Source organism: Rhizorhabdus sp. P4_G6, assembly GCF_056401045.1.
Map to the genome: position 1 here is coordinate 1 of NZ_JBFUKC010000009.1, position 56,342 is coordinate 56,342.

Consider the following 56,342-nt stretch of genomic DNA (forward strand, 5'->3'; position numbering starts at 1 on the left):
ATATAATGGAAGATCGGCTGGCCCTTGTAGCTGAAGCGGCTGGTGCCGTCCGGCATCAATCCCTGTCCCTGGGTCGCACGGATCGCGGTGCACAAATTGGTCTTGCCCGAAAGGCACGACTTACACTGGCGGCATTCGGGGGTGTAGAGCGGGATGACATGATCGCCCGGCTTCACCGAGGTGACGCCGGGACCGACCTCGCGCACGATGCCGGCGCCTTCATGGCCGAGGATCGAGGGGAAGATGCCCTCGCTGTCGAAGCCGTCCAGCGTATAGGCGTCGGTGTGGCAGATGCCCGTCGCCATGATCTCGACCAGAACCTCGCCGGCCTTCGGCCCCTCAAGGTCCACTTCGACGATTTCCAGGGGTTTCTTCGCCTCGAACGCAACGGCGGCACGGGTCTTCATGGCTTCTCCTGTTCTGGTCGCGCGGGCCTAGCATAAAGCCATCAACGCAATTAAGAGGGGTAATTGAAATGCATTGCACCATATAGGAACCAATCGGAGTGGATGGCTGGGACGGTATTGATGAATTTGTGGCGGTGGCTCGCACTGGTTCATTCATCGAAGGTGCGGCCGCGCTCGGGGTGTCACGCACACACATGAGCCGGGCGGTGGCTAGGCTAGAAGATCGCCTGAAAGCACGCCTGCTCCATCGAACCACGCGGACGGTGACTCTATCGGCCACAGGTCGTGTCTTTCTCGATCACTGCACCCGCCTCATCCACGAGCGCGACGAGGCCTTGGCGCTGGTACGCGAGCAAGGCGAACCGCGCRGTGTACTGCGCGTCACCTGCTCGATCGCCTTGGGCGAGCGCTTTATTGCTCCGATCGCGCGGCGGTTTGCCGTGCAGCACCCGCAGCTGCGCCTGTTCCTCGACCTGTCGAACCGGGTCGTTGACCTAATCGACGAAGGCTACGACCTGGCGATCCGCACTGGCGAGTTGTCTACTTCCAATCTTATCGCCACCCGGATCGCCTCGCGCCAATTCCACACGTGCGCGACCCCTGCCTACGTCGACCAGTTCGGCAGCCCTGAAACCGTCAAGGATCTCGACCAGCATACCTGCCTGGTCGGTTCGTCGGCGACGTGGCATTTTACCGATGCAGGCCAAGCCGTATTGTACCGGCCCCAACCAGCATGGAGCTGCAACAACGGCCAAGCCGTTCTCGACGCGGCCCTGGAAGATATGGGCATTTGCCAGCTTCCGGATTTCTATCTCAGCGAAGCCCTTGACCGCGGCCTGCTCAGACCAGTGCTCAAACAGTACCTTTCTCCAGCTGAACCGATATGGGCCGTTTATCCTGACAAGCGGCATCTTTCGCCGAAGGTCCGTGGCTTTGTGTCGCTCCTGAAATCGGAGCTGCCCAAGTCGATCCAGCCGTGGGGCAGGACAGTTGCCGCTTAGCACGGAGGTCTTTGACGTTGTCCGAAATATTCAGCATCTGACAAGTGGCGCTAGAGCAGCGAACGCTGGGATTGAGCGCCTGGATCTGGCTCTTTTCATCAACCGACAGCACGATCGCGTGCGCTGGCGGCGACCTTCCTGAACTGCCCCTGGTACGGCAGTCGCCAGGTGGTGCAGCATCTGCGACGGGCAGGCCATGAGGTTGGTCGCCGCCGAGCGCGGCGGCTGAGAGGCAAGGGCAAGACCCACGGTGGGCCGTTCGCGCACGTGTCCTCTCAGTCCCAATTCGTCTGGCATGATGCTGCCGTTACCATTAAGTATTCGAGTTGAACCACGTTGAACCTTGATCTGGGCGCGATTCGATGGCTAACTGGGACGGCATAGAGGAATTCGTGGCAGTTGCGCGGACCGGCTCCTTTAGCGCCGGTGCCGCGGCGATCGGGGCGTCACGCACGCACATGAGCCGAGCCATCGCTGGCCTAGAGGATCGGCTCGGGACACGACTCCTTCATCGCACCACCCGCTCGGTCATCTTGTCTCCGTCCGGGCAAACGTTCCTCGGCTATTGTGTTCGCCTGGTACAAGAAAGAGACGAAGCTGTTGCGCTCGTGCGCGATCAGGGCGAGCCGCGGGGCGATCTGCGGATCACCTGTTGCGTTGCGCTGGGCGAGCGTTTCATCGCTCCGATTGCTCGTCAGTTCGCCATGCAGTACCGCCAGTTGACGGTCTCCCTAAATCTGACGAACCGCGTGCTGGACCTTGTCAGCGAAGGGTATGACCTGGCAATACGCACGGGACGTCTCCCGTCTTCCAGCCTGATTGCGGCAAAAATTGCTTCACGACAGGCCCGCACCTGCGCCTCGCCAGCCTATCTGGCGCGGAGAGGGAGGCCGGAGAGGATTTCTGACCTGGACGAGCATGATTGCTTGCTGGGCACTGCGTCCGAGTGGCGGTTTTTTCAAAACGGCGAGGATATCGCATATCGCCCCCGCCCGGTATGGAGCTGTAACACTGGCAATGCAGTCCTGGAAGCAGCGCTTGACGGCATGGGCATCTGCCAGTTGCCAAAACACTACCTCGACGACGCCCTTCAGTCGCGCCGACTGGTGCCCGTGCTGGAAGAGTTCCTGCCCCGGGACATGCCGATCTGGGCGGTCTACCCGGACAAACGGCACCTCTCTCCCAAGGTAGAGCGGTTTATTTCCGTCCTGAAAACGAATCTTCCCGTCGCCATGGCCGAGGCTGATTGACCATTGCAGCTAGTGGATTGATCGAAACGGAAGCTTCAATGATAAGGCCTTTGCCGAGAAGCTTCACGATGTCGTCCGGCTCTATGTCTCGACGCCAGCGCACGCGATCGTGCTGTCGGTTGATGCCTGCGGCAGGAATGGCGATGTCGACCGCTGGCCGGCAGGGATCGGCCAGCCTGCGGTACAGTTCGACCACCACAGGCACCGGCCCTCCCATCGTCCGCGGCTCAGCCGCCGATCGAGGCGAGGTGCGGGGTGGCGCCGCTGTTGCCATCGTGGAGGCGATGCGCCGGCGCCTTCAGCGCGGTCAGCGCCACGATCCGCTCGACTAGTTCATCGATCTGCCCATCGGCCTGGAGGAGCGGACGCAGGTCCAGCCCGCCATCGCCGAACAGGCACAGGTGCAGCTTGCCCTCGGCCGACAGCCGGAGCCGGTTGCAAGTGGCGCAGAAATCCTGCGCATAAGGTGCGATGATGCCGATCCGCCCCTTCGCAGCGGCGTGGGCGAATTCCACCGCGGGGCCTGCTCCCGGCACGCGCGGCAAGCGTGTCCAGCCCGCCCGCAACAGCGCGTCGATCACCGTCTGACCGGCTACGTGACGGGTCTGGAAGAAAGGCGCGTTGTCATTCGTGCGCATCACCTCGATGAAACGCAGGGACAGGTCCTGTTCGCGAATGAAGTCGATGATCGATTCCAACTCGTCATCGTTGACGCCGCGCATCAGCACCGCGTTGAGCTTGATCGAATCGAACCCGGCGACCCGGGCCGCATCCACGCCACGCAAGACCTCATCGAGCCGGTCATGCCCGGTGATCGCTGCAAAACGCGCGGGATCGAGCGAATCTATGCTGACGTTGATCGCACTTACGCCGGCTGCGCGCCATTCCGCGGCATGATCAGCCAGGCGGTAGCCGTTGGTGGTCATCGCGACGCGGCGAATGCCGGGCACCGCCGCCACCCGACGTGCTATTTCGGAAAACTCGGCACGGATGGTGGGCTCTCCGCCGGTCAGTCGGACCTTCCACAAGCCGAGCCGGGCGAAGGCCGCTACCGCCCGCACGATTTCGTCAGGCGACAGGTCATGCGTGCGCCCCGCCGCCTTGCGATAGCCATTGGGCAGGCAGTAGGTGCAACGGAAATTGCACATGTCGGTCAGCGACAGCCGGAGATATTCAAACCGTCGACCGCTCGGATCCGTCAGGCGGCCGGATGCGATTTGCGCCGACCTACTGGGAGGAGCAATTTTCATAGCACTGCATTCCTGGCCAACGGACGGATCCTCGATCGCATCCAGCGTCTGATCATCACCAATTGCGAGAACACGTCAGGCGCTGATCATTCCACCTCCGCAGCTTGGTGCCCGACCATCCTGCTGTTCAATCGACGGATATTCACCGGAATGGCGGTCATCCGTGGGATGGCGTTGATGTGCTGATAGAACTGATCGGCGACGATAAGAGCCCCGATGGAGACCCCGCCTTCCTCGTCCATCTCACCGTTGGCCGGACCGAAGCCGTGCGGGATCGAGATCACGCCCGGACGCATCGTCTCGTCCGCCTCGGCGATCGCGGTGATCTTGCCGACATCGGATTCGACTTCGACGTGGTCGCCGTTTTCCAGGCCCAGGTCAGCCATGTCCTGGGGATGGATGTAGGCCGGATTGAACTTCGCCTTGGCGCGGACACTCGGCATGCCGATCGTGCCGACGCTGTTAAACATGTGGCGCATCCGGCGGCAGCTGACGAGGTGGGTGAACTTCTTGCCCTTGCTGACGATGTTGTCGGGCGTGATGTCGTATGCCAGCGCCTCGTCGAGCTCGGCCCTCACGTCGGCAGGCATCACGTCGAACTTGGCCGTGCCTTCAGGCCGAGGGGCGGCGACCCGTTCGGACGCGAACGGGAAGGAGTTACCGCTCGGGTACTTCTTCATTTCGTCAAGCTTCACGCGGCCATCGGCGGCGCGAATGGCGATCAGGTCGTCAGTAGTCACCGTGTCGAGGTCGATCTTGGTCGTGTGATTATATTCGATCTCCAGCCCGAGCCGCTTGGCGATGCCGGTATAGACCTGCCAGTCCTCGACCAGTTCGGACCCGGCGGGCGGCGGCACGACCGGCGGCGTATACTGGATCCAGTTGATGTTGGTGAACACGATGGTGGGAATGGTCAGCGGCAGGTCCGCCCGCTCGTAGGGCATCTTCGGCGGCAGAATGTAGTCGCAGTATTGCGAGGTCTGGTGCATGAACGGATCGATCATCACCGACAGTTCCAGCGACTTCATCGCCTCGACGACTTTCTTCTGGCCCGGAATGGCAAGAACCGGGTTGCCGCCCTGGATCAGCAGGCCGCGGATCTGCCCCTTGCCCGGGGTCAGGATTTCGTCGGGAAGCGCGCCGCTCATTTCCTCGCGGTTGAGCAGCGTGCCCACGCCGCGGATGCGGCCCGGCGGGACATGCTCCCACGTGCGCGAGGGCGGGATCACCTCGGGATAGATCGGCGCCTCGGGGCTGAGCATTTCGACGAGAGTGGTGTCCCCCTCGCGCAGGAAGCGACCGCACACGACGTTCATGGCGTCTGCCAGGTGCTGGGCCACGTTCGAGTGCGGCCCGAAATTGTTGCCCGTTCCGGTCGAGACCGGCCCGCGCTTCGAATCGCGTGCGAACATCTCGGTGGCCGCGCGCAGCTGGCCCTCGGGCAGTCCGGCGCGGTGCGTCACCATGTCCTCGTTAAAAGGCTCGACAGCCTCGCGCAGCGCGGCCATGCCCTCGGGGCCGACATAGCGCTCGCAGAACTCCTTGTCCTCCCAGCCTTCCGCCAGGATCATGCGGATCATGCCCGCGGCGATCGTCGCGTCGTGCCCCGGGATCGGCTGGAGGTGGATGTCGGCATAGCGCGCGGTTTCGGTCAGCCGGGGGTCGATGACGATCAGCTTCATGCCCCGCGCCCGCGCAGCCTTCATCGTGCGCACCGGATCGGACATCAGGAAGTTGAGCGATGCGTGCGACACCAGGGGATTGCTCCCGAAGACCATCATCACATCGGCGGTATCGAAGCGTTGCGGGCCAGCCGCCCAGAAGCCCATGCGCTCATAGGTAATCATCTTGGCGGACTGGTCGAGCGTATTGGTGGTGAAGAAGTGCCGCGATCCCAGCGCCTGCATGAACGGCAAGTGGATCGAGAAGGCGGCGGAGTTGAAGTTCGCGCCGTTGCCGATGAACAGGCCAAGCGCCTCGGGACCGTCCCGGTCCATGATATGCCGCATCTTCTCGGCAATCTCGTCCAGCGCCTGCTCGATGGAAATGCGCTCGAAGGTCCCGTCGGGCTGGCGCTTCAGGGGATGGAGCAGGCGTTCGGGGCTGTATTGCGCTTCGTGGCTGTGCAGCCCTTTGAAACAGGCATAGCCGCGGCTCATCGCATTGTCGTGATCACCGCGAATGCTGACGATCCGGTCCTGATCATCGATGGTCAGCTTCGTGCCGCAGCCAGCGGTACAAGTTCTGCAAAAGGACGTCACTGTTCGCACGGTCAGTCTCCTAGACCATTCTCATCGAAGCGCGGCACATCAGAATTCATCATTGGTGCCGTCGCTCTAAGTTTTAAAAGCAGTTCCTACTGCAGGACTCCGAGATGCTGGGCATCAAGCCCTGCAATCTCGCAAGTCCCACATGGGCATGACCAAGGCTTGATGAGCCTTGCCCATCAAGCCTTGGCACGCCACCCACCGAAGTGGGAACATCTCGTTCCTTACATTTCGTAGCGAAGCGATACTCTCCAGGTCCTCGGACGATTGTAGGATTCATGCATGCAGCCGCAGAAGGTCGCGAGATCGAAGCCGATCACATTGACCCGCTTGTCGAAGATATTGTCGAGTGCCGCAGCTGCCGTGAAACCCGAACTGATCTCCCATTCGGCACTGGCCCCCGTGAGCCAATAGCCTTTCGTGACTTCCCCGGTGAAGTTGCGCAGGTTGTTGAAGAACCGGCCGGTGTAGTTGGCATTGGCCGACAGCGTGAACGCATCGTTGGCGATCGGCGGTGTCCAGCTCACCATCGCCGAGGCCTGCTCGCGCGGCGCGAAGGCTGGCTCGGTGTTCTTGATAATGGCCGGAGCGGTCGCGGTGGCGGGCGCTGTGACAACGCCCTTCACCTTGGGCCGGAAGATGGACCCTCCAAGGTTGACCACAAGCCTATCCGTCGGCTTGATCTGGAGGCTTGCTTCGATGCCGTAGTTGGTCGCCGGGCTGTTCGTGACGAGACCCGACGAGTTTATGAACAGGAACGCCTGGTAGTTCTTGTAGTCATAATAGAACGCCGCAGCGTTGGCGACAACGGCGCCGTTCGCCAAGGTCGCCTTCACGCCACCCTCGTAGGACAACAGCGTTTCAGGGCGATAGCCCATCTGCGATTCGAGCAGCGGGAGGGTGCCGTCCTGGTACTTGGCGTTGTAGGCCCCGCCCTTCACGCCGCGATTGACGCCGGCATACACGAGGGTATCGGAATTCGGGCGATATTCGAGCTGGAGCTTGCCAGCCCACAGCGTGTTTTTGCGGCTGTTGCGATAAGGATCGGTAACTATCGTGCCATCGGCCTTCTGATAGGCCGGCAGCGCAGCCAGCTCGACGTTGTCGATGTAATAGTCGCGATCATTCCGGATCAGTGCCGAACGGTAGAAATAGCTCTGATGTTCAAAGATGATGCGTCCGCCGGCAACCAGAGTCAGCTGTGGGGCGAATTTCCACTCGACCTGGGAGAACAGCGAGAAGGACTGCGTCTTGAGCCGATTGAAGTTGATCAGGTCCGCGCCGTTGGGAGATCCGGTAAGAGGTACGGCCAGGATCGAACCCTGGGGAATAAGAAACCCGCTGGCGTCCTTGGCATTGATGTTCAGGTAATAGGCGCCTGCACTCCAATTCAGGCTGTCACTTTTTCCGGACAGCCGGAGTTCCTGCGAAAACTGCTTGGTGTTCGCATCGCTGGCGACGGCCAGGAAGTTTACCGGCACCAGTGCGGTGTCAGTCAAGAATGACTTCTTCAACTGCTTCCAGTCGGTGATCAGGGCCACATCGACCGCACCGATCGATCCGTCGATGTGCAGAGCCGTGTTATAAGTATGTAGCCTGTTGCGGTCATCCAGGGCCAGCACCTGGGAGATGTGGTTATTATCGCGCGGCTGCTGAATGGCGCCCAGAACCGGGGACGTTTCGGGAAGCCTGATCGTATCGATCAATTGCCCGTCGCTGTTGAACACCGGCGCCGCGGGGAAGGACTTGTACGGGCTGGTCGACGCGATGCTGCGCAGGGCCGAACCCTGCAGCCTGACCTTCCAGTCACCCGTTTCGTACTGGAGCTGCAACCGTCCGCCAAGCGTGTTGTCGTTCCAAGTATCCTCACAGCAGCGGGCAGGCACCGTACCGGGCGTGCTGGTTCCAGCCGGATAGACGTTCTTGAAGATCGGATCCTGGCGGTTGTACACGGCCGAGACGCGCGCCGTCAGCCCTTCCGCCAGGGGACCGCCAATGCCGGCTTCGAAGCGGGTCTGATCGAACCTGCCGTAGGTCGCATTCGCGTTGATCGACAACTGGTCGGTCGGCTTGCGCGGAATGAAATGGACCAGACCGCCGGTCGCATTGCGTCCGAACAGGGTGCCCTGCGGCCCCTTCAGGATTTCCACCCGCTCAAGGTCGAAGGTGCCGAAAATCTGACCGCTGAGGCTGCCGATGTAGCCATCGTCGAAGTAGACCGCGACCGGGCCTTCGAGCACGTCGCTGAAGTCGTTCTGGGTGACGCCGCGGATGGTATATTGAGCGGTCTGGCCACCGAAGTTGCCCGAAACGTGGACGCCGGGCGTGATCCGGCCGATGTCGATGCTGCTCGTGACGCCGAGCCGGGCCAGCTGCAGGCCGCTCACGGCGCTGATCGAGATGCCGACATCCTGGAGGCGTTGCGCGCGGTGCTGTGCGGTGACGATGATCTCGCCGATTTCCGTACCGCCTTCAGCAGCCTTTGGCTGCTCGGCCTGCGCCTCGGCGGGGCTCTCCTCCGCTCGAGCCGCGGAAGGAAGAAGCGCCATTACGGATACGGCAGATGCAGCCGCACTGAGAATACCCTTGAATCTGTAAGACACAACACGCCCCCGTTATTATTCCAGAATTGTCGTTGTATAAATATCATGTGAAACTGGACGTCAAAAGGTCAAAATTAACTGATATCTCCAGCTAAAATACTAGACCACACGCGACACTGATATTATGATTTGCTTCGGTATAATATATACCAGGCCGTTCATCTGATGGCGAGGCTATTGGTGATGGAATGAGCTGTCAAGCAAGCTGGTCGGACACCATTGTTGCGCTATTGGTATAATGCGGCCGAGTCCGCCCGCTCGGGTGTAGCCAGCGCAAACCTCGATCAACTCCCGACATCGGGCACGAGTGATGAGGGCCGTGTCCCTCAGCACCGGTCTGACATGAAGCTGCAGCGATCGCGTTACGAGCGTCAACCATCCTTTGCCCTTGCCGCTTGCTGCAACCGGTCAGCGTAGTTTGAAAACGCCAGATCGACAGCGTCGCGGCGGCGCTGTTTATTGGCTTCGATCGGGTCGATGCCCTGATCGACAAGGCGCAGGAGCCTCGTCGCTTCCCCGCGAGCGGTGAAGGGCGATCAGGGCTAGCCGTGACCGCCGATCGTGTAACGACGCGTCTTCGCCTCCCGGCTGCCCATACAAAACTTGACGACGTACGACGCGCGAACCGCCCGCGCTGATCTTCAACCCGAAGCCCTTCAGTTCGTCATCTTAAAGGAAGCCGGTAACACCGCCTGCCTGAAGCGCGTCGAGGGTCTGCTTCGTGATTTTTCCGGTGGCCATGACGAACCTCATGTACAGAAAAGCAATCACGAAACGGAAATAGGCGGCGGCATGCGGCAGCGCGATTCATATTAAGTAATTGATAATAATAGAAAATATGCGCTAAGCGGTTGTCCTAGATACGCCGGTAACGGAAGTACCAGACCTCGTGGCCCTTGCTGCGCGCCTTGGCCTCATATCGGGTTTCGGGCCAGTCATCGGGGCGAACCAGGAAATCGCCGGGCCGTTCGCCGAGCCATTCGAAGTCTGGCGACTGATCCATCACCATCATCGCCCAGCGGACATAGACCGGATGATCCGTGCCGAAGCGGAACTCGCCGCCCGGCTTCATCTTGCGCGCGATCAGGCCGATTGGCCCGGCGTTCATGAAGCGGCGCTTGGCGTGGCGCCCCTTGGGCCAGGGATCTGGGTGCAGCAGCCACGCCCGCTCCAGCGATGCGTCGGGCAGGCGCTCGAGCACGTCGATGGCATCGCCCATGTGGAGGCGAATATTGTCAAGGTCCAGCTCGTCGACCTTGACCAAGGCACCTACCACGCCGTCCAGAAACGGCTCGCAGCCAATGAATCCATGATCGGGCCGCTGTGCGGCCTGCCAGGCGATATGCTCCGCCTTGCCAAAGCCGATCTCGAGCTCGAGCGGGCGCTGATCGCCGAACAGCGTTGCGGCATCAAGATCGCCCGTCCCAGGAACGGAGATCTCCGGCAGCAGCCGCTCGACCAGTTCGGCCTGGCCTGGGCGCAGCTTGTGGCCTTGCCGCCGGCCATAGAGGCGGCGGATCGAAAGCGGGTCATTCATCGCGACGGCTGATCTCATAGACGGCGGCGGGGGGAAGGTTGCGCAGCGTGCTCGACAGCCGGCGCGCCTTGAGCCCCAGGCGTTCGAGCACGGGCCGGCGGATCGGGCTGATCGGGCTGTAGGTGAACTGGAAGAAGCGGCCGCCCGGGCGCATCAGATCGAAACAGCCGCGCATGATCATCATCTGCTGGCGCGCGTTCATGTTGAGGATCGGCAGGCCCGACACCGTGGCGCCCGCAAGATCGTCGTCGAGCAGTGCGCGATGCTTGCGAACCCGGGCGGCATCGCCTCGCAGCACCGTTGCCTGGGGAAAGCGATGGGCAAGCAGGCGCGCGAAATCAGCCTCATATTCGATCAGGATGAGATCGGACTGGCGCAGGCCGCGGGCGAGCAGCGCCTTCGTGAACACGCCCGTGCCGGGGCCCAGTTCGATCACCGGCGCCATGTCGGGCCGGATCTCGGCGGTGATCAGCCGGGCGAGCGGGGCGCCCGAAGGGGCGACCGCCGCTATGCCGAGCGGATCCTTCGCCCAGGCCCGCAGGAACGCTGCCAGATCAGACATGGGCTTGTTTCCCGTGGGCCATCCGCGGATCCCTAGCCGCACAGACGCTCGTAACGCCAGCGCTTTGCGCAAGGTCATCGAACATCCTGCACACCCAGGCGCCGGATCGTCCCTGCACGGCAGGCGTGCCGGACGGATCTCAGCCCAAGCCGACGCCGGGATGACGGGAAAATCCGATGATCAGGCCAAGGCCGCCTTCAGCTTGTCGGCGAGGTCGGTCTTCTCCCACGGAAAGAAGTCGCCCTCGGGCTTTCGGCCAAAATGGCCATAAGCTGCGGTCTTCGCATAGATCGGCTTGTTGAGGCCGAGATGGGTGCGGATGCCGCGCGGGGTGAGGCCGCCCAGTTCCTTGATGCCCGTGATCGCGCGCTCGATAGCGGCGTCGGTGACGCCAGCGGCGCAGGTTCCGTGGGTGTCGACATAGAGCGACAGCGGCTCGGACACGCCGATCGCATAGGCCAGCTGGATCGTGCAGCGCCGGGCAAGGCCGGCGGCGACGATATTCTTCGCCAGATAACGAGTGATATAGGCGGCCGAACGATCGACCTTGGTTGGATCCTTGCCGCTGAACGCACCGCCGCCATGGGGGGCGGCACCGCCATAGGTGTCGACGATGATCTTGCGGCCGGTTAGGCCGGCRTCGCCGTCGGGCCCGCCGATCTCGAAGCKGCCRGTCGGGTTGATGTGATAGACGGTTTCATCCGAGAGCAGCTCGGCGGGCAGGATATCGGCCACCACCTTCTTCACATAGGCCTTGAGTTCCGCCTCGTTGGCGCCCTCGTCATAGCCCTTGCCATGCTGGGTCGACACGACGATCGCGGTGGCGGCGACCGGCTTGCCATTCTCGAAGCGCAGGGTGACCTGGCTCTTGGCGTCGGGCTCCAGGAAGGAGGCCGCACCCGAGTGGCGATCGGTCGCCATCCGCTCGAGGATCTTGTGGCTGTAATAGAGCGTCGCCGGCATCAGGTCCGGGGTCTCGTCGCAGGCGAAGCCGAACATGATGCCCTGGTCGCCTGCGCCCTCGTCCTTGTTGCCGCTGGCATCGACGCCCTGCGCGATGTGCGCCGACTGGGCGTGGAGATTGTTGTGGAAGGCGAAGCTCTGCCAGTGGAAACCGTCCTGCTCATAGCCGATCCGCTTGACCGTCTGGCGTACCGCCTGCTCGATCTCGTCCTGCGCGCCGGGCGCCCAGGCGCCGTCTTCGTAGACGCCTTTACAGCGGATCTCGCCCGCCAACACGACCAGCTGGGTCGTCGTCAGCGTTTCGCAGGCGATGCGCGCCTCGGGGTCCTTCGATAGGAACAGGTCGACGATCGCATCGGAGATCTGGTCCGCGACCTTGTCGGGATGACCCTCGGAAACGCTTTCGGACGTGAAGAGATAGTTGCTGCGCATTGGTGCTGACCGACCCTCTGATATGATCGCCACCCGATAGGGGCAAAACGGACATAAGGATATAAAGACTTCGTTATATGTTGCTTAGCGCGGCTTCGTCGCGATGGCAATTCCGCCTGCGATCAGCAGCAGCGCGAACAGGGTCGGCAGCAGGTTGCCGAACCGTGCGAAAGGCGTCGCTGCGTGCGGCGACGGCAGAGCCGTCCGGATCGCGCCGGCCTTGCGCCATGGCAGGCTCTCGAGAAGCCGCCCGTCGGCATCGATCACCGCCGAAATACCGGTCGGCGTGGAGCGGATGATCGGCATCCCCTCCTCCGCCGCGCGCAGCCGCGCCTGGGCTAGATGCTGCGGCGGGCCCCAGCGGCCGAACCAGGCGTCGTTGGACGGATTGAACAGGAAGTCGGGCCGATCGGCGGCGTCGACGACCTGGCCCGAGAAGATGATCTCGTAGCAGATCTGGATGCCGGCACGGCCGAAGCCCGGCACCGCGAGCGTGGCAGGCCCCGGTCCTGGCCAGAAATCGACGTCCCCCGGGACCAGCCGCGACAGCCCGATCGCCGACAGGATCGGGCGGGCCGGCAGATATTCGCCATAGGGAACGAGGTGGGCCTTGTCGTAACGGCCGATAATGTCCCCTGCAGCGTTCAGGCCGAACAGGCTGTTGCGCGCACCGGCCAAGTCGCCTGCCTTGTTGAAGATCAGCGCATCACCGCCGAGCAGGATCACATCCTTGGGTCCCAGCAGCGCGGCGATCCGGGCTCTTGCCTTCGGGTCGAACTCGAGGAAGTCGGCAGTCGCGGCCTCTGGCCAGAGCACCAGCCGCGGCTCCGCGCCCGCAGCGGCCTTGCCGGTCAGATGGCTCAGCCGGTCGAAATTGGCCTGCTGGAGCCTGGTATCCCATTTCTCGTTCTGGTTGATGTTGGGCTGAATCACGACGATCCGGGGCGCTGCGCGCGGCGGGACCGGCCGCAACATCCACGCCGACAGGATCTGGGCAAGCATCGCCACCAGCAACGCCCAGCCGACCCGCTGCCAACGCAGCCGCTTGGTGCCGGGCAGCACCGCCAGCAGCCAGATACCCGACAACAAAATCATGAATCCCGACAGCCCGTAGGTACCGACGAGCCGGGTCAGCCCCATCCATGCCGGTTCGGCGCTGCCGGGGGCAACCATGATCGCGGCAAGCGGATTCCAGGCGAAACCGGTGAAGGCGATGCTGCGCAGATATTCGCAGATGACCCAGCTGCCGGCGAACAGCGGGATGAACGCGTAGGGACTCGGCTCCGGCACCGGCGGCGCCATCGACGGGCTCTCCATGCCTTCGGGGATCAGCGCCTTGAGCTTCCTGCGGCGGGCCGCCTCCCGCGCACGATGGCGGCGCAGCGCGAGAAGGAAAGGCAGGCGGTGAAGCGCTTTCGCGAGCACCGCCGCCAGCAGCGGGAAGACCGCCAGGTAAAGCGCGAGCAGGAACACCGCGACCCATCCCAGCCAGTGGGGCATCGATTGCTGATAGGTGAAGGCTGTCGCGATCCAGTTGTTGCCGAAGGTGAAATGGCCCACGCCGAAACACCAGCCGATCAAGGCAGCGCTCCGGATTCGCGGTGCGTTCAGCAATTGCCACATCAGCCCGGCAAGGCAGAGCAGCGTCGCAAACCACCAGTTGAGCGGCGCAAAGCCCAGCGCAGAGGCGAGCCCCAGGCCGAAAGCGATCGATGGGGTCTTGAACGGGATCAGTTTCGGCATCAGCGGCTTATATCGTTTAAGTGCCTCCCCCATATCGTGTCGGCGGGGTCCGCGGGAAGGCGGCGCGTCGCACAGCCGCAATAAAAATCGCGCAGGGGAATCCTTGACAGCTTTCCGGCTGCGTCACATATGGCCGCTAGCACTCAACACGGGTGAGTGCTAAAGATTTCGAACTGACAGATTCGGTTGCGGGCCAGACCCGCCGCTGCCGAAAAATGTAAGGAAAGGGTGAAGCACATGAGTTTCCGTCCGCTGCACGATCGCGTGCTCGTTCGCCGCGTCGAAGCCGAGGAAAAGACTGCCGGCGGGATCATCATCCCCGACAGCGCCAAGGAAAAGCCCCAGGAGGGCGAGGTCGTCGCAGTTGGCGGTGGCGCGAAGGCCGATGATGGCAAGATCACGCCCCTCGACGTCAAGGCCGGCGACAAGATCCTGTTCGGCAAATGGTCGGGCACCGAGGTCAAGATCGACGGCGAAGACCTGCTGATCATGAAAGAGTCGGACATTCTGGGCATCGTCGGCTGACGCCGACCGCCAAGAAGGCCCTGCTACCCAAAACATAATCCGTCATTCCAGCCGATGCTGGAATCTCCCTTTTCGGGAGGCGGAAGGAACCGAGACCCCAGTGTTCGCTGGGATCACGCGATAGAGAGAAGGAACACACATCATGGCAGCGAAAGACGTCAAGTTTTCGCGCGACGCTCGTGAGCGCATTCTGCGCGGCGTCGACATCCTCGCCGACGCGGTGAAGGTCACGCTGGGGCCGAAGGGCCGCAACGTCGTTATCGACAAGTCGTTCGGCGCCCCCCGCATCACCAAGGACGGCGTCACCGTCGCCAAGGAAATCGAACTCAAGGACAAGTTCGAGAACATGGGCGCGCAGATGGTCCGCGAAGTCGCTTCGAAGACCAACGACGTCGCCGGCGACGGCACCACCACCGCCACCGTGCTGGCCCAGGCGATCGTGCGCGAAGGCATGAAGTCGGTCGCGGCCGGTATGAACCCGATGGACCTGAAGCGCGGCATCGATCTCGCCGTGATCAAGGTCGTCGAGGACCTCAAGGCCCGTTCGAAGCCGGTTGCCGGCACCAATGAAGTCGCCCAGGTCGGCATCATCTCGGCCAATGGCGATACCGTCGTGGGCCAGAAGATCGCCGAAGCGATGGAGCGCGTCGGCAAGGAAGGCGTGATCACCGTCGAGGAAGCCAAGGGTCTCGATTTCGAGCTCGACGTCGTCGAGGGCATGCAGTTCGACCGCGGCTACCTGTCTCCTTACTTCATCACCAATCCCGAGAAGATGGTGGTCGAGCTCAACGATCCGTACATCCTGATCCACGAGAAGAAGCTGTCGAACCTGCAGTCGATGCTGCCGATCCTCGAGGCCGTGGTGCAGTCGGGCCGTCCGCTCCTGATCATCGCCGAGGACATCGAGGGTGAGGCGCTTGCCACGCTCGTCGTCAACAAGCTGCGCGGCGGCCTCAAGGTCGCAGCCGTCAAGGCGCCTGGCTTCGGCGATCGCCGCAAGGCGATGCTCGAGGACATCGCGATCCTGACCAGCGGCGAGATGATCTCGGAAGATCTCGGCATCAAGCTCGAGAGCGTCACGATCGGCATGCTCGGCACCGCCAAGCGCGTCACGATCGACAAGGACAACACCACCATCGTCGATGGTGCCGGTGCGTCTGATGCGATCAAGGGCCGCGTCGATGCGATCCGCCGCCAGATCGAGAACACCACCAGCGACTATGACAAGGAGAAGCTCCAGGAGCGCCTTGCCAAGCTCGCCGGCGGCGTTGCCGTGATCAAGGTCGGCGGCTCGACCGAGGTAGAGGTCAAGGAGCGCAAGGATCGCGTCGACGACGCGCTGCATGCGACCCGCGCGGCTGTCGAAGAGGGCATTGTCCCCGGCGGCGGCACGGCTCTGCTCTATGCCACCAAGGCCCTCGAAGGCCTGAAGGGCATTAACGACGACCAGACCCGCGGCATCGACATCATCCGCAAGGCGATCCAGGCTCCGGTGCGCCAGATCGCGCAGAATGCAGGCTTCGACGGCGCCGTCGTCGCGGGCAACCTGCTGCGCGAGAATGACGAGACCAAGGGCTTCAACGCCTCGACCGACGTCTACGAGAACCTGGTCGCCGCCGGCGTGATCGACCCGACCAAGGTCGTTCGTACCGCGCTTCAGGACTCGGCCTCGGTCGCCGGCCTGCTCATCACCACCGAAGCGACGATCGCGGAACTGCCCGAGGACAAGTCCCCGGTCGGCATGCCCGGCGGCGGCATGGGCGGCATGGGCGGCATGGGCGGCATGGACTTCTAAGTCCGCGCCAACCTGCTCGAACAAGAAGGGCCTGGCGAGCGATCGCCGGGCCCTTTCCTTTTTACCCGCTGGTTGGTGGCCATGGTTCCTTCAGCGCTTCACCGGTCGGACGGGCGGCATCGCATTACAGATGTCGATTGCGCCCGCGGGGCGGATGAAGAAGTCGTCCTTGCGATCCGCCCGCGCGGCCAGCCATTGCCTGAAGCTCGGCGCATCGCTGCGCATCACTTCGTAGCCGGGCCGATCGGCGGCGGGCATGTCCGCCACCAGTCGCGCGATCCTGATCGCCGGCCGCGCCGCCCCTTCCCGGTAGACCCCGAGCGCTTCGGTACCACGCGGTAGCGCGGCGAGCGCGTCCATGCCCGACAGCACCCGCCCGACCAGCGCGATGTTGCGATCCAGATGGCGCGGCCCATGGCCGATCACTGCGTAGAGTTCGGCGCCGGTCCCGGTATCGGGCGCAAGATTGCGGCCGACCCCCACCATGCCATAGCAATGGGTCAGCCAGGCCAGCCGGCCGTCGCTCGCGACCGTCCAGCCGCCCGCATGGCCGGTCTGGGCCGCATAGGCATCGCGATAGCCCATCGGCCGGAAAGCGAGCCCCGCCGATGAACGCTCATATTCAGGCGGAGGATTGGCGACGATGCCGGCCGGCATGGCCTTGTTCTCGGTCACATCGCCCCATTGGGTGACATAATTGTCCTGGACCCGGTTGATCGTGATCCCGTCGAACCAGCCGGATCGGGTCAGCAGCTTGATGTTGGCGATGTGCACTGGCGCAAAGGCAGGGGCCAGTGCGATCACGACGCGCTGGCCGGTGTCGAGATCAAGCACCAGCAGATCCGCGGCGGGAACCGTTGCCCAGGCCTCCGCCGGCGCCAGCGCCACGACCTCGCCCGGCGTCGCCGCCCTCGGCGGCGCGGCGCCAATCGCCAGCAGCGGAGACAGCAGCAGGGCGGCTCGCAGGTGAGATTTCATCCTAGGACGATGGCACGCCCGCACGCCTTGCGAAACCCGGCTCCACCAGCTAGTGACCCTCCCTTCCAGCGAAGGTGCGGAGCGGTGGCCGAGTGGTCGAAGGCGCTCGCCTGGAAAGTGAGTATACGCCAAAAGCGTATCGAGGGTTCGAATCCCTCCCGCTCCGCCACGGACCATTCCACAAGGGTCCGCAGAAGACCACTGGGATGGACTTTTTCCTCCTGATTACCGACGCTTAGCAGACCGGTTCGGCCTCGGCCGTCCGTGCCCGTCCATGCCCATCCATCGAATCGGAGGGGCGAAATCGTGGCACGCGCGGTCGAAAATCGTGGTACTTTCAGGAGACCAAAGATGCTCACCGATGCCAAGGTCCGCACGGCCAAGCCGCGCCCCAAATCCTACAAGCTCGTCGACGCCAACCGCCTGTTCCTGCTGGTGACCCCCAGCGGCGGCAAGCTCTGGCGCTGGAACTATTATTATGACGGCAAGCAGAAGAGCATGGCCTTCGGCGCCTATCCCGCCGTTTCACTCGCCGATGCTAGAGCCAAGCGCGACGAGGCGCATGGGGCGCTTTGCAAGGGCAACGACCCCGCGGTCGTGAAGAAGCTCAAAATCGAGGCTAACCTTGAGGCCGGCCGGCAGACATTCGAGAAGGTCGCCCGCGAGTGGCATGAGAATGCCAAGGCGCAGTGGGCCAAGATCCACGCGGCCGACATCATCCGCAGCCTGGAGCGCGACGTTTTCCCGACCATCGGCGGCCTGCCGATCGCCCAGCTCACGCCGCCGCTCGTTCTGGCCGTGCTGCGCGAGATCGAGGCGCGAGGATCGATCGAGACGGCAAAGCGGGTCCGCCAACGTATTTCCGCCGTGTTCGTCTACGGCATTGCCCAAGGCATCACGAAGGATGACCCGGCCGAGAAGCTTGGCAAGGTTTTGAAGCCACTGCGCAAGGGCCGCCAGCCTGCCATCACCGACCTCGTTCCGCTCCGCCGGATGATCATCACCGCCGAGGAGGACTATGCCCGCCCGATCACCCGGCTTGCCCTGCGCCTGCTCGCTTTGACGGCCGTCCGGCCGAGCGAGCTGCGGGGAGCACGCTGGGACGAGTTCGAGGACCTGAACGGCAAGCTGCCGCTGTGGCGCATCCCGGCCTGGCGAATGAAAGGCGACCTCGATCGCAAGGAGGAGCTGAATGGCGATCACTTCGTACCGCTCACCGCCCAGGCGCTTGCCGTCCTCAGGGCGCTCTGGCCGTTGACCGGCGAGGGCGAGCTCCTGTTTCCGAGCAACCGGCACACCCACCGACCAATGAGCGAGAACGCGATTGGCTACCTGCTCAACCGCGCCGGCTATCATGGCCACCACGTCCCCCATGGCTTCCGCGCGGCATTCTCGACGATCATGAACGAATGGGCCGAACGCGAGGGGAAGGATCACGATCGCCAAGTCATCGACCTCATGCTCGCCCATGTTCCGACGGGGAAGGTCGAGGGTGCCTATAACCGCGCCGCCTACATGCCCCGGCGCCGCGAGCTGGCGACGGTCTGGTCCGATATGCTGAGCGACGGGCTTCCTGACCCCGGCGTCCTTGCCGAACGGCCGTCAAAAGTGATGGGCGACCATTCGCGTCGTCAGCTGCCGGAGCCGGTCGACGTTGATTTCCGGTTCCCGCGATGGAAGCGCGCGGCCTGACATTTTCAGGCTGGTTTCTGGCCCCCGCCGGGATAGCGAAGGACGTCTCGCAGTTGGCTGCCCGTGCGCAATGTCGCGCGGGCAGCTTCCGGCAATACCGAGTTGATCTCGATCAGGGGCACGAAGGACGTCGAGAGTGACGCTTTCGCTGGGTGCCACGGGGCGGATGGCCCTGCTCGAATCCAGGATGGCAGTCCGTCGGCGAAGACAGCTTCGTCGAGGAAGAGGTTAGGTCCTGGAAAGCCGCCAGCGGCCCCTGCCGATTCGGCCTCATAGGCACGCGTGAATGCGAAGTTGGCCTGCAGCTGGGGCACGATGTCGAAAACCCTGCGCACCTTGCGGGCTTCCGCGACTGCACCGTCGCGATCGAGCTTCCCGCTCGCCAGCGCATCGATGATCGCGGTCAGGGCATCCTCCTGCGCGACGATACCCCGGTTGCTGCCCTTGGCGCGAAGGCCGACTGCGATCACTCCGCGCAAGCCCGGCCCGCCGGCCCGCAGGTCAACCGCGGTGGCCTCGTTGTAGAGGGTCCAGCAGCGCTCGATGAAGCGCCAGACCTTGTCGCTGCGGACATTGTCGATGTTGCTGTAGGCGACGGCGCCGTCGTTCATCACCAGCGTCGGAAAGCCCCCGCTGCTGTTCTTGGAAACGACCCGCTGGAACGCGTAGAGGCGCGACAACGGCCGGCGCGCCAGCGGATGGGCGGGATCGAACCCGGCCTTGTCGATGGCGCCGCCATAGCCCAGCAGGTCCATCCAGCAGGCGATTGCAACGATCGAGCTCGGGCTGTCCGTGCTGTTGCGGGTGTCCGTCACTGAAGAGTCGGCGAGGTTGCCAGCATAGGCTCGAGCCGGGCAGCGATCTGTTTCCAGCGCTCGACGCCAGCAAAATCCCCGTCGATCGTGAGCGCACCAATGCGCTCGGCGACGTAGAGCGCCGCGCCCGTCCCATGGATCCGCAAGACGGCGAGCGCCTCGGCCTGGCGCTCCTGCTCGGGCCTCAAAGCAGGTTCTCCACCGGCGCCGCAACGGGCTTCCGCTTGACCCACAACTCGTCCGTTCGGGTCATCTCGATGAGGTCGTCAGGAAAGCAACGCTCCTGGAAGGCCACCGCATCGTCGAAGCTGCCATGGAGCCAGCGCTGGTATTCGTCAGGGTGGAGGAGGACGGGCATACGGTCATGAACTGGACGGATCGCCTCGTTGCAGTCCGTCATGACACCCGAATAGACCGGTCCCCACTCGTCGCTGATGCGCCAAAGGCCAGCCCAGGCGAAGATCGGCTGGCCCTTCACGTTGAACCAGGTCCTCGTCTTTGAGCCCTTCGGTCCTTCCGCCTCGGCGAACGCCGTCACGGGTATCAGGCAGCGCCATTGCGGCTTGGCCGCGAGGCCCTTCCACATCGGCTTGTTGAGGTCGGCGATGTTGTTGACCGGCTTCGGCTTGGCGGTCGGGGACATTCCCTTCAATCGAAGCGGAAAGCCCCATGCCATGGACTGCATGATCCGCGTGCCCGCATCCTCCCGGACGACCATCCCGGGTGTTCCGGGGTAGACCTCGTCGGGAGCATTGGATTGCGTCGGGTCGCTGACGCCGAAGTGCGCGGCGACCTCGGCAGCGCTCTTGCGGACGGTGTAGAGATTGCACATCGCGCTAGCTTATCAGCAAATCGCGCGAGTGCATCTGCTCAGAGCAACGCCAGTTGAGGTTGCATGCTGGCTGGAAGCTTGCCGCTTCGCCACAGGTCCTCGGTATGAATGACCGTGGTGCGCTCGGCTGCCAGCGGCGCGCGGAACTGAAACCCGATCACGTCCTGGATCGAGCCTTGCAGCCAGCGGTCATATTCATGCGGGTCGAGCAGCACTGGCATGCGATCATTATAGGGCTCGACGACCGAATTGGCTGTCATCGTCATGCCCGCGTAGACTGGCCCGTAGTCCGGGACATTGCGGCAGAACCCTGCCCATGCGACCAGCGGCTGCCGGTCGACCGAGAACCAGGACCGTGTCTTCTCGCCTGGATCGCCGTTCGGATTCGCGAAATAGCTGAGTGGGATCAGGCATCGGTACTTGGGATCAACGACCAGTTGGTCCCAAAGCGGATTGGTGAGATCGGCGACAAGGCCGATCCGACCGGGAGGATCGCCGCGCTCGCGCATCTCGCGGGTCAGGCGGGGAAAGCCCCAGTCCATCAAGCGGAGGTGGCGTTGACCATTCCTCTCGAAGACGACCAGCCCCGGCAACGCCTCGACGGTTTCCGACGGCACCTTCAGATCGACAGGCGCCTCGGCGTCGAAGTGCGCCGAAACCTCATTGGGACTGCTGATGACTGCATAAAGACGGGACATCGCCGGACCTTCCAACTGCGACTCGCAGCAAATGCCTTAGCACGGAACATAGAGAGAACACCAGTGTTGGCGGGTCGGTCGTGTAGTTAGCAGCGGGCCAAAATGGCGCGCGGTCCGGATCGGATCATCCGATCACCCGACGAGACCAGCCGCCGCACCAGTGACTTCCGGTGCTCGCCATCGCCCGGCCATTCGCCCGGGCCAAGCAGGCTGTCGGCCGTCTCGCGTAGGCTCGCGCCGGCATTTCGTGCGTCCACAGCCAACAAAGCGAAAAGCTGGCCAGCCAAACGGAGGTTACGCCGGTGTCGGATAGCTCCACGAAATATCCGGATCGCGGCAACCTGTGCTTCAAAACGCTCGTCGTCGGCCACTTCGAAGCGGAGCGTTGCCGGTCCGCAGTCAAGGCTGTCGCCAAACACGTCTAGCCGGACCGGCTCGCCGCGGCCGTCGATGACCAGATGTTCGAGACCGGGTCCTCGAACCAAACGGACCGAGGCCGATCGCGCATCGAACAGCGGCGCGCCATTTTCGCAGCTACGCGTTGCCCTGGCCGTGAGCACACACGGGTCGACGGCCGCCGACCACATGGGCAGAACATGAGCGCAGCTCTGGGCAGGATTCTCAGCGAAAGTGCAGCCCCCACTGCGCGACGAAGTCGGCGCCGGCCGCCGCGCCCGCATCGCGACTTGCCGGTAGTCCCGCATATGCCGCGCGATAGGCGGGATCGCGACGAAGCACCTCCCAGGCGAGCGCGGGACGTCCGCACCGGACAATGGCTTGATATGCCGCCGGATCTGGCACGCTCATCGCTCGCGCCTCAGCCCATCTCGCCCAGCTGGGACCGGACGAACATCTCCGCGGCCTCGGTCTGATCGGGGCGCAGCGCGTCGATCGCCGGCAAATGGTCGGGAACATGGTCGCCGAGCAGGATCGAAGGGCATTGCCCTTCGACATTGCCAAGGTTGGGCCGATGCTGGGCGTAGCCGACCAGCGATGCCAGCTCGGGCGAGAAGTGGCGTGCCACTTGGGGCGGGTAGACCAGCCATTGCAGCTCGAACGGCTTCAGCCAGCCGAGGCAGTAGCTGATGACGATGCCCCGCCGCGGTGCGGCGCTGGCGTTGCCGCCGCCACCGTGCAGGGTCGAGCCAAGGAAGATGAGAGCGTCACCCGGAGAAACGATCGGCACGACCGCTTCCTCCTCGGGCAGGACGGGTACGTCCTGGTCGAAGTGGCTTCCGGTCCATAGCCGCGTGCCGCCATTTTCGCGGGTGAAGGTTGCCAAGGGCCACATGACGTTGACGAGATATTCGAGGCCACCCTTCGGTCCCTGCCACATGTCCTGATCGCGGTGGGGAAGCTGCGGCAGAGCACCGGGGTGGATCTCGATCGCCTGGGTGAGATTGAGCGCGATCCGCTCGCACCATGGCAGGAGCATCTGCTCGACGATCTCGAGGATGAGCGGATGCATCGCGAGGTGCTTGACCGCGGGAGAGCGAGTCAGGAGCGAAGCGAAGCGCCTGGTCCGGTCGCCGTAGAAGGCGCCCTGACACAAGGGGGTCGCGGCGAAGCGCGGATCGAGATCCGCCTCGATCCCGGCGATCATACCCGGCTCGACAGCGCGGCCGAATACGCACCAGCCGTCGCGCGCGAGCATGCCGGCATGGCGATCGACGGCGGCGCTCACGCCGCCACCCGATCGGCGAGATCGGCATAGACCCCGGTCCAGCGCAGGCGTTCGGGCGTCTCCCGGTCGACATGGATGAGGAAGGCGCCGACCGGACCACCCGGTATCCGCACGGCGGGGCCGAGCGGTTCGGCCCGCCAGCCCATCGCCAGCACCTCCTTTCTGAACGGGTCGGGGATGAGGCCGGTGTAGCGCTCGATACCGCGTTCGAGTGCGACATCGACCATCGCGGTGAAGAGCATGTTGCGCAGCATGCGGCGGCGTTCGGCGCCGTGCCGCTGGGGCAGGCACAGCCGCGTACTTTCCCATGTCCGTTCGTCGGCCGGAACGCCGAGCGGACAGAGATGCGGGAAAAGCGTATCCAGCATGTGCGGCTGGGTGCTTGGGAACAGCCGGATGGATGCCGCGTGCGATCCGTCATGATCGGCCGCGATCAGGTAGATCGTATGGGTATTGTCGAACTGGTCCATCTCGTACCGACCGTCGACGACGGGCACGTCCCAGCCGAACAGGTCGACGAAGAGGCGCTTGCGATCGGCGAACATGGATTGAAGAAGCGGCCGGTTTTCCGGCGCCAGGTGGTTGTCGATGACATGGATCATGGGGTGCTCCCGGTCGTGGTTTCGCGCACGAAGGAAGCAGCGGGACGGTCCCCGAAATAGACCGAGTGATTACTCGGGTTGACGCCTCAATTCGTGCAGCCCGATCTCACCAGCGAGCACTGCGCTAACCACTAGCTCGGTTCGGTCATGGGCATCGAACAGGCGACGGGCTTCGGTGAGGTAACCGTCGACTGTCCTTGGCGTCAGTGCCAGGGCGCGCGCGATCTCCTTGTTAGAATATCCGCGCCCGGCAAGGACGACACAGTCGCGTGGCCGGGGGTGAAGTCTCGGCGGGATGGCGGGCAAGACAGGCCTAGCCGCGAGAAGTCGGCTCGCGGATTGGAATGCGAAGATTCCGATCATCTGGGCGGCGCCAAGATACCGGAAGGCCTGAGCGGGGCGCCGCGTTCCGGCGAAGGTGCACGAACCCATGCGATCGCCGAGGCGGACATAGGGAACGGTGATCCCCTCGTTCAGACCCGCGCGCTCGCCATGCTCGAAGCTGGCGCGATCCTGACGGTCGAACTGGATGAGGCGAGGCAGGTCGGACCAGAGGAAAGCACTGTCCGCGAAGATGCAGCCGCGAATGACGGGGTCCCGACGATAGCGCCGCTCGCCGACCAGCCGTTCAGAGATCGCGGCAGGGTAGTCTTTGAGATCGACGAGATCGGATCGGGGTGATCGCAGGTCATCATGATGGATCAGCGCGTAGTGCCGAAATCCCATCTCGCGCGTGACGGCTTCCATCAGACCGACCAACTCCTCGCGCGTAGCCACTGACCGCAGGGCGTCAACGACGAGGTGCGTCAGTGCCAAACAGAAGGGCTTGCGCGAACGAGCGAAGGCAGATGGCATGCGCTAACATCCTCAAACCCCCGTAGCTCCCCCGATGCGATTGTCAGGCGGTCGTCAGTGCCTTCTTGGCCCAGTTGATGAACCGATGAGTCGCATCGCGCGATTGCTGGATCGACGCGCGATACTCTGGATTGGAAAGGTCGATAGAAACCAAGGGCCAAGTGGAATGGTGCGCCGCCATCGCGGCGCGCATATCGTTGAACATGGCTCGAAATTTCTCCATTTCTTCCGGGTCGGCGAAGGCCGCGCCGGCCAAGTCGCCAATCTTCGAACGCTTTTCCCCCATAAGGCGTCGAAGCTCGACTCCGCGTCGACGGTTGGCGTCGAAGTTCTCGCCGCCCAGGTCGGCCGACTCCTGAACGATAGTCTGAAATTCCTCTACTGCGCAGTAGCTTGACCCGGGCGTCCATCATGGAGATCCCGTCTTAGCAAGCCAGTCGTGAACGCCGCCACACTGCCGGCAAATAGATATCCCGAGTGCGACGACGCCCCCTCCTGCGGCCGAAAGGCGTGGATGATCAGAAACCGGCGACATTACGCTTGATCCAGGCGATGACGAGATCAGCGATCTGAAGATTGTTGCGATCCTGCATTATCATGTGGCTATTCCCGTAGATCCCGATCTCCGGCGTGTGCAGGAGAGTCGCGTTCCCGCCGGCATCGTTCACTCGAGCTACGAAAGTCTGGCAGTCTTTGAGGAAGGGAAGCCAAACCGGGCCGTCAGCCTGGGGGGCATCGAGATGGTCCCCGTAGACGACTAGTACGGGAAACTTAGCCAGATCCTTGATCTGCTGCGGCGAATAGCCCGTCGAATTGCAACCACCGGGTTCGATGGCGACAAGCCCCTTGATGCCGCTTGCGTGGAGCAAGGCGACCTCGAACGGAAACCGGCCAGATTGCGAATGGCCGACCAGGACGCTGCCGCTCAGCCGCCCAACTAATTCCGCCAACGCCGCATAATTCGCCCTGTCCGAGGCGGGATCAGGCTGCAGGTCAGGAACGGCTTGCATCGCAAAGCGGTCTGCCGCCTCGGTAGGGAACTGAGAGTCGTCGAAGCTGGCCCCGGACGCGGGGCCGAAGCGAAAGCGCACCCAAGCTATATCATCGGCGATGCGACGGAAGTTTCGCTGACTCTCAGGAGGGGCGACCTTCCCACGGACGTCGTTGAACCCTGCCTGGTTGAAACCGGATCGGCCTCGGCCGACCTGATCCACGACATAGCTCGGAAAACCCTTTCTCGCGAAATACTCATACCACCCCATCCGGCCATCGGGCGTCGTTTCATATGTCTTGCCCGTGAGAGTGGCGCCGTGGATCATGATGATGGAGGGCGCTGGCGCGGCCTGCGGGATCAGGTACTCGACATACATCTGATCGAGGGAGACCGGTCCGCCCCGATACATGCCCGCCTCCAATGTGGTGAGCGTCTCCGTCCGACCTCCGACGAAAAAACTTCCTGTCGAGGAAAGCAAAAGGGGTTGGCTCGATTGCGCACGTTGCCCGGCCGCTTCGGTACGGGGCAACCCTGCCTCGTCGCCCCCCGTTGCGCAGGCGCATAGACAGAGCGCCATCGCGCAGACAAGCAACCAGCCCGCTTTACGGATGACGTGGGCACAGAGGACCGCTGCGGGTTTTGAGGCGGTTGCGATCATGGCTTGCTCGCGTTGCCACGGGCGCCCGCGCGCCTGTGAGCTAGGTTCTCGTCGAGGAAGCGTATCTGCTCGCTCCAGAGCCGTTCCCAACTGCTCTGGCGGATCATACGGTGGGCTTCGCCGGGCAGAACAACAGAGCGGACAGCCACACCGCGATCCGTCAGCTTCCGATCGAGATCCACGGTTTCGAGGACGTCAACACTCATGTCCTGATCACCGCTGAACAACAGAACCGGCGATTTCCAGCTATCGATCGCCGCGACCGGTGAGGCTTTCAAAGCGTTGGCCCACTGAGCCGGGCCGACGCCATATGCCTTTCCCGGGTAGGCCCGATCGGGAAGATTCGGAACGCGGCTCCAGTCGAAGAGACCGTGCACCGCGACTCCCGCCGAGAATAGATCCGAGTTCCGCGCCAGGGCGCTGGCGGCCAGAAAACCGCCATAGGATGAGCCCCATATTCCAATCCGCGYGGGATCGACGTCAGGTCTTGATGACAGCCACCGACCGGCGGCGAGAATATCCTTATAGTCGGAGGCTTCGCGCCAGGCGCGACCTTCGGCTTCACGAAACAGCCGCCCGTATCCCGTGCTGGATCGGAAATTCACGCTCAGCACCATATAGCCGAGTTCCGCCAGTCGGCGATTGATCGCGTAGTCGTAGGCGTAATAGCCTTGGTAGTGAAAAGCCGGGAACATTTGCTCCTTCGGTCCGCCGTGGGCGAACACGATTGCGGGATGGGCACCCGGACCGGCTGGCATGAACAACTGCGCCGAAAAACTTAAACCGTCCGCTGACGTCAGCTTGACGGTTTTTGGGACTGGATCGCTGAACCTGTAGGTGTAGCCGAATGTGGCCGCAGTCTCGCTAAGCAGCACGGCGCTGGTTCGTACATCGACGATCCGAAGGAGAGAGGGCGCGTCGGCACTTGCGCCTGCATAAGCGACCCAGCGCCCGTTGCCGACAGAGACCGCATTCGAAAAGACTACATCGGTGCTTTCGATCTGCCGCTCGGCCCCATTCGCGATATTGAAGGTCGAAATTTGACGTCGATCGAGGTCGCGGCAGTTGTGAACCACGAAGAGCCTGTCTCGTTCGACGAGCGAGCTCTCCGCCACTTCGCAATTCGGCGGGGTCAGGGCGCGCGGTGAGCCTCCCGCGCGTGAGATTGCGTATAGGCGTGCCCAGTTATCAGGTTCGGCTCTGAAAATGATTGTGCGGTCATCCGCCCAGCGCAAACCGGACGCATCATCATCCGGGATCTGAAGCCCCGCCCTGGTCGTCGAATGCCACAGGACGGTGGCGACGCCCGTCACCAGATCCATCGTCTCGAGCGAGACAGCCTCGTTCTCGTATTTGTCGACTACGACATTCTGCTCGCGAGCCGGCCAGCGGAAATAGGCGATCGTCTTCCCATCTGGCGAAAGCGCGGGCGAGCTGAGACGAGAAACGCCTGTTGTCAGCCACTTTATGCGATCGCTACCCAAATCATAGCGTCCGAGGAACGACCAGCCTCCGCGATCCTGCACGAAAAGCACGGATGCTTCCGTTGGTGACCAAATCGGATGCGCAAAGGATGCTCCGCCTGGGATAAGCACTGTCGGACTGGCTGGGGTGGTGGCGACTTTCGAAGCCCAAAGATCGCGACCGCGCCGAAAGGTGAGAAGCTGGCTGTCCGGCGTGAAGACAGGCGTGGTCCCAACCCCGATCTTGACGGGTCGGGCGCCGCTGCGTGCCCCGATGATCCAGACGGTCGCTTCGGGGGGAACGATCAAATTTGCGGGGTTGTAACCGTCATCTCGCCCAGCGATCGATGTTCCGGTTACGAAGGCGATATGAAGGCCGTTGGGCGAGATGCGGACGTCGGTGATGGGCTGACCATCTCGGTCCGATTGAACGAGCAGTTCAACAGGTTTGAAGCTAGGTGCGGTCGCGATCCTCAGCCTGGTCTGCTCCCCTTGATGGACCACCCACGCCACCGTTGGAGCGTCGGCCGCGCTCACGGCATAGACCATGGGAAACTGCAGGAAGCTGGCGTCGATCGTTGGCTCGGATGAAGCCGGAGTTGTGTACAACAATCCCAGAGCAATGGAGATTCCGCAGGCATTCTCAAGGATCGTCGCGGCCCGATATCTAGATCTCGTCGACTGCATACCTTCGCCCACTAAAAGGGAGTGCCGTGCTGGCAATACTTCGCCGGCACGGCACCAGATCACTACATTTTGAAACGAACTCCGAATCGGAAGCTGCGACCCAGGAGATCGTAAAGCAGCGGATTGACGCTCAGCGGAGCAGCGCCGATGGCGGGGCCAAACGCCACCTGAGCCGGATCCTTGTTCAGGATGTTGTCGACCGTCAGGAAGGCCTCGACCTGCTTCGTCAGCTTGGCGCTGATGCTCGTGTCGAAGTAGATGGCCCCGGGCAACTGATTGTTGTTGATGGTCTGATTGGCGACCGTAGAGGTGGGGCAGTTTGACGTGCATTCGACGTAGGACGTGTTGTAGACGCCCGCGCTRAAGCCTCGCGCAGTGACGGAGAAAGTCACGGGGTCGCGATCGTACGTCAGGTTCACGAGATAACGCCATTTCGGCAGGGTATTACGAAGAGTGCCGYTCACACCGTTCGTGCCGACATTATCAGTGGCGGGTGTGATGCCGTCGTTCGAATAGTTCTTGATGAACCGGGTCGCGAGACCGCGCAGGGTTAGCGCGCCCCCGAGCAGCGGTGTACGGTAGCTTGCTTCGAAATCGAGACCGCTTGCCTCCTGTTTGGCGACATTGACCGGCAGGATCGTGACCAGCGAGAGCGCGCCCGCGCTGTCCCGCGTAATCTGCGAACAGAGGGCCGTGTTGCCCTGGAAACACTGGTCTACGATCGCCTGACCATTTACGGTGGAAATAGCTCCCTTGATCTTGATGTCGTAGTAATCGACCGATGCCTGGAAGCCGGGAAGGAAGCGTGGCTGAACCACCGCGCCGATTCCGAGCGTGTCCGCGATCTCGGGCTTCAGGCCGAGATTTCCCTTCGTAACCTGTGGCACGGCGGCGCTGACATTGCCGCGGAAGCGGTCGATGATCGTCCCGAGGTTGTTGATACCAGCGGCGAACAGTTCCTGCAGATTTGGCGCCCGAATGTCGCGCGACCGTGTGAAACGGAAGGTCAGGTCGTCGACCGGCGAGTACGTGAGGCCCAGCTTCCAGGTCGTGACGTACCCAGAGGTGCTGTAGTCGGTAGCCCGGATTGCGCCGTTGAAGTCGAGACTTTTCGCGAACGGAATGTCCTTAGCCAGCGGAACGACCGCCTCGAAGAAGCCTTCGGTGACATTGAAGGATCCGAAGGTCGGGGTGTAATTGCCCGCGAAATACGGACCCGAGCCGCCGGCGGCCAGAACAGCCGCGCGGAGTGGATCGACGCTGCCTGACGTGGAGTCTTTGCGATGCTCGATGCCGGTTGCGATCGAGACAGGACCGGCCCAGGTCGAGAATGGCTCACCGCGCAAGGTGCCGGCGAGCACGTTTTCGCTCACTTTGGTCTTTCCCCATGCGAGGCCAGTGACGTAATCCACGGCCGCTTGGCTGTTGACTCCGGTGCCGAAGGCGTTGTACGGTACACAGCCGTTGTTGGGATTGGTCAGGGTCGAGCGGCAGACGATCACGCCGTTCGCGTTTCGAACGGAGTCGATCGCCCCAAGAAACCGCGATGTGACCGTCTGGAAGAAGTCGATGTAGATGTCATTGACTTGGCGCTGACCGTAAACGTCCCAGCTCCACTTGGAGCCAAGCGCATCGAAATCTCCCTTGGCTCCGATGGTGCCCACCCAAGACTGGCGGTTGGTGTGGGAGTAGAGCTTGCCGATGTCCTGGCTGAATGTTCCCAGGTTGAACGGAGCCGTCGCGCGGGGCGCGATACTGGCCGGGATAAAGGCGTTGTCCGGCTGAATGGTGATGTTGCCGAAATTGAACTGGTAAAGCGGGCGTGAGAACGTCGTCGCCCGATTGTAGCCGCCTTGTGCGAACACCTCGAGATGATCGGTCAGCTCGTAGCTCACGCGACCAAAAACGCTCTGTCGGCTGACTCTCGGATCGAGATCAGACGATGCGCCAAGATCTGAATAGAGATAGTCTCCGCCCACCATCGCGTTGCCGCTGACGATCGAGCCATAATTGAATTGCGCCGGCGTTCCGCCTGGACCGAAATAGGTGCCGCGCAGGGGCCCGGTCGTGATGATACCACCGGGAGTCGCAGTCGCGAAACCGGCATTCGGCAGATTCAGAAGCTGAGGCTGGCCATTGGTCGCCGTGTAGTTCGGATTAACGAACAGCAGCGAATGGTTATACCATTTGCGATCGCCGATGCTCTCGATACCGTCATTGTGCGTGATTTCGCCACTCAACAGGATGTGCCCGCGGTCGTCAGCGAATTTTGCGCCAGCGGTGAGCGACGCATTGTAGCTGCGGTCATCGCCATAGGTGGTGACGCCACCTTGGATCATCCCCTTCAAGCCCGTGAAGTCCTTGTCGAGCACGAAGTTGACGACGCCTGAAACCGCGTCCGAACCCCATTCCGCAGAAGCGCCGCCGGTTACGATATCGATGCGCTTCACCAACGCCTGCGGAAGCGTGTTAATGTCTACCAGGCCTCCGAGATTGGAGGGCGGCACCCGTCGGCCATCCAATAGCACGAGCGTCCGCGTCGCACCGAGGCTGCGCAGGTTGAGCGCGTTGATGCCGGTGAAGCCGGTTCCCAGAGATGCAATGTTGGCGCGCGGCGAGGTACTTGCCGACAGGGACGGGAGCTGGTTGACGAAGTCGGCAAGGTTGACGGGGGACCGTTTCGCGATCTCTTCGGACCCGACCACGGTGGTCGGCGTCGGCGCCTTATACCCGTCTCGAATGATGCGTGTACCGCTGACGATGATCTCGCTGGTCTCCACCGGCGCGGCCGCATCGGCGGAACTTGCATCTTTCGAACTCGTCGTCGCGGCTGTCGTATCTTGGGCGAATGCTGCCCCCGGGACTGCAAGGGCGATGACCATCACCAAACTCGCGCCGCCTAAGAACTTTGTTTTCGCCTGAACCGAAAAGCCTGGCCCCTTAGTCATGTTGTTTCCCCCCTCATGTGTTTGGAGGGTCTGATCGTGAGACCGCAACACCCTGTCCGTCAAAGTCGAAAAGTCGTGGGGTGTATTCTGTAAGTTATAGACTTCGCCAGCGTGTTGCTAGCGCTACAATTCCTCGACCAGCATCGCTGCCAGTGCCTCTGGCGCGTCGATCATGATGTCGTGCCCACAGTCGATCGAAGCGGTCTTCCACCCGTCCATCTCCCGAAGTTTATTGTAGGTCCTGTGGTTCGACACCGACTGATAGCGCGACGCCACGATGAAGGTCCGCCTTGAAACGAGATCCTCCTTCCCCGTGAAGCGCAGCTTCTGGATTAGAGTTCCAATGGGGTGCGGAGTGCACAGTGCGTTGACCCAGGCAACGTCATCTGGATTTACGTTGAACAGTGCGGCGTCAGGCGGTTCAACTGCAAGCCCGGTCGTGCCTGCGGCCCCGATGAGCGCCATCGCCCGCTCCGAGCCAACAATGTCAAAGCTCGATTGGCCGTCCTCTGGCACAAAAGCATCGAGATAGACCAGTGACCTTACGCGTTCGCCGATCTGCCCAGCCACACCGGTGAYCACCATTCCACCATAGGAATGACCACAAAGCACTACGTCTTCCAGCCCATGTGAATTGATCACTGCGACGACGTCGTCGATGTGCGTCGAAAGATTGATGCCTTGGGTGCCCAAATGAGCCAGCTCGCCGACGCCGCTCAGAGCTGGCGCAAAGACGATGTGGCCCATCTCCCGCAGACGATCGGCGACGCGTGAATAACACCAGCTCCCATGACAGGCACCTGGAACGAGTACGAAAATCCCCATGCGTCACTACCCATTCAAATGTCGAAAGGATGTCATGAGACCGTCGGACTGACCATGCCGCTCGATCCGGACATATCCTTGATCGTCATCACGACCGCGCACGATACGAGCAGCGATCCGACCAGAAGGCCGAATGTTAGGCTGAAAGAGCCGCCCGCGATGCCAATGAGATATCCGATGAGGATCGGCGATACGAAAGCCGCGATTTGGCCCGCCATGTTGATGAACCCACTCGCCACACCCATCAGCCGCCGGGGTACCGTATTCATCGGGAGAGCCCAGAAAGTTGAAAAAAAGAAGTTGAGAAAAAAGCCGGCCAAGGTTTGGCACGCTATCAGGACGAAAGAAGATGTGGCGAAATAGGAACAAAAAAGCAGCAGTGCCGAAGCGAGCTGGGACGCTATGATTGGAAGCTTGCGGCTGTTCTTCCAAAAGCGGTCGGACAGCCATCCACCGAGAATGCAGCCGACGGTACCGGCGACGAACGGCAGTGACGCGGCCAACCCCATCTGTAGCATCGAGAACCCGCGAGCCTTGACGAGGTAGGTCGGCAACCACGATGTGAAGCCCCAATACGTAATATCGTAGGCGAACAGCGCTAAAAAATATCTGATAATATTGGGCTGTTGGATCACTTCGCGCATCGACGTTCTGGCGGTTGGCCCCTCGGTCTTCGGCTCGCCTTCTTCGATCTCCATCAGCTCTGCTGCGTCGATATATTTGCTCTCCGCAGGGCCGTCGGCGACGAATAGCCAAAGAACTAAAGCGATGATGAACCCTGGCACAAACAGCACGTAGAAAACGTGGCGCCAGCCCCAAATGGACATAATACCAACGACAAAGAGCGGCGCCAGGGCCGCCCCAAGGGGCCCAGCGGCCATTTTGATTGCATTCGCCGTAGCGCGCTCCCGCTTCGGGAACCAGACCGCAATAGTCTTGAAGACGCAGGATGGAAAAACACCCTCGCCCAGCCCGAAAATGAAGCGGGCGAGAAGCATCTGCGTGAAATTTGCGGCAGCCCCTGTCAACGCCGTGAACGCTGACCACCAAAGCAGTGAGATGGTCGCGACCCGGCGCACGCCGAAACGGTCAGCCAGCATGCCGCCTGGTATTTGTGAGATGGAATAGCTGGCAAAGAACGCGCTCAGAACCATTCCGCTCTGCCAGGGTGAGAGGTGAAACTCCTCTGAGATATATGGCAGGGCAACCGACATGACTGTTCGGTCCATGAAGGACACGACCCACGCGATGGTGAGGACCGACAGAACTGAATATCGCGCTCGCCATCGTCGCGATCTTTCCATCAGGCCACCTTCCTCAAACACCGAACGACAGGAGGATGGCCGTACGGCGATGATGTCAGCCCTCGGGTGCACTCCTCCACGATTGACGAAGCGTATGGGCTTATGGTCTATTTCGTCTATGTCCAAAATCAGCACCATCTATTCCTGAGGTTATAGCATGCCGCGTCCGATTAATCTCCGGCAAATTGAGGCGTTCAAGGCGCTGATTGAAAGCGGAACGGTCAGCGGCGCCGCCGATCTCGTCGGGCTCTCCCAACCGGCAGTAAGTAAACTGATTGCGAATCTGGAATTCGATGCAGGTGTCAGTCTGTTCGATCGCGTGAAGGGCAGGCTTGCCCCCACGGCCAACGCCATGCGGCTTTATGATGAAGTCGGACGCATCTTCGCAGGCGTTCGGCAAGTGCAGAACGCCCTTGATGCCATTCGCCGGGAAGAACAGGGCCGTTTGGCCGTGGGCGTCATGCCCGCGCTGAGCGGCTCGTTCATTCAACGCGCCACGTCGCGGTTCTTAGATGTATCTCCAGACGTATTCTGCTCCGTTCAGACGCTAAGCTCTCAATGGATCATCGACCTATTGATTGCCCGGAAGATCGATGTCGGCCTGGTAGATGGAGGGATCGAGAATCCCTACGTCACGCATGATCCGCTGATGACGCACCCTCTCGTTTGCGTCATGCCGCACGACCATCCATTGCGAAAGAAGTCGAAGATCAAAGCGAAGGATCTTGATGGAGTGCCTTTTGTCGCGCTCCACCGCGACACAAATCTTGGCTTGCGAGTTGAGAGCATGTTCGAGGAGCAGGGCGTGAGGCCAAACGTCGGCATCATCTCGAACGCTACCCAAACGATCGCCGAATTTGTGGCAGCAGGACGAGGCGTTTCCCTCGTGCACCCGCTGATGATTAGCGGGCTAGAGGACCGGATCATTGCTCGGCGCTTCGAACCGGAAATACCCTATAATTTCCAGCTCTGCCGGAGTGCCGACAGTCGCAATACCCGGCTGGTCGACGCATTTGTGGAGGAGCTTCGCAACATGACGAATGAGATTTCGTCCTCGATGCTGTAGGCCTTCGCGATCTGGAGACCCGGCCGCTAGGTCAGCTCGGCCTAGCCGCGTTACGCCGGGCGACGACGCCAACAGTGGCAACGTCGCCATTTCGCACTAGTCTCTATAATTTTTAGAATACCATCCCCGTTTTTTCGACTTGGACGAATATCAGCGCGCCGCCTAGCCCTTCATCGGAAGGGGGAATCTTCGGTGGATGCACTCAATGACTGGATGGGCACTTTTAGCAGTCGGCGGCGAAAGGCCGACGATCCGTTGATACGTCCTACTGGTGACTTGGGACAAATAAGTCGCTTTAGTCGGAACCCCAAATGAGCGGTCAACGGATGATCGTGATCGGAGGGGGGCTGGTTGGCGCCGCCATTGCTTATGGCGCGGCGCGTGAGGGGCTCAGCGTTCGCGTACTTGACCAGGGCGACAGCGCTTTCCGCGCCTCTCGCGGAAACTTCGGCCTTGTATGGGTTTCCAGCAAGGGCGCCGAGATGCCCCGTTATGCTGCTTGGAGCCGAGATGCGCTGAAGCTCTGGCCCGGCCTTCAACGCGAACTGCTGGACCTCACCGGCGTCGACGCTGGCCTTCGGCAGGTCGGAGGTTTCTGGCTCGGCTTCAGCGATAAGGAAATGAAGGCGCGTTACGAACTGCTGAGTGGCATCAGTCGGTCGGTCGACGGAATTCCATTCAAGATGATGGAGCCGTCGGAGTTGCGACAATTTCTACCTGGGCTCGGTCCCACCGTCGCAGGCGGAAGCTTCTGTGAACTCGACGGTGACGCGAACCCGTTGCTGCTTCTGCGCGGCCTGCACGCCGGGCTCCTTCAGAAGGGCGCTGACATCGTCTCCGGTGTCGATGTCGTCGAGGTGCGCTACGACCATTCAAATGGCCTGTTCGAAGCACTCGCCGCCGACGGCCAGCGCTGGCAGGCGGAGCGTCTCGTCCTCGCTGCGGGCTTGGGCAATGCTCGCCTCGCTCCGCAGGTGGGATTGCATGCGCCGGTCAAGCCGAGCCGGGGCCAAGTGCTGATTACCGAACGGCTTCAACCGTTCCTCAACTACCCGATGAACAAGCTTCGTCAGACCGTCGAAGGCAGCGTACAGATCGGATCTTCGACAGAAGACGTCGGCTTCGACGACGGCACGACCACCGATGTCATCGAAAGGCAGGTGAATCGGGCTGTCGCCGCTTTCCCTGCGCTCGCGAGGGCCAGGCTTGTTCGCGCCTGGGGAGCACTGCGACCTTTGGCGCCTGATGGATACCCAATCTACCAGGAGTCTGAAACTTGTCCCGGAGCCTTTGTGGCGACGAGCCATAGCGGCGTGACCCTCGCTGCTGCGCATTGCTTTGTCCTTGGACCGTGGATGGCGGGTCTGTCGCAGACGCCCCCAGATTTTTCGGACTTCCGAGGCGAGCGCTTTCTGGATCCGAGCAAGAGCTTCTCCCATGCCCATTGAGCCACTGTTCTCCATTTCCGAGCAAGGTTCGGCCGAGCTCGTAACCTTCACGTTCGACGGGCGAACGATCACCGCGCCGAACGGAATCAATATTGCCGCAGCTCTGCTTGTCGGTGGCGTTAGCGACTTCAGGGCAAGCGTTGTCGGGCATGACTCGCGGGGGCCTTATTGCATGATGGGCGTGTGCTTCGAGTGCCTCGTTGAGGTCGATGGCGTTCCCGCACGACAGAGCTGCCTGATTCCCGTCCGCGAGGGAATGCAGGTGCATCGGCAGGACGGCGCCGCAAGCCTCGGCGCCCCCGATTTGGGGGATAATCCATGAGCGTTGCCGAAGCAGACATCGTCATAATCGGCGCTGGGCCGGCAGGAATGGCCGCGGCATGCGAGGCCCGTGCGCTTGGACTTTCCGTCGCAGTGGTTGATGAGCAACCTGACGTTGGCGGACAAATCTACCGCAATGTTGCAGAAGCTCCAGAAGCGCGTTCGGCCATTCTCGGTCCCGATTATGCCGCGGGCCGGAGGCTGGCTTCGGATTTCCGGGCCAGCGGCGCTCTCCATATCGGCGGTGCGATTGTGTGGAACGTCACGACCGACGGAACGATCGACTATGTTCATGAGGGTCGTACCCGGAAGATCGAGGGGAAATACGTCATTCTCGCCAGCGGCGCGATGGAGCGGCCGTTTCCGATAGAAGGCTGGACGCTGCCGGGTGTCATGGGAGCGGGCGCTGCACAAATATTGCTCAAGGGTTCCGGGGCGCTACCCACGAATCCGGTCGTTCTCGCCGGCTGCGGGCCGCTCTTATATCTTCTTGCCTGGCAATATATTCGCGCGGGTGCTCGCATCGCAGCGCTCGTCGATACCACAGCGACCGCCGATTATGTTCGTGCCATGCGCCATTTGGTGGACGCCGTTCGCGGCTGGAAGGACCTAACGAAAGGCCTTGGACTGCTATCGGTCCTGCGAAAGAGTAACATTCCGGTCTATTCCGGATGCACAAATCTGGCGATTGAGGGCACTTCGAAGGTCGAGGCACTCGCGTTCCGACACCGTGGCTACCCAGTGCGCGTTCCGACATCGCTGTTGCTGATCCATCAGGGCGTGGTTCCAAACACTCAGCTCAGCTGGGCGGTCGGCGCGGAGCATCGCTGGAATGCGGGCCAACTGTGCTGGGAGCCAGTTACCGACGAATGGGGAAGGCTGGAAGGTACGCGGCTTTACGTGACCGGCGATAGCCGCGCCATCGTTGGGGCGCAGGCTTCGGCAGCGCAGGGGCGACTTGCGGCCCTATCGATTGGTGAACAGCTTGGAATCGTGACTGAACTCGCAAAACGCTCGGCACCAGGTCGCGCCGAGTTGAGCCGCTACACGGCAATACGGCCGTTTCTGGACGCACTGTATCGCCCGAAGGACGAAAACAGGATTCCGCAGGGCGACGATGTCATCGTCTGTCGGTGCGAGGAGGTCACCGCTGGTCAGATCCGCACCTATGTCGAGCTTGGTTGCCAAGGGCCAAATCAGACGAAGGCGTTTGGACGTTGCGGGATGGGACCATGCCAAGGCCGATTCTGCGGCCTGACAGTAACCGAGACCATCGCGCGCGAGCGGGGCCTCGAGCCTTCTGCGGTTGGCTATTACCGCATCCGACCGCCAATCAAGCCGGTCCTGCTCGGCGATTTCGCCGAACTGCCGCGAGCAATTTCACTTTCACCGGAGACGACAGATGACTGACATAGTGCGCCTGGAAACGGATGCGCGTCGCAGCAGGGCCGTAATCTACAACGGGATCGTGTTTGTGGGTGGCATGGCCGCCGACGACCGGACGCAGGACATCAAGGGACAGACTGAACAGGCCTTAGCTAGAGTCGAGAAGTATCTTGCCGACGCAGGATCCGACAAAAGCCGGCTTCTGTCGGCACAGATTTGGCTGAAGGATATCGCGCGCGACTTCGACGGCATGAATCAGGTTTGGAACGCCTGGACGGCCCCGAATGCCGCCCCGACGCGTGCCACCGCGCAATGCGAGATGGGCGCGCCGGACGTGCTCGTCGAAATCATTGTGACCGCCGCAGCCTGACATGGAGATATCTATGACGGGGGGAAATTCGATCGCCGGCGTGCCGACCGTCGCCACTGTCTCGGTGGATGCGGACGCTCTCCCTTTTGTAATCGAACCGAGCGCGTCGCGTCTGGCGGCGAGCGAGCGCGACTTGCTTCTGGCTGCGCCGAGCTTCGGGGCCGCATTCAGCGATCATATGGCGACGGCGATTTGGTCCCGAGGCACGGGCTGGCACGACGCAAAGGTACAGGCTCGCCAACCCTTTCAGATCGATCCCGCCTGCGCTGTCCTGCATTACGCCCAGGAAATATTTGAGGGCATGAAAGCCTATCGGGGCGAGAACGGTGGGATAAGCTTGTTTCGTCCTGAACAGAATGCTCGTCGGTTCAACGCGTCCGCGCGGCGAATGGCAATGCCGGAGATGCCCGAGCAACTCTTCATTAATGCGGTCGAAGCCTTGGTGACGATCGACCGGGACTGGGTGCCTGCCGGCGAAGGCAGCCTTTACCTGCGTCCTTTCATGTTTGCCTCGGAAGCATTCCTCGGTGTCAGGCCAGCCGACCGCTTTACCTTCTGCGTGATCGCTTCGCCCGCTGGCGCTTATTTCAAGAGCGGCAAGTCGGCTATTTCCATCTGGGTTTCCGATCATCTCAATCGCGCCGGACCGGGTGGCACGGGCGCCGCCAAGTGCGGCGGCAACTATGCAGCGAGCCTGCTGGCGCAGGCCGAGGCTTACGAGCACGGTTGCGATCAGGTCGTGTTTCTCGATGCTGTCGAGCATCGTTGGGTGGACGAGCTCGGCGGCATGAACCTCTTCTTCGTATTCGACGACGGTCGGGTGATCACTCCGCCGCTCACAGGTACGATTCTGCCAGGCATCACGCGCGCATCGATTATCGAATTGCTTCGGCAGAGGGGGGTGGACGTCTCCGAGGAGGGGTATGCGATAGACCAGTGGAAGGCGGACGCTGAGTGCGGTCGACTTCGTGAGGCATTTGCTTGTGGTACCGCAGCAGTCGTGACGCCGGTAGGAGCGCTTAAAGGCTCAGACGGCGAATGGGCGATCGGCGGTGGTCAGGGAGGCGTCTTGACCAAAAGCATTAAGGCCGAGCTTGTCGGAATCCAACGCGGCTTGGTGGAAGCGCCTTCCGGTTGGATCCGTCCGATCGCCGGCTAGGTCACCGTGCAGGCTCCCAAGCGGACCTCGGCCTACAATCTTTGGGAGGATCTCTACGGGCTGGGCATTGCCAGCCTGCTGATCTCCGTTGGCGCGAGCATGCTTCATGCCGCTCGACTGACGACGGGTGGAACGGTCGGCGTGTCGCTCGTCCTCGCGCAAGTGTCTCAGCTGCCTTTTACGCTGCTTTTCTGCGCGATGAATCTTCCCCTGTTCGCCGTCGGGTTACGCACACTAGGTACGACGTTCTTTTTCAAGTCCCTTGGGGTTACGATCGCTACGGCCGTGATTTCGGCGCTAATCCCGCGGTGCATCGGATTTACCATTGCACCGTTGTTTGCGGCAGTGGCCGGCGGCACAATCGTCGGCATGGGTGCCTTGGCCTCGGCGCGACACGGGGCAGCCGCCGGTGGCACACTGGTTGTCGTACTATGGCTCCAGCGTCGTTTTGGCATGAACGCCGGTTTTGTGCAGTTGTTGATAGATCTGACAATCGTCTTGGCCTCGGTCGCCGTTTTGGGACTCGCCGCAGCTGCGCAAAGCTTGATTGCGATCTTTGCGACGGACGCAATGATCGCGACCTGGTACCGCCCCCGACGCGAAACTGCCGGCGTGGAGGCACTCGGCCCTCCCTAGACACTGCACGGCCGATCGTCGTGCTTGACTCAGAAGGGCAATAAAGAACAAACTAGGAACGTCGTGCCGATTCCCGAGTCTGTTCAACCATATGCGAAGCCAAGTCGTCCTCGATTCACTGCGTGCGCGCGTCGCGCTGATCGAGGGCGCGGGTGTTCGCTATGCAGCAATACCGTTCGGCATTGATGATGTGGATCTCCGCTTACCGGGTGGAGGCATCGCAGCTGGCGCGCTGCATGAAATAGCCGGAAGTCCAGAACTAGCCGACGATGCGAGCGCAACGATCTTCCTCGCCGGCATCCTCGCACGCGTCGCCGGGCCAGTCTTCTGGTGCCTGCGCTGGCGCGACCTCTTCGCGCCGGCGCTCCATCTGGCGGGCCTACATCCCGACCGGGTGATCCATGTCGAGGCCGGCAGCGACACCAATGTCCTGCTCGCGATGGAGGAGTGCCTGAGGCACAGTGGCCTTGCCGGCGTGGTCGGAGAAGTCTCCAAATACACGACGACGGCGTCGAAGCGGCTCCAGCTCGCTGCCGAGAGTTCGGGTGTCGCCGCCTTCGTGTTTCGCCGGGCCTCGAAAATCGAGCAGGCGGCCGAAGGCACGGCGGCTGTGACGCGCTGGCGCATCACGGCATTTCCGAGCGAGAACCTGGGTATTCCGAGCCTGGGGCGACCGCGCTGGAACGTGGCGCTGGAGAGGGTACGCGGCGGCAACCCGCACGCGTGGATTGTGGAGGGCTGCGATGCGACGGGTCGCATCGGTCTATCTTCCGCACTGGTCGACAGACCGGTTGCGGCGGACGACCGCAAATTCGTCGCCTGACCGTTGCGACGCCCCTGCGCTCGACCGGCCCCTGGTCACGGCGATCCCGGACCACGGGCGGCGCATCATCGCTGCGGTCGATGATGCTGCGCGGGCCCTCGGCATTCGTCCTGGCCTGACCGTCATGCAGGCGCGGTCGTTCGCCCCCGAACTGGACGTCGTGGATGCCGAGCCGGAAGCCGACTTCGAAGGCTTGCGCCGTCTCGCGCTCTGGGCAGGCCAGCGATACTCGCCATTCGTTTCGCCAGATGCGCCAGACGGCATCTGGCTCGATATCACCGGATGCGCCTCGCTGTTCAGCACCGAGAAGGCGCTGCTGAAAGATCTCCATCGCCGGATCGCGGCGTTCGGCCTGTCGCTGCAGATCGCCGTCGCCGATACCGCGGGCTGCGCGCATGCCGTGGCGCGCTATGTGCCGGCAGGGCGTCCGGTGACGATCGAGCCGGGAGACCAACGCAAGGCCATCGCCCTGCTGCCGATCGCAGCCCTGCGTCTGGCCGCCAGCGACGTCGAGGGCCTGCGCAAGCTCGGCTTCGAGCGGGTCGAGCAGCTGATCGGCGCACCACGCGGCCCGCTCGCGAAGCGCTTCGGGCGCGATCTCCATCGCCGCCTCGACCAGGCCCTTGGCAACATACCCGAACCAATCGATCCGATCTTTCCGGAGCATGTGCCGCGTGCGCGGCGAGGATTCATGGAGCCGATCGCAACGCCCGAAGCCTTTGCAAAGGTGATCGGCGATCTGGTCGGCGACGTCGTCGAGCAGCTTGGCCGCATCGGCAAGGGCGCGCGCCGGCTCGACTGCTACTTTCACCGGGTAGATGGCCATACCCAGGCGATCCGCATTGGCACGGCTGCGCCCTCGCGCGACGTGCGCCACCTCGCCAAACTGCTTTGCGCGAGGATCGAGACCGTCGAACCGGGACTTGGCATCGAGGCGATGACGCTGGTGACGCCGCTGATCGAGGCCATTGCAGCCCAGCAAGGCGAAGGGCTGGAGAGCCTCGGCCGGCGCGGGCCTGATCTGCTGGCGTTGGTGGACGCTCTCGCCAATCGGTTCGGTCAGCGCTCCCTTCACCGCAGCGGACCGCAGTCCAGCGCGATGCCCGAGCGCTCGATTGCCCTGTCGCCAGCGCTCGGCAAGCCGAATGGCGCCGCGTGGGACGTCGACCTGCCGCGGCCGTCACGGATGCTTGAGCGCCCCGAACCGATCGAAGTGATCGCGCTGCTTCCCGACGACGCGCCACGCATGTTCATCTGGCGCCGCAAGCGATATCGGGTGACGCAGGGCGATGGGCCCGAGCGCCTGCATGGCGAGTGGTGGCGCGAGAGCGGACATGAGGCCGGCACGCCGCTGGCCGTCCGCGACTATTACCAGGTCGAAACCGAGACCGGCGGCCGCTACTGGCTGTTCCGGCTCGGCGACGGGACAAGCCATGGCACCGGCAACATGCGCTGGTTCATCCACGGCGCCTTCCCATGATTGGCGACGCACCCAGCTATGTCGAGTTGCAGGTTACGACCCATTTCAGTTTCCTGCGGGGTGCCTCCTCGCCCGAGGAACTGTTCGCCGCGGCTGCGCTGCTTGGCCTGCCAGCGCTGGGCGTCGTTGACCGCAATTCGGTGGCCGGCATCGTTCGCGCGTGGGACGCGGAGAAGACCACGGGCGTCCGGGCGATCATCGGTTGCCGGCTCGACCTCCTCGATGGCACCGCGCTTCTGGTCTATCCGACCGACCGCGCCGCCTATGGTCGCATGTGCCGGCTGCTGAGCGTCGGCAAGGAACGCGCCGGCAAGGGCGCGTGCCATCTCGATTGGAACGATGTCGAGCAATGGCAGGAGGGCTTGCTCGCCATGCTGGTGCCGGACCGCGCCGACGCCGTCGCCGAGGCGGCGCTGGCGCGCACCCGGCGTATCTTCGGGGATCGCGCCTACATGGCCTTGTCGGTCCGTCGTCGCCCGCGGGACGCGATCCGGCTGCGCGACCTTGCCGCCATGGCCGCCGCCGCGCGCGTGCCGACCGTCGCCACCAACGACGTGCTCTACCATTCCCCCGAGCGCCGCCTGCTGCAGGACGTCGTCACCTGCATCCGCGAGAAATGCACGATCGACGAGCTTGGCGACCGGCGCGAACGGTTCGCCGACCGATACCTGAAGACCGGCGAGGAGATGGAGCGGCTGTTCCGCCGCTACCTCAAGGATGCGTCGCCGGTCGCGCGCAGCGTCGAGCTGGCGACGCGTTGCACCTTCAGCCTCAAGGAACTGCGCTACCAATATCCCGACGAGATCCGCGTTCCCGGCCGAACCCCGCAGCAGGAGCTGGAACGGCTGACCTGGGAGAAGGCCCCGGATCGCTATCCCGACGGCATCGAGGGCAAGGTGCGCGATCAACTCGTGCATGAGCTGAAGCTCATCGCCGAGCTCGACTATGCGCCATATTTCCTGACCGTCCACTCGATCGTCGCCGAGGCGCGCCGGCGCGAGATCCTCTGCCAGGGCCGCGGATCGGCGGCGAACAGCGCGGTCTGCTATGTGCTGGGCATCACCTCGATCGACCCCGTCCGCTCCGAGCTGCTGTTTGAGCGCTTTGTCAGCGCTGAACGAAGAGAACCTCCCGACATCGACGTCGACTTCGAGCATGAGCGGCGCGAGGAGGTGATCCAGTGGATCTACGAGACCTATGGCCGCACGCGCTCGGCACTGACCGCCGTGGTCACGCGGTTCCGGTCGAAGGGTGCGGTGCGCGAGGTCGGCAAGGCGCTGGGCCTCAGCGAGGACATGACCGCCGGCCTTGCATCGTCGGTGTGGGGCTGGAGCCGCGAGGGCGTCGAGGCGAAGCATGCCGAGGAGATGAACCTCGACCTTGGCGATAGGCGCCTTTCACTCACCCTCGATCTCGCCCGGACCCTGATCAACACCCCGCGCCATCTCTCCCAGCATCCCGGCGGGTTCGTGCTGACCCGCGACCGGCTCGACGAGTTGGTGCCGATCGAGCCCGCCGCGATGGAGGACCGCCAGGTCATCGAATGGGACAAGGACGATATCGATCTTTTGGGTTTCATGAAGGTCGACGTTCTCGCGCTCGGCATGCTGTCGTGCATGCGGCGCGCCTTCGAATTCCTCGAGAACGACAAGAGCATCAAGCATGACCTCGCCACCATCCCCGCCGAGGATCCCGCGACCTATGCGATGATCCGCAAGGCCGACACGCTCGGCGTCTTCCAGATCGAGAGCCGCGCGCAGATGGCGTCGATCCCGCTGATGGCGCCGCGCACCTTCTACGACCTTGTCATCCAGGTCGCGATCGTCCGGCCCGGGCCGATCCAGGGTGACATGGTCCATCCCTATCGTCGGCGGCGCAATGGCCAGGAGGAAGTCACTTACCCGACCGAGGAACTGCGCCGCGTGCTGGAGAAGACGCTCGGCGTGCCGTTGTTCCAGGAACAGGCGATGCGGGTGGCGATCGAATGCGCGGGCTTCACCGCGAGCGAGGCCGACCTGCTGCGCCGCGCGATGGCGACCTTCAAGCTCACCGGCGGCGTCTCCCATTTCCGGGACAAGCTGATCGACGGGATGGTGGGCCGGGGATACGACCGCGAATTCGCCGAGAAGACGTTCAAGCAGATCGAGGGCTTCGGCTCCTACGGCTTTCCCGAAAGCCATGCCGCCAGCTTCGCGCTGATCGCCTATGCCTCGAGCTGGATGAAATGCCATCATCCCGACGCCTTCTGCGCGGCCTTGCTGAACGCACAGCCGATGGGCTTCTATGCTCCCGCCCAGATCGTCCGCGACGCGAAGCAGCACGGCGTCGAGATCCGCCCGGTCGATGTCAACCACAGCCGCTGGGACTGCACGCTCGAGCCGGCGGGCAGCCGATACCTGGCCGTGCGCCTCGGGCTCCGCATGGTCCGCGACCTGTCGAACGACGATGCCGCGGCGATCGTGTCGGCGCGCGCCGGCACGCCCTATGCGAGCGTCGAGGAGATCCAGCGCCGGGCCGGGGTCGGCCGCGGCGCGCTCGACCGGATCGGCGATGCCGATGGCTATGGATCGCTCGGCAACAGCCGCCGCGAAGGCCTGTGGAACGTGAAGGGCCTTGGCCATGCGGCGCTGCCGCTGTTCGCGGCGGCCGACGAACGCGATGGCGCACTCCGCCAGGAAGCGATCGAACCGACGGTCATCTTGGCAGCCATGGGCGAAGGGGCCGAGGTGGTGGAGGATTATCGCGCCTCCGGCCTGTCGCTACGCGCCCATCCTCTGGCCTTCCTGCGCGACGAGCTACGCGCGCGTAAGATGATCACCTGCGAGCAGCTCCAGACCGTGAAGGACGGTCGCTGGATCGAGCTCGCCGGCATCGTGCTGGTCCGCCAGAAGCCGGGCTCGGCCAAGGGCGTCATGTTCATCACGCTGGAGGACGAGACCAATGTCGCCAACCTCGTGGTCTGGACCAACGTCTTCGAGAAGAACCGGCGCACCGTCCTTGGCGCCTCGATGATGGGCGTGCGCGGCCAGGTCCAGCGCGAGGGCGAGGTCATCCACGTCATCGCGCAGCGGCTCGACGACCTGTCGCCGCTGCTCGCCAACGTCGGCAACCGGTCCGACGTCGCCGATATCTACCGGGTGAGCCGCGCTGACGTCGTCAGGAACGCCATGCGGCCTGACCCGCGCGACCCGGCGGAGCCGACCCTCGGCAAGGCGCCGCGCGACATCTTCATTCCCGACCTGCGGCTGGGGTCTGGCATCATTCCCGGCCAGCCAACCGAAGGCATCAAGGTCAAGCCGCGGGATTTTCGGTAGTGCGCGAGGCACGCGCATGGTCGCGGATGAATTCGTTCTTGTCGTCAAACAGAAAGCTGATCTCGCCAGCGGCGATCCCGGCGACCACTTCCTCGGACGTTTTCCCGACCACCGGAGGAGGTGTCGGGAAGGCACCCGCCATCATGTGACCGAAGCCTTCACGATCGAACTTCGGGAACATCGGCACCGCGTCCGTCGTGCCACCAATCACCACCTGCTTTCGATCGGGCGACACGTACGTCCAGAAATTCGGGCGATTTATCATGTCCATGCTCGCCAGCGCGAAGTGGGCCGTCAGTTCGCGCGCCTGCACCGGGCTGACCGGTCCCGTTATCTTCTCCAGGATCCATGCGACGCGGTTTGCGGCGGCGCAGGAATCATCGAAGACCGCGATCATGCCCGTCTGTCCGAGCTGAAGGTACAACGTTTGGGCCTCGGTGAACGTGTGCAGGTCGAAATCGCCTTCACCGCCATCGACCGGGAAGACGAACATCGACCCTGCTGCCTCGGGTCGCACCTCGGCGCCGATGTGAAAGGCTCGAGCCACCGCATGCAGATGGTGCATGTGTTCCCAGACGTAGTCCGCCGAAATCGGGGCATCACCCTTACGTCGGTCGAGATGCATCTTCATCCAACGATCATTGAGATGCAGCTTGAGAAAGATGAGTGCCATCCAAGTGTAAGGCAGCAGCCCGCCGTTCGTGGCAATATGGTCTTGGATCGCGCCGGGTCCGGACTTCACCAAACGCGCCATGTCATGCTCGATGACCCGCGACATCTCGCTGTTGCACGGCTCGCAGCACGGGATCTTGTAATTGCCGTAGAGCGTTGGATTTCCGTTCGGGAGGGTGATCTTCAAGCTGTGCAGACCGAAGGCGCGGAGCACCCAGTTTGGGACGATATGTTCGTCATTGAAGGCGACATCCGCACGCGTGCGTCCGCAAATGAAGCAGGCCAGCCCTCCGCAGATGCTCGTCACGAAGTCGGGCCAGGAGAAGAGGAGAACCTCTCCGGCGTCGTTGCGGATCGTGACGTCGGTCGTGCCGGTGCGCGAAGGTTCTTGTGTCATCAAAATCCTCGCACGGTGGATGGCTGGCAGGCTCGCCGGCGGCGCAGGTGATCTAATGGCGCTGTGATCGATACTCCAGAGGACACTCGGCGATCGGACAACTCCGTCACGAGCTGCTAGGCTGCTGCCGAACAAGCGGCGGCACCCTGGGGGCAGGTCTGAGCATGGATTACTACACGGATCGGGAATACGGCCAGCAACCGGCAGTATCCGAAGATATTGGCGAACGTGTCTGGGGGGCCCTCCATGCCCTGATCGACATGCGTATCGGAAACGGTGCGTTCGGCTTCCGATTCACCGAGCAATGTCCGGACGGGAACGGGCCATGCGGCTGCGACCGGCAGGCATTCGCCCAATTTCTTCAGGCTGAGGTCCCCTGGATCGACTGGCCGCTACGGCGCAACGAGCTGCCCGAGACGCCGGTTGTGCTGGACCTGCTGGAGTTCTGCGCCAAGGCGGTCGGCGAACCGATACCCGGCAGCTACCATTCCTACCACGGCCACTATCACATGGAATGGGATCGTGCCGCGGGCCTTGCCTCGTTCGTTGCCGAGGTAAACCTCCTGTTTCGACGGAACGGCATCGCGTTCAAGCTCGATGCCGATGGCCGCGCACAGCGGATTCTTCCGCAGCCGGTCGCGCAGGCGCTTGGCTGGCAGATGTTCGATACCGGTGAAGCGGAACTGGATCGATTGCTGGAATACGCTCGCTCCCACTTCCTCTCGCCAAAGCTCGACGATCGCCGGGACGCGACAGAAAAACTGTGGGATGCCTTCGAGCGCATGAAGACTCTCGAGCCCGGTGCGGACAAGCGAACCCAGGCCGATGCACTACTGGATCGCGCCGCGGCTCCCGGGACGAGGATGCGTGACGCCCTCGCCGAGGAAGCAAGGGCGCTCACGTCCATTGGCAACAGTCTCCGCATTCGTCATTCGGAGGTGACGCAGGAGATGATCGATCGGTCGGAGCAGCTCGACTGGCTCTTCGTCCGCATGTTCAGCTACGTGCGACTGTTATTGCTGGCGTCGGGGCGGAGTTCCCACCCACCGTCCGCGGCAGGAGTCAGCGCAGGATGACCATCGACATTACAAAGGCGGACGTCGGCGTCGCGGTCGGAACCACCGCTGCCATCGCCGGTATCCTTGCGCATCTGAAGTTCGACACCTCGGTCACGGCGGGTCTGACGGCGGCGGGCGTCATCGCGACCGCATTGTCCAGCTACTTCAAGTCGCGCAGCGCTGCGAAGAGCGCGCGTGAATCCGAGAAGAGCGCCCGCGACAGCGCGCGCGACGTGGCCAACATCGCGGCCACGACGTCGACGGACAACACCGCAAAGACGGTGCTGGTGCAGACGGTCACGGCTGAGCGGGCGAAGTGGCGGGCCGAGATGCGGGATCAAGTCGAGCGGCTGGTGGCGCTCCTGCGCGCCCATGAGCGGGGCGGCCCCGAGGCCGATTGGGAGCAGGTCGACCGCCTGCGAACCGGTATCCGGCTGCGTCTCAATCCGACGGGCCGCAAACCTTCGCCTCCCGGTGGCGACATGCATGAAGCGGATCGCGCAGTGCATCAGGTGCTCGACGCGATCACGGCCGCAGGCAAGGCGGGGACGGCCCTGCACGTGGGGTTGGCCGACAGGCTTGAGGAGCACATGGCAGCGCTCCTCAAGGGCGAGTGGGACAAGTCGAAGAAGGAAGCCGTATCGGGGAAGCTCGGAGCTCCGTGAGCGCGCCTTGCGATGCGGGGTTAGCCACCTTGTTCGTCGAGCGCCAGGTCGTCGAAGAAATCACGCGGATGAAGGCCGAGCGCCTCGCTCAAACCCCAGAGGCTATGCAAGGTGATGTTCTGCTCGCCGCGTTCGATTGCTCCGATATAGGCACGATCGACGCCCATTTTGGCGGCTACGGCTTCTTGGCTCAGATCAATGGCGCGCCGGCGGCGCAGCACGTTCGCTCCGACGAGTTTCTTGATGTCCATCCCAAGGTTAGAGGACATCCGGGTATTTTGATGCTACGCATTATAATACCCGTCGCGCGAGGCAGGAGGATGTTCGGTGACCGCCAAGGATGAAGCTGTCGCAAGTGTAGCAAGGAACGCCTTTTCGGGTTTGCGCCCAGTTGCACCGGATGGCGAAGAGGTCCTCGCCTATGACCGGACCCATCTTTCGCTCTATGCTGCCTTGCTGGATGCCGATCAATCAGGCGAGGATTGGCGACATTCGGTCTCCACCCTGATGAATCTCGACCCCGATGATCACGAGGCCGAAACCTGCTGGTTGTCGCACCTGCGGCGCGCGCACTGGATCGTTGGCGCCGGGCTGGCCAGTGCGATTGCCGCGTTCGGCGTAGCTGCATCGCCTGCCGACAAATAGATCGCCGCCTCGGGCCTGCCCGGGACCTCGATCTCGACGCCCCGACGTTCGAGCGACCACCATAAGGACCGCTGTCGGCGCTTTCAGCCAAGCCGTGGTAGGACGTGCCCTCTCGCCAAACTCAAGGGCGTAAACGGAGCTGACATGATCTATCCGACCTTCGATGATTTGCCCTTCAACAAGCGGCCGGATCTTTCTCCGTATCTGATCCACCTGACCAAGAACACGAAGCGCAAGGACGACTATTCGGGCTATGAGAACTTGGTGAATATCCTGCAGAAGGGGAAAATCTGGGGCAGCGGGAAAGCCGGATTCATCCGCGGCGGCAAGGAAGCCGCTTGCTTCATGGACGTGCCCTTCGCCTCACTCAAATATGTCCTGACGCCGGAAAACATGAAGGCGGAAGATCCGCGTTACGAACCTTATGGCATCGTCGTGGGCAAGGCCTCCGCCTACAAGCGCGGCTTGCGTCCGGTGCTCTATCTCTCCGACAAGGAAGTTCGGCAGCTCGGCATCCCCAAGGCCGAGCAATGGCGGGTCGTCCGTCTCGAACAGCGCGACAGCGGCTGGGTGAACTGGGTCCACGAGCGGGAATGGCGATGCGAAGGAGAATTCAAGCTGCGCTCCACCGTGCCGGCGGTGATCGTCCGTAATTTGAAATACGCGAAGCGCCTGCGCGAGCAACTCGCCGACGAGCCGAAGAAGTTCAAATGCGTGCCCGACGCGATCCTGCCAGCGAGCATGATCTGCCAGGGGCTTCTGAAATAGCCGATTGGCGCTCGCTAGAGCTGGTGCGGACCTTCCGGCGTCATGGTCCAGATCGGATGACCGGGAAAAGCGCCGCGGACCTCGGCCAGCGAGATGCGTCCGCTCGCGATGGTCTCCTCCGGCCCGTACAACCCCTCGAAGGTGACCTTGCCGCGGACCTCGATATTCGCCGGATCGAGAACGAACAGGCCGATGGGCTTCGCGCCGCGCACGCGCCATTCATTGTAGGTCCCTGGCACGACGTCATCGATCGATCCGTCGAACGAAGTCGCCGACAGCGGCTCGCCAAATGACTGATTTTCGCCGTCTTCGTCATAGGCGCCAGCATCGCCATGATGGACCCGCAGGACGTCCTGGACACGTTTCGGCTCGAGCACCACGCCAACCGATCCGACCACGTCCATCCGGTGACCCGGCGTCAGTACCGAGCATGACAGCGGCCAGCGCTCCGTCTCCGCGAGTACCTGCTGGAGGTCGGTCGGAAACACCAGTTCACCGCGCATCGCGGCATGGTGCGAGAAATGGACGATCAGTGCTTGTCGCGCGTCCAGCCTCGCCATCAATTCGTCGTATGTCACAGCGCCCAGTCTTCATGTCCGTCGCCGCGCAGATCGTCGAGCCCGGTCGGGAACGATGCCAGGACGTTTCGAGCCACCTTGTCGATCTCGGTTGCGCTCCCATCATCGAAGCCCGCCCGTTTCGTCTGGAAACGCTGAACCGACCAGATCGCGAGATCGGCGAGCTGGAGACCGCGCACCATATGCGATGGTGATACGACCGGACCGCCCCCGACAAGGAATGTCGCCTCCGGCCAAGGCTCGACCTTCGGCCCCGCAAGCGCGCTATCCTGATCGAGCCACAGCATGCAGGGCCGACTACCGGCGGCCAGCCGTTCCACGACGCTGCGCACGAGGACGCGCCTCAAACCGTGCTTGAACCCGACGCCGACCTTGCCGAGCTTCTCCGCATCCTTCCTGATCTGGGGATATTGCCCCTTCGGCAGCCACACCGCGCCGACCCTTGCCGCGTGAGTCGCCAATTGGCCGGCGACGACGTTGAGCGCGGACACGCGTTCTTCCTCGGTCCGCCCCTTCCATGCCCCGTTTCCGGTCGCGATGTCGGTCGCGTGAAACTCGCCGACGCCAAATTCGTCGAGCGCCGCCGTCAATGCCACATCCATGGCGGCATAGCTTTCGGAGCGCATTTGCACCGCCACCAGGATCCGCAGATCGGGCTGCAGCGTCTCGACAGGTTGCTGCGCGATGTCGGTATCGTCGCAGAAGACGAGGGTGCGCCCCGGCACTGCAAGCTCGTTGACGAGGGGCGGCACGATGCCGGCGCAGCCGCCGGGCGTTTGATCAAGGACGGCGGTGGATGGGTCGGGCATGCGATTCCCTTAGCAAATTCCGCAACAGTGTCGTGTCTTCGAGCATCTCTTTGAACCCCTTTTTTCTGAGTTTTTGAGGAAGGATTGGTGTTGCGCCTCGCATTCTCATGCGACCGCGCTCTACTTCGACCATCGCTGCGCGCCGGTCTCCGCCGAGCCCCGTGCCGGGTCTCGGCCATAAGGTGACGATCGCTGGCGTGTCCGCGGACGCCGAGCGGGCGCGCGGCGGCGTTGCTTGTGCCTCTCCCGGTACGGCGGGTGCGGGCGGCGCTCCCGGCTAGGCCCGTCGCGGCCTGCGGCAACCCCTCCGCTGCGCTTCGGGGTGCTCCACTTACGTTACGCCCTGCGGTGCCGCCGGCCACTGGAGCCGGGCCTCTTGGTCGCTCTTCGCCGCCCACCCCCGCCTTCCGGGGAGGCTTGCTGCTTTTTGGGTGGCGATGGAGGATTGCGATGCGAGAAGCCGCCAACCGTCGTTCCCGCCGCAAGGATGCGGGCGAAGATCGTCAGACCGAGAACCGGGCGAGCCTCTATGACGAGGTGACCGGGCGGATCATTTCGGAGCTTGAGGCCGGGCGCTTGCCATGGGTCCAGCCATGGGGATCGACCGGCAGCGCCGGTCCCGGTCTGCCGCGCAACGCCCTGACCGCGCGCAGTTATTCGGGCGTCAATGTCCTGATCTTGTGGGGCGCGGTCATCGAGCATGGCTGGCCGTCGCAATCGTGGCTGACCTTCCGGCAGGCGCAGGAGGCGGGCGGGTGCGTCCGCAAGGGCGAGCATGGCGTGACCGTCGTCTATGCCGACCGCTTCACCCCCGAGGCCGAGAAGGAGCGCGCCTCGCGCGAGGGTGGCGACCCCAAGGCTGTGCCCTTCCTCAAGCGCTTCACCGTCTTCAATGTCGCGCAGTGCGAGGGGCTGCGCGCCGGGCTGGCGTCCGATCCGGCACCGTTGCCCGAACGCGAGATCGTGCCGGTTGCCGAGGAGGTGATCGCCGCTTCGGGCGTCCCTTTCCACATCGGCGGCGACCGCGCTTTCTACGTCCCTTCGCTCGATTTCGTGCAGGTGCCGCCGCAGCCCGCTTTCTTCGAGCAGATCAATTACTACCGGACCTGCCTGCACGAACTGACCCACGCCACCGGCCACGCCAAGCGCTTGGGCCGCGACCTTACCAACAATTTCGGCAGCAAGGATTATGCCCGCGAGGAACTGGTCGCCGAGATGGGATCGGCCTTCCTCTGCGCCGCGCTCGGCATCGTGCCGACCGTCCGCCACGCCGATTATCTCGGCTCGTGGCTGGAGGTGCTGCGCGAGGATAACCGCGCGATCTTCCGCGCCGCCAGTGCGGCGACCAAGGCCGCCGACTGGCTGCTCGCGCGGCACCGCGAGGCTCAGGACGAGAGGATCGCGGCATGATCCTCCTGCCCCCCGAAACCCGCTTCTCGCTGCGCGCCAACGACATCAACCGGCGCGCCGCCGCGTCCGCCGAGACGACCGAACCGGACCCGGCGCCGGTGCTCAAGCTGTTCAACCCGCTTGGCGCGGCGACATGGCTCGCGACCGAACTTGGCGAAGACGGCGACACCCTGTTCGGCCTTGCCGACCTTGGCTTCGGTTCCCCGGAACTCGGCTATTTCAGCCTGTCCGAAATCAGGGCCGTGCGCTTGCCCTATGGCCTGTGGATCGAGCGTCAGCCCGGCTTCACGACGCCATTTCCGCTGTCTGTCTGGGCCGAATGGGCGCGCCGGGCCGGTTCGATCCTGTGGGCCGAAACCATCCTGCGCCGCGCCGCCGAAAGCGGCGCGGACCCTGAACTTCCGATCCGTTCCGGCGAGCCGGACGGCGGTTGAAGCGCGGGCGGCGCGCTTCGCCGCCAATCCGAAAACCGGTCCGCCCTCCCGCAAAGAACGACGGACCGGCACTCACAAGGAGTTGTGCCATGACACTCGTTTTCATCGATCAAGACAAGCTGTCTGTCAGCAAGACCAACATGCGCTACGGCAAGAAGGCCCCCGATGTGTCCGACATCCTGCCGACCGTCCGCAAGCGCGGCGTCATCCAGACGCTGCTCGTGCGCCCCAATTGTCAGGACGGCCATTATGAGATCGTCGCGGGATCGCGGCGCTTCCACGCCGCCCGGATCGTGGCTGCGGAAACCGGCGAGGCCGAGCCGCTGCCGTGCCGCATCCTCTCCGAAACCGATGATGCCGCCGCCATCGAGGCGTCGATGATCGAGAACCTTGCCCGGCTCGACGCCGACGAGGTGACCCAATGGGAAACCTTCACCCGGCTGGTGAAGGAGGGTCGCGACGTCGCCGACATCGCCGCCACCTTCGGGCTTCCCGACCTGACCATCGCGCGGGTGCTGGCGCTCGGCAACCTGTTGCCGCGCATCCGCAGCCTCTACGCGGCGGAGAAGATCGACCGCGCCACCGTCCGCCACCTGACCCTTGCTAGCAAGAGCCAGCAGCGCGCGTGGCTGGCGCTGTTCGACGACCCCGACACCTATGTCCCGACCGGCCACCAGTTGAAGGCGTGGCTGTTCGGCGGGCAGTCGATTCCGGCCCGCTTCGCATTGTTCGACCTCGACGGCTTCAAGGGCGCGACCGTCGCCGACCTGTTCGGCGACGACCGCTATTTCGCCGATGCCGATGCCTTCTGGACCGCGCAGAACGAGGCCATCGCGGCGCGCCGCACCGCCTATCTGGAAGACGGTTGGAGCGATGTCGTCATCGTCCCGCCGTCCGAGCACTTCCAGACATGGGAGTTCGAGAAGGCGGCGAAGCGCAAGGGCGGGCGCGTCTATGTCGATGTGCGCAGCAATGGCGAGGTGACCTTCCACGAGGGTTATATGACCCGCAAGGAAGCGCAGCGGGTCGCGCGCGGCGATGCCCCGGAGGCGATCAAGATCGCCCGGCCCGAGGTGACTTCGACGATGCAGACCTATCTCGACCTGCACCGTCACGCCGCCGCCCGCGCTGCGTTGCTGGGGCATCCCGGCATCGCGTTGCGCCTGATGGTCGCCCACGCCATCGGCGGTTCGCATCTGTGGCGCGTCTCGCCCGAGCCGCAAACGACCCGCAACGATGAGGTGCGGGAAAGCCTCGAAACCGCGCGCGCCGAGACGGTGTTCGACGAGCGCCGCCGCGCGGTGCTGGCGGTGCTCGACTTCTCGCCCGAGGAGCCGACCGTAACCGGCGGGAACGGTGACGACTATGGCGTGGCGGGCATCTTCCTGCGCCTGATCGAGCTGCCCGACCCGGTGATCATGGAGATCATCACGGTCATCATGGGCGAGACGCTGGCGAGCGGCAGCGCCGCCGTCGCCGCTGTCGGCGTGCAGATCGGCGTCGACATGGCCGATTGGTGGCAGGCCGACGCGGCGTTCTTCGAGCTGATCCGCGACCGCGAAGTGCTGTCGCGGATCGTCGCGGAGGTGGCGGGCGAGATGGTCGCCACTGCCAACGCGGGCGAGAAGACCAAGACCTTGAAGCGCATCGTCCGCGACCATCTCGACGGCGCAGACGGGCGGACCAAGGTCGAACGCTGGGTTCCGAAATGGCTGGGGTTCCCGGCGTCCGCTTATACCGACCGGGGCGGCGTCGCCACCGTCACGGCCCATGCCAAAGTCGAGGCGGCACGGACTCCCGAGCCGGACCCCGATGCCGAGCAGGAGCCGTTGAAGCAGGCGGCGTGATCATCGCGGGCGGGGGAAACCCCGCCCGCATCCGGACCCTCAAAATCCGGCCGCGCGCCTCCGCCGTCCCGGCGTCGGCGCGCGGCAACAGAAGTTCAAAGCCGGCGCTCAGGACCGCGCAGACGCGAACGCCCGGTCGCCGGAGTGAGTGTTAAGTCTCGATCCTGGTGGCCGCCGCGAGCTAGATGGCATCGCCTTCGGCGAGGGCGGCCTCGATCATCATCCGCCAGCCCTCGACGTCCGTGCCCGCCGGTGCGGTCGCGCGAACCGAATCGAGCAGCGCACGCACCTGCGGTACATAGCTTTGCCACATCGGCCCGCCCTCGAACCTGATATTCTCGGCATGTCCGTCGAATTTGCAGAGCGCCCGTGCGGCCCGTTCGATCGTTTTCATGCGCTGATCACCTCTCGACTGCGGAAGCGCGTATCGCTTCTCCGGCAGTCTATTGAGCGCGGGAGCGGCCACCGGCATGACACGCTGGCGGCGCTTCACGCTTCGTCATCATAATCCCTGAGTATCGCTGATCAAATCGGAAATCAGGATGCGCGGCGGCACCAGTCCGGCTTCGGACGACCGCGCGGCCACCACGCTGCGACCCCGATCTGCACGAGCTCGGTGCCGAGGTCATGGCCATCGAGGACGACGGTGGCGACGGTCCGGTTGTAGCTGCGGCCGACGCGGTGGAAGGTCACGTCGCGTCCCGCGAGCATCGCCGTGGCGCGGTCCTTGGCCCTCAATCCCAATTGTGTTTCGGCCACGCATTTGGCCTGGTCGCGGTGCGTTTCCGGGGCATCGATCCCCGCGATCCTGATCCGCTCGCCGCTTTCCAGCCGGAACGTGTCGCCGTCGGTTACCCAGGCCACGCGGCCGGAATCGTAGCCGTCCGCTGCGTTGCCGTGCGCTGGCATCGGCGTCGCGGCGATGAGGACGGATAGCGCAAGGGCACGAAGCATGGACGCGATTATCGCGGTGCCGGGGGCCGATTGTCGAGGGACATCCGCACGGTGCCAGACCTCCTGCATTCGGCCTGCCGCCCTGAACGGACCTCTCTCTTGGCGGGTCTGGCGGGGTCCGCCGGTCCCGCAACGGCGTCGCCGACCTTCTTCCCCGGCTCGGTTCCCTCGCCTTCCTCGCGAGGCAAGAAGCCCGGCTTTGGCCGTCCTCCGCTGCGCTGCGGCCCTGCGGGTGCGGGACCGTCCTCCGCCCGCCTGATCGACCGCCTGTCGAGGCCGCATCGGGCGGCATCGCATCACTTGAAGGAGGTTATCATGGCACAGATCGGCAGCTTCACCCGCGGCGAAAACGGCGTCTACACCGGCGAAATCCGCACTCTGACGCTTCGCGTCAAGGCGAGCATCCGCCCCTGCGAGCGCGACAACGAGAAGGCGCCCGACCACCGGGTCAGCGCATCGGGCGTCGAATTCGGGGCGGCCTGGACCAAGGCGGCGCGCGAAACCGGCGCGGAATATCTGAGCCTCAAGCTCGACGATCCGTCGTTCCCGGCTCCGATCTACGCGACGCTCAGCCAGGGCGATGACGGCGAGCACAAGCTCATCTGGTCGCGCTGAACCGGATGCCCCGCGCGCCACCGCGCGCGGGGCACGAGCGGTGAGCCGGATTTATGGAATGGCCCGCCCCTTCTCCCCGGCATCGGATATGATGCCGGTGCTTGAAAAGGAAAGGAA

The 56,342-nt window shown here is 63.2% G+C and carries 54 protein-coding genes, 1 tRNA gene and 1 pseudogene; 26 read left to right on the forward strand and 30 right to left on the reverse strand.

All coding sequences use genetic code 11. From position 1 onward, the window contains the following. A partial coding sequence (locus AC1DPF_RS10960) for an alcohol dehydrogenase catalytic domain-containing protein (protein WP_477961245.1) occupies nucleotides 1-407 on the reverse strand: 407 nt, incomplete at its 3' end. 98 nt (nucleotides 408-505) lie between these two features. Here AC1DPF_RS10960 and AC1DPF_RS10965 point away from each other — a divergent pair. From AC1DPF_RS10965 to AC1DPF_RS10975, 3 genes and pseudogenes are all read left to right on the forward strand, one after another. Next, the gene (locus AC1DPF_RS10965; protein WP_477961247.1) at nucleotides 506-1,408 is read left to right on the forward strand and encodes a LysR family transcriptional regulator; all 903 of its coding nucleotides are present in this window, start codon (nucleotides 506-508) and stop codon (nucleotides 1,406-1,408) included. A gap of 362 nt (nucleotides 1,409-1,770) precedes the next feature. Beyond that, a complete protein-coding gene (locus AC1DPF_RS10970) occupies nucleotides 1,771-2,658 on the forward strand; it encodes a LysR family transcriptional regulator (RefSeq protein ID WP_477961249.1) in 888 nt (295 codons plus the stop codon). Nucleotides 2,659-2,695: 37 nt separating this feature from the next. Further along, nucleotides 2,696-2,827 (forward strand): annotated as a pseudogene (locus AC1DPF_RS10975) (IS630 family transposase); the annotation flags it as partial. Between the two features lie 58 nt (nucleotides 2,828-2,885). Here the strand turns inward: AC1DPF_RS10975 and moaA are convergent. The 3 genes from moaA to AC1DPF_RS10990 form a co-directional block, all read right to left on the reverse strand. Further along, entirely contained in the window at nucleotides 2,886-3,908 is a 1,023-nt protein-coding gene (gene moaA, locus AC1DPF_RS10980) for a GTP 3',8-cyclase MoaA (protein WP_477961251.1), read from the reverse strand. 86 nt (nucleotides 3,909-3,994) lie between these two features. Then, nucleotides 3,995-6,178 (reverse strand): molybdopterin-containing oxidoreductase family protein, encoded by a 2,184-nt coding sequence (locus AC1DPF_RS10985; protein WP_477961253.1) that lies wholly within the window; start codon nucleotides 6,176-6,178, stop codon nucleotides 3,995-3,997. A gap of 221 nt (nucleotides 6,179-6,399) precedes the next feature. After that, a complete protein-coding gene (locus tag AC1DPF_RS10990; RefSeq protein WP_477961255.1) occupies nucleotides 6,400-8,724 on the reverse strand; it encodes a TonB-dependent receptor in 2,325 nt (774 codons plus the stop codon). Nucleotides 8,725-9,381: 657 nt separating this feature from the next. Here AC1DPF_RS10990 and AC1DPF_RS10995 point away from each other — a divergent pair. After that, nucleotides 9,382-9,594 (forward strand): hypothetical protein, encoded by a 213-nt coding sequence (locus AC1DPF_RS10995; protein WP_477872973.1) that lies wholly within the window; start codon nucleotides 9,382-9,384, stop codon nucleotides 9,592-9,594. Between the two features lie 40 nt (nucleotides 9,595-9,634). Here AC1DPF_RS10995 and trmB read toward each other — a convergent pair whose 3' ends face one another. From trmB to lnt, 4 genes are all read right to left on the reverse strand, one after another. Further along, nucleotides 9,635-10,315: a tRNA (guanine(46)-N(7))-methyltransferase TrmB gene (gene trmB, locus AC1DPF_RS11000; protein ID WP_477872975.1), complete on the reverse strand. Its 681-nt coding sequence runs from the start codon at nucleotides 10,313-10,315 to the stop codon at nucleotides 9,635-9,637. Beyond that, nucleotides 10,308-10,877, reverse strand: a complete 570-nt coding sequence (locus AC1DPF_RS11005; protein ID WP_477872977.1) for a class I SAM-dependent methyltransferase — start codon at nucleotides 10,875-10,877, stop codon at nucleotides 10,308-10,310. The genes trmB and AC1DPF_RS11005 overlap by 8 nt, the downstream gene beginning before the upstream one ends. A 180-nt stretch (nucleotides 10,878-11,057) precedes the next feature. Then, on the reverse strand, nucleotides 11,058-12,272 hold the full coding sequence (gene metK / locus AC1DPF_RS11010; protein WP_477961258.1) for a methionine adenosyltransferase: 1,215 nt from the start codon (nucleotides 12,270-12,272) through the stop codon (nucleotides 11,058-11,060). 84 nt (nucleotides 12,273-12,356) lie between these two features. Next, on the reverse strand, nucleotides 12,357-14,015 hold the full coding sequence (lnt, locus tag AC1DPF_RS11015; protein WP_477872981.1) for an apolipoprotein N-acyltransferase: 1,659 nt from the start codon (nucleotides 14,013-14,015) through the stop codon (nucleotides 12,357-12,359). 237 nt (nucleotides 14,016-14,252) lie between these two features. Between lnt and groES the strand changes: the two genes are divergently transcribed. Together groES and groL are read left to right on the forward strand one after the other, a co-directional pair. Next, nucleotides 14,253-14,540: a co-chaperone GroES gene (groES, locus tag AC1DPF_RS11020; protein ID WP_340317808.1), complete on the forward strand. Its 288-nt coding sequence runs from the start codon at nucleotides 14,253-14,255 to the stop codon at nucleotides 14,538-14,540. Between the two features lie 142 nt (nucleotides 14,541-14,682). After that, on the forward strand, nucleotides 14,683-16,335 hold the full coding sequence (gene groL / locus AC1DPF_RS11025) for a chaperonin GroEL (RefSeq protein WP_477872983.1): 1,653 nt from the start codon (nucleotides 14,683-14,685) through the stop codon (nucleotides 16,333-16,335). 90 nt (nucleotides 16,336-16,425) lie between these two features. Here the strand turns inward: groL and AC1DPF_RS11030 are convergent, their stop codons facing one another. Further along, nucleotides 16,426-17,313, reverse strand: coding sequence for a peptidylprolyl isomerase (locus tag AC1DPF_RS11030; protein ID WP_477961260.1), 888 nt, complete (start codon nucleotides 17,311-17,313; stop codon nucleotides 16,426-16,428). Nucleotides 17,314-17,391: 78 nt separating this feature from the next. Between AC1DPF_RS11030 and AC1DPF_RS11035 the strand changes: the two genes are divergently transcribed. Together AC1DPF_RS11035 and AC1DPF_RS11040 are read left to right on the forward strand one after the other, a co-directional pair. Next, nucleotides 17,392-17,482, forward strand: a tRNA-Ser gene (locus AC1DPF_RS11035). Nucleotides 17,483-17,664: 182 nt separating this feature from the next. Beyond that, a complete protein-coding gene (locus tag AC1DPF_RS11040) occupies nucleotides 17,665-19,005 on the forward strand; it encodes a tyrosine-type recombinase/integrase (RefSeq protein ID WP_477961261.1) in 1,341 nt (446 codons plus the stop codon). Nucleotides 19,006-19,010: 5 nt separating this feature from the next. Here AC1DPF_RS11040 and AC1DPF_RS11045 read toward each other — a convergent pair whose 3' ends face one another. The 15 genes from AC1DPF_RS11045 to AC1DPF_RS11115 all read right to left on the reverse strand — a co-directional run bounded on the left by AC1DPF_RS11045 (nucleotide 19,011) and on the right by AC1DPF_RS11115 (nucleotide 33,508). Next, nucleotides 19,011-19,820, reverse strand: coding sequence for a hypothetical protein (locus AC1DPF_RS11045; protein ID WP_477961263.1), 810 nt, complete (start codon nucleotides 19,818-19,820; stop codon nucleotides 19,011-19,013). Then, nucleotides 19,817-20,008, reverse strand: a complete 192-nt coding sequence (locus AC1DPF_RS11050) for a DUF6961 family protein (RefSeq protein WP_477961265.1) — start codon at nucleotides 20,006-20,008, stop codon at nucleotides 19,817-19,819. Before AC1DPF_RS11050 ends, AC1DPF_RS11045 begins: the two co-directional genes overlap by 4 nt. Further along, nucleotides 20,005-20,652, reverse strand: coding sequence for an SOS response-associated peptidase (locus AC1DPF_RS11055; RefSeq protein ID WP_477961267.1), 648 nt, complete (start codon nucleotides 20,650-20,652; stop codon nucleotides 20,005-20,007). Before AC1DPF_RS11055 ends, AC1DPF_RS11050 begins: the two co-directional genes overlap by 4 nt. Before the next feature lie 38 nt (nucleotides 20,653-20,690). Then, entirely contained in the window at nucleotides 20,691-21,350 is a 660-nt protein-coding gene (locus tag AC1DPF_RS11060; protein ID WP_477961269.1) for an SOS response-associated peptidase family protein, read from the reverse strand. An 86-nt stretch (nucleotides 21,351-21,436) separates the two neighbouring features. Then, nucleotides 21,437-21,721, reverse strand: a complete 285-nt coding sequence (locus AC1DPF_RS11065) for a DNA -binding domain-containing protein (RefSeq protein WP_477961483.1) — start codon at nucleotides 21,719-21,721, stop codon at nucleotides 21,437-21,439. Nucleotides 21,722-21,971: 250 nt separating this feature from the next. Next, on the reverse strand, nucleotides 21,972-22,157 hold the full coding sequence (locus AC1DPF_RS11070) for a transcriptional regulator domain-containing protein (RefSeq protein WP_477961271.1): 186 nt from the start codon (nucleotides 22,155-22,157) through the stop codon (nucleotides 21,972-21,974). Nucleotides 22,158-22,167: 10 nt separating this feature from the next. Then, the gene (locus AC1DPF_RS11075; RefSeq protein ID WP_477961485.1) at nucleotides 22,168-23,004 is read right to left on the reverse strand and encodes a phytanoyl-CoA dioxygenase family protein; all 837 of its coding nucleotides are present in this window, start codon (nucleotides 23,002-23,004) and stop codon (nucleotides 22,168-22,170) included. A 26-nt stretch (nucleotides 23,005-23,030) separates the two neighbouring features. Continuing rightward, nucleotides 23,031-23,636, reverse strand: a complete 606-nt coding sequence (locus tag AC1DPF_RS11080) for an acyl-homoserine-lactone synthase (RefSeq protein ID WP_477961274.1) — start codon at nucleotides 23,634-23,636, stop codon at nucleotides 23,031-23,033. A 69-nt stretch (nucleotides 23,637-23,705) separates the two neighbouring features. After that, nucleotides 23,706-24,413, reverse strand: coding sequence for a LuxR family transcriptional regulator (locus tag AC1DPF_RS11085; RefSeq protein ID WP_477961276.1), 708 nt, complete (start codon nucleotides 24,411-24,413; stop codon nucleotides 23,706-23,708). A 121-nt stretch (nucleotides 24,414-24,534) separates the two neighbouring features. Further along, nucleotides 24,535-24,747 (reverse strand): hypothetical protein, encoded by a 213-nt coding sequence (locus tag AC1DPF_RS11090; RefSeq protein WP_477961277.1) that lies wholly within the window; start codon nucleotides 24,745-24,747, stop codon nucleotides 24,535-24,537. A 262-nt stretch (nucleotides 24,748-25,009) separates the two neighbouring features. Then, nucleotides 25,010-26,143: a hypothetical protein gene (locus AC1DPF_RS11095; protein ID WP_477961279.1), complete on the reverse strand. Its 1,134-nt coding sequence runs from the start codon at nucleotides 26,141-26,143 to the stop codon at nucleotides 25,010-25,012. Then, complete coding sequence (locus tag AC1DPF_RS11100) at nucleotides 26,140-28,293, reverse strand: S9 family peptidase (RefSeq protein ID WP_477961281.1); 2,154 nt, start codon at nucleotides 28,291-28,293, stop codon at nucleotides 26,140-26,142. The genes AC1DPF_RS11095 and AC1DPF_RS11100 overlap by 4 nt, the downstream gene beginning before the upstream one ends. A 62-nt stretch (nucleotides 28,294-28,355) precedes the next feature. Further along, nucleotides 28,356-31,241, reverse strand: coding sequence for a TonB-dependent receptor plug domain-containing protein (locus AC1DPF_RS11105; RefSeq protein WP_477961283.1), 2,886 nt, complete (start codon nucleotides 31,239-31,241; stop codon nucleotides 28,356-28,358). A 123-nt stretch (nucleotides 31,242-31,364) separates the two neighbouring features. Then, nucleotides 31,365-32,066, reverse strand: a complete 702-nt coding sequence (locus tag AC1DPF_RS11110) for an alpha/beta fold hydrolase (protein ID WP_477961284.1) — start codon at nucleotides 32,064-32,066, stop codon at nucleotides 31,365-31,367. Nucleotides 32,067-32,098: 32 nt separating this feature from the next. Further along, a complete protein-coding gene (locus AC1DPF_RS11115) occupies nucleotides 32,099-33,508 on the reverse strand; it encodes an MFS transporter (RefSeq protein ID WP_477961286.1) in 1,410 nt (469 codons plus the stop codon). 19 nt (nucleotides 33,509-33,527) lie between these two features. Between AC1DPF_RS11115 and AC1DPF_RS11120 the strand changes: the two genes are divergently transcribed. The 10 genes from AC1DPF_RS11120 to AC1DPF_RS11165 all read left to right on the forward strand — a co-directional run bounded on the left by AC1DPF_RS11120 (nucleotide 33,528) and on the right by AC1DPF_RS11165 (nucleotide 45,373). Next, entirely contained in the window at nucleotides 33,528-34,436 is a 909-nt protein-coding gene (locus AC1DPF_RS11120; RefSeq protein WP_477961288.1) for a LysR substrate-binding domain-containing protein, read from the forward strand. A gap of 326 nt (nucleotides 34,437-34,762) precedes the next feature. Next, nucleotides 34,763-35,884: an NAD(P)/FAD-dependent oxidoreductase gene (locus AC1DPF_RS11125; RefSeq protein WP_477961290.1), complete on the forward strand. Its 1,122-nt coding sequence runs from the start codon at nucleotides 34,763-34,765 to the stop codon at nucleotides 35,882-35,884. Next, the gene (locus tag AC1DPF_RS11130; RefSeq protein WP_477961292.1) at nucleotides 35,874-36,206 is read left to right on the forward strand and encodes a (2Fe-2S)-binding protein; all 333 of its coding nucleotides are present in this window, start codon (nucleotides 35,874-35,876) and stop codon (nucleotides 36,204-36,206) included. Before AC1DPF_RS11125 ends, AC1DPF_RS11130 begins: the two co-directional genes overlap by 11 nt. Beyond that, entirely contained in the window at nucleotides 36,203-37,615 is a 1,413-nt protein-coding gene (locus tag AC1DPF_RS11135) for an FAD/NAD(P)-dependent oxidoreductase (protein WP_477961294.1), read from the forward strand. The genes AC1DPF_RS11130 and AC1DPF_RS11135 overlap by 4 nt, the downstream gene beginning before the upstream one ends. Then, entirely contained in the window at nucleotides 37,608-37,961 is a 354-nt protein-coding gene (locus AC1DPF_RS11140) for a RidA family protein (protein ID WP_477961296.1), read from the forward strand. Before AC1DPF_RS11135 ends, AC1DPF_RS11140 begins: the two co-directional genes overlap by 8 nt. A 13-nt stretch (nucleotides 37,962-37,974) precedes the next feature. Beyond that, nucleotides 37,975-39,120, forward strand: a complete 1,146-nt coding sequence (locus AC1DPF_RS11145; RefSeq protein WP_477961298.1) for a branched-chain amino acid aminotransferase — start codon at nucleotides 37,975-37,977, stop codon at nucleotides 39,118-39,120. Nucleotides 39,121-39,126: 6 nt separating this feature from the next. Continuing rightward, a complete protein-coding gene (locus tag AC1DPF_RS11150; protein WP_477961300.1) occupies nucleotides 39,127-39,756 on the forward strand; it encodes a YitT family protein in 630 nt (209 codons plus the stop codon). A 91-nt stretch (nucleotides 39,757-39,847) separates the two neighbouring features. Next, entirely contained in the window at nucleotides 39,848-40,579 is a 732-nt protein-coding gene (locus AC1DPF_RS11155) for an ImuA family protein (protein WP_477961302.1), read from the forward strand. Further along, the gene (locus tag AC1DPF_RS11160; RefSeq protein WP_477961304.1) at nucleotides 40,500-42,059 is read left to right on the forward strand and encodes a DUF6504 family protein; all 1,560 of its coding nucleotides are present in this window, start codon (nucleotides 40,500-40,502) and stop codon (nucleotides 42,057-42,059) included. Before AC1DPF_RS11155 ends, AC1DPF_RS11160 begins: the two co-directional genes overlap by 80 nt. Continuing rightward, a complete protein-coding gene (locus tag AC1DPF_RS11165; RefSeq protein WP_477961306.1) occupies nucleotides 42,056-45,373 on the forward strand; it encodes an error-prone DNA polymerase in 3,318 nt (1,105 codons plus the stop codon). Before AC1DPF_RS11160 ends, AC1DPF_RS11165 begins: the two co-directional genes overlap by 4 nt. Here AC1DPF_RS11165 and AC1DPF_RS11170 read toward each other — a convergent pair. Beyond that, on the reverse strand, nucleotides 45,351-46,442 hold the full coding sequence (locus AC1DPF_RS11170) for a hypothetical protein (RefSeq protein WP_477961308.1): 1,092 nt from the start codon (nucleotides 46,440-46,442) through the stop codon (nucleotides 45,351-45,353). The genes AC1DPF_RS11165 and AC1DPF_RS11170 overlap by 23 nt on opposite strands. A 164-nt stretch (nucleotides 46,443-46,606) precedes the next feature. Between AC1DPF_RS11170 and AC1DPF_RS11175 the strand changes: the two genes are divergently transcribed. Next, nucleotides 46,607-47,518 (forward strand): hypothetical protein, encoded by a 912-nt coding sequence (locus AC1DPF_RS11175; RefSeq protein ID WP_477961310.1) that lies wholly within the window; start codon nucleotides 46,607-46,609, stop codon nucleotides 47,516-47,518. Then, nucleotides 47,515-48,165: a hypothetical protein gene (locus AC1DPF_RS11180; RefSeq protein ID WP_477961312.1), complete on the forward strand. Its 651-nt coding sequence runs from the start codon at nucleotides 47,515-47,517 to the stop codon at nucleotides 48,163-48,165. Before AC1DPF_RS11175 ends, AC1DPF_RS11180 begins: the two co-directional genes overlap by 4 nt. A gap of 20 nt (nucleotides 48,166-48,185) precedes the next feature. Here AC1DPF_RS11180 and AC1DPF_RS11185 read toward each other — a convergent pair whose 3' ends face one another. Beyond that, entirely contained in the window at nucleotides 48,186-48,416 is a 231-nt protein-coding gene (locus AC1DPF_RS11185; RefSeq protein WP_477961313.1) for a helix-turn-helix domain-containing protein, read from the reverse strand. A gap of 76 nt (nucleotides 48,417-48,492) precedes the next feature. Between AC1DPF_RS11185 and AC1DPF_RS11190 the strand changes: the two genes are divergently transcribed. Next, nucleotides 48,493-48,810 carry a hypothetical protein gene (locus tag AC1DPF_RS11190; protein WP_477961315.1) on the forward strand — a complete coding sequence of 106 codons (318 nt, stop codon included), beginning with the start codon at nucleotides 48,493-48,495 and terminating at the stop codon, nucleotides 48,808-48,810. A 144-nt stretch (nucleotides 48,811-48,954) separates the two neighbouring features. Beyond that, entirely contained in the window at nucleotides 48,955-49,578 is a 624-nt protein-coding gene (locus tag AC1DPF_RS11195; protein WP_477961317.1) for a hypothetical protein, read from the forward strand. A 14-nt stretch (nucleotides 49,579-49,592) separates the two neighbouring features. On the opposite strand, the gene AC1DPF_RS11200 is transcribed toward AC1DPF_RS11195, so the two are convergent. Together AC1DPF_RS11200 and AC1DPF_RS11205 are read right to left on the reverse strand one after the other, a co-directional pair. Continuing rightward, a complete protein-coding gene (locus AC1DPF_RS11200) occupies nucleotides 49,593-50,138 on the reverse strand; it encodes a hypothetical protein (protein WP_477961319.1) in 546 nt (181 codons plus the stop codon). Between the two features lie 14 nt (nucleotides 50,139-50,152). Then, nucleotides 50,153-50,965, reverse strand: coding sequence for a hypothetical protein (locus AC1DPF_RS11205; RefSeq protein WP_477961321.1), 813 nt, complete (start codon nucleotides 50,963-50,965; stop codon nucleotides 50,153-50,155). A 450-nt stretch (nucleotides 50,966-51,415) separates the two neighbouring features. Here AC1DPF_RS11205 and AC1DPF_RS11210 point away from each other — a divergent pair, with 450 nt between their 5' ends. From AC1DPF_RS11210 to AC1DPF_RS11220, 3 genes are all read left to right on the forward strand, one after another. Continuing rightward, nucleotides 51,416-52,375: an ArdC family protein gene (locus tag AC1DPF_RS11210; RefSeq protein ID WP_477961323.1), complete on the forward strand. Its 960-nt coding sequence runs from the start codon at nucleotides 51,416-51,418 to the stop codon at nucleotides 52,373-52,375. Beyond that, on the forward strand, nucleotides 52,372-52,809 hold the full coding sequence (locus AC1DPF_RS11215; protein WP_477961325.1) for a DUF2958 domain-containing protein: 438 nt from the start codon (nucleotides 52,372-52,374) through the stop codon (nucleotides 52,807-52,809). Before AC1DPF_RS11210 ends, AC1DPF_RS11215 begins: the two co-directional genes overlap by 4 nt. 89 nt (nucleotides 52,810-52,898) lie before the next feature. Further along, nucleotides 52,899-54,656 carry a ParB/RepB/Spo0J family partition protein gene (locus AC1DPF_RS11220; protein WP_477961327.1) on the forward strand — a complete coding sequence of 586 codons (1,758 nt, stop codon included), beginning with the start codon at nucleotides 52,899-52,901 and terminating at the stop codon, nucleotides 54,654-54,656. Nucleotides 54,657-54,837: 181 nt separating this feature from the next. On the opposite strand, the gene AC1DPF_RS11225 is transcribed toward AC1DPF_RS11220, so the two are convergent. Beyond that, on the reverse strand, nucleotides 54,838-55,050 hold the full coding sequence (locus AC1DPF_RS11225; RefSeq protein WP_477961329.1) for a hypothetical protein: 213 nt from the start codon (nucleotides 55,048-55,050) through the stop codon (nucleotides 54,838-54,840). A 143-nt stretch (nucleotides 55,051-55,193) separates the two neighbouring features. Continuing rightward, nucleotides 55,194-55,610 (reverse strand): thermonuclease family protein, encoded by a 417-nt coding sequence (locus AC1DPF_RS11230; protein ID WP_477961331.1) that lies wholly within the window; start codon nucleotides 55,608-55,610, stop codon nucleotides 55,194-55,196. A gap of 315 nt (nucleotides 55,611-55,925) precedes the next feature. On the opposite strand from AC1DPF_RS11230, the gene AC1DPF_RS11235 reads away from it, so the two are divergent. Then, on the forward strand, nucleotides 55,926-56,225 hold the full coding sequence (locus AC1DPF_RS11235; protein ID WP_340268183.1) for a DUF736 domain-containing protein: 300 nt from the start codon (nucleotides 55,926-55,928) through the stop codon (nucleotides 56,223-56,225). Nucleotides 56,226-56,342: the final 117 nt, after the last annotated feature.

Excerpts from the sequence above, each read along its gene's own strand:
- AC1DPF_RS11205 (WP_477961321.1), bottom strand. The coding sequence starts at position 50,965 with ATGCCCGACCCATCCACCGCCGTCCTTGATCAAACGCCCGGCGGCTGC.
- AC1DPF_RS11200 (WP_477961319.1), bottom strand. The coding sequence starts at position 50,138 with ATGGCGAGGCTGGACGCGCGACAAGCACTGATCGTCCATTTCTCGCAC.
- AC1DPF_RS10970 (WP_477961249.1), top strand. The coding sequence starts at position 1,771 with ATGGCTAACTGGGACGGCATAGAGGAATTCGTGGCAGTTGCGCGGACC.
- AC1DPF_RS11175 (WP_477961310.1), top strand. The coding sequence starts at position 46,607 with ATGGATTACTACACGGATCGGGAATACGGCCAGCAACCGGCAGTATCC.
- AC1DPF_RS11185 (WP_477961313.1), bottom strand. The coding sequence starts at position 48,416 with ATGGACATCAAGAAACTCGTCGGAGCGAACGTGCTGCGCCGCCGGCGC.
- AC1DPF_RS11095 (WP_477961279.1), bottom strand. The coding sequence starts at position 26,143 with ATGATCGCAACCGCCTCAAAACCCGCAGCGGTCCTCTGTGCCCACGTC.
- trmB (WP_477872975.1), bottom strand. The coding sequence starts at position 10,315 with ATGAATGACCCGCTTTCGATCCGCCGCCTCTATGGCCGGCGGCAAGGC.
- AC1DPF_RS11195 (WP_477961317.1), top strand. The coding sequence starts at position 48,955 with ATGATCTATCCGACCTTCGATGATTTGCCCTTCAACAAGCGGCCGGAT.
- AC1DPF_RS11210 (WP_477961323.1), top strand. The coding sequence starts at position 51,416 with ATGCGAGAAGCCGCCAACCGTCGTTCCCGCCGCAAGGATGCGGGCGAA.
- AC1DPF_RS10990 (WP_477961255.1), bottom strand. The coding sequence starts at position 8,724 with ATGGCGCTTCTTCCTTCCGCGGCTCGAGCGGAGGAGAGCCCCGCCGAG.
- AC1DPF_RS11215 (WP_477961325.1), top strand. The coding sequence starts at position 52,372 with ATGATCCTCCTGCCCCCCGAAACCCGCTTCTCGCTGCGCGCCAACGAC.
- groES (WP_340317808.1), top strand. The coding sequence starts at position 14,253 with ATGAGTTTCCGTCCGCTGCACGATCGCGTGCTCGTTCGCCGCGTCGAA.
- AC1DPF_RS11220 (WP_477961327.1), top strand. The coding sequence starts at position 52,899 with ATGACACTCGTTTTCATCGATCAAGACAAGCTGTCTGTCAGCAAGACC.
- AC1DPF_RS11055 (WP_477961267.1), bottom strand. The coding sequence starts at position 20,652 with ATGTGCAATCTCTACACCGTCCGCAAGAGCGCTGCCGAGGTCGCCGCG.
- moaA (WP_477961251.1), bottom strand. The coding sequence starts at position 3,908 with ATGAAAATTGCTCCTCCCAGTAGGTCGGCGCAAATCGCATCCGGCCGC.
- AC1DPF_RS11155 (WP_477961302.1), top strand. The coding sequence starts at position 39,848 with ATGCGAAGCCAAGTCGTCCTCGATTCACTGCGTGCGCGCGTCGCGCTG.
- AC1DPF_RS11225 (WP_477961329.1), bottom strand. The coding sequence starts at position 55,050 with ATGAAAACGATCGAACGGGCCGCACGGGCGCTCTGCAAATTCGACGGA.
- AC1DPF_RS11130 (WP_477961292.1), top strand. The coding sequence starts at position 35,874 with ATGCCCATTGAGCCACTGTTCTCCATTTCCGAGCAAGGTTCGGCCGAG.
- AC1DPF_RS11040 (WP_477961261.1), top strand. The coding sequence starts at position 17,665 with ATGCTCACCGATGCCAAGGTCCGCACGGCCAAGCCGCGCCCCAAATCC.
- AC1DPF_RS11075 (WP_477961485.1), bottom strand. The coding sequence starts at position 23,004 with ATGCTCGCGCGCGACGGCTGGTGCGTATTCGGCCGCGCTGTCGAGCCG.
- AC1DPF_RS11115 (WP_477961286.1), bottom strand. The coding sequence starts at position 33,508 with ATGGTGCTGATTTTGGACATAGACGAAATAGACCATAAGCCCATACGC.
- AC1DPF_RS11070 (WP_477961271.1), bottom strand. The coding sequence starts at position 22,157 with ATGAGCGTGCCAGATCCGGCGGCATATCAAGCCATTGTCCGGTGCGGA.
- AC1DPF_RS11120 (WP_477961288.1), top strand. The coding sequence starts at position 33,528 with ATGCCGCGTCCGATTAATCTCCGGCAAATTGAGGCGTTCAAGGCGCTG.
- lnt (WP_477872981.1), bottom strand. The coding sequence starts at position 14,015 with ATGCCGAAACTGATCCCGTTCAAGACCCCATCGATCGCTTTCGGCCTG.
- AC1DPF_RS11135 (WP_477961294.1), top strand. The coding sequence starts at position 36,203 with ATGAGCGTTGCCGAAGCAGACATCGTCATAATCGGCGCTGGGCCGGCA.
- groL (WP_477872983.1), top strand. The coding sequence starts at position 14,683 with ATGGCAGCGAAAGACGTCAAGTTTTCGCGCGACGCTCGTGAGCGCATT.
- AC1DPF_RS11080 (WP_477961274.1), bottom strand. The coding sequence starts at position 23,636 with ATGATCCATGTCATCGACAACCACCTGGCGCCGGAAAACCGGCCGCTT.
- AC1DPF_RS11030 (WP_477961260.1), bottom strand. The coding sequence starts at position 17,313 with ATGAAATCTCACCTGCGAGCCGCCCTGCTGCTGTCTCCGCTGCTGGCG.
- AC1DPF_RS11125 (WP_477961290.1), top strand. The coding sequence starts at position 34,763 with ATGATCGTGATCGGAGGGGGGCTGGTTGGCGCCGCCATTGCTTATGGC.
- AC1DPF_RS11180 (WP_477961312.1), top strand. The coding sequence starts at position 47,515 with ATGACCATCGACATTACAAAGGCGGACGTCGGCGTCGCGGTCGGAACC.
- AC1DPF_RS11145 (WP_477961298.1), top strand. The coding sequence starts at position 37,975 with ATGACGGGGGGAAATTCGATCGCCGGCGTGCCGACCGTCGCCACTGTC.
- AC1DPF_RS11170 (WP_477961308.1), bottom strand. The coding sequence starts at position 46,442 with ATGACACAAGAACCTTCGCGCACCGGCACGACCGACGTCACGATCCGC.
- AC1DPF_RS11060 (WP_477961269.1), bottom strand. The coding sequence starts at position 21,350 with ATGTCCCGTCTTTATGCAGTCATCAGCAGTCCCAATGAGGTTTCGGCG.
- AC1DPF_RS11230 (WP_477961331.1), bottom strand. The coding sequence starts at position 55,610 with ATGCTTCGTGCCCTTGCGCTATCCGTCCTCATCGCCGCGACGCCGATG.
- AC1DPF_RS11165 (WP_477961306.1), top strand. The coding sequence starts at position 42,056 with ATGATTGGCGACGCACCCAGCTATGTCGAGTTGCAGGTTACGACCCAT.
- AC1DPF_RS11235 (WP_340268183.1), top strand. The coding sequence starts at position 55,926 with ATGGCACAGATCGGCAGCTTCACCCGCGGCGAAAACGGCGTCTACACC.
- AC1DPF_RS11140 (WP_477961296.1), top strand. The coding sequence starts at position 37,608 with ATGACTGACATAGTGCGCCTGGAAACGGATGCGCGTCGCAGCAGGGCC.
- AC1DPF_RS11160 (WP_477961304.1), top strand. The coding sequence starts at position 40,500 with ATGCGACGGGTCGCATCGGTCTATCTTCCGCACTGGTCGACAGACCGG.
- AC1DPF_RS11005 (WP_477872977.1), bottom strand. The coding sequence starts at position 10,877 with ATGTCTGATCTGGCAGCGTTCCTGCGGGCCTGGGCGAAGGATCCGCTC.